Consider the following 55461-nt stretch of genomic DNA (forward strand, 5'->3'; position numbering starts at 1 on the left):
GCTCTCGAGCACCTCGTGAAGGGCATCGTCGACAACCCTGACGATGTGCAGGTGGCCTCGCGCGACCTGCGCCGCGGACGTGTGCTCGAGGTCCGGGTCCACCCGGACGACCTCGGCAAGGTCATCGGTCGTAACGGCCGTACCGCACGCGCTCTGCGCACCGTCGTGGGCGCCATCGGCGGCCGCGGTGTCCGTGTCGACCTCGTCGACGTGGACCACGTCCGCTGACGCTGTGCAGCACCGGCTCGGGCCGGGGAGGGCCACTGGGCCGTCCCCGGCCCGCAGTCGTATGACAGGGAGAATGAACAGGTGCAGTTGGTAGTCGCACGGATCGGCCGTGCCCACGGGATCAAGGGCGAGGTCACCGTCGAGGTACGGACCGACGAGCCGGAACTGAGGCTCGCCCCCGGCGCCGTGCTCGCCACGGACCCCGCCTCGACCGGCCCGCTGACCATCGCGACGGGACGCGTCCACAGTGGCCGCCTCCTGCTGCGGTTCGAGGGCGTCGCCGACCGCACCGCCGCCGAGGCGCTGCGCAACACCCTCCTGATCGCCGAGGTGGACCCGGACGAGTTGCCCGAGGACGAGGACGAGTACTACGACCACCAGCTGATCGACCTGGACGTGGTCACCGAGGACGGCACCGAGGTCGGCCGGATCACCGAGATCTCGCACCTGCCCTCCCAGGACCTGTTCATCGTCGAACGGCCCGACGGCAGCGAGGTGATGATCCCGTTCGTCGAGGAGATCGTCGCCGAGATCGACCTGGCCGAGCAGAAGGCCGTCATCACGCCCCCGCCCGGGCTCATCGACGACCGCGCGGAGATCGCCTCGTCGCGGGACGAGAGCGAAGAGTCCGGGGACGAGAGCGAAGAGTCCGGGGACGAGAGCGAAGAGTCCGGGGGCGCGAGCGAAGAGCCCGGAGACGAGAGCGAAGCGTCGGAAGACGTGGAGCCCGGGGGCGCGAGCGAAGAGTCCAGGGACGCCGGCGTATGAGGCTCGACGTCGTCACGATCTTTCCCGAGTACCTCGACCCGCTGAACGTCTCCCTGGTCGGCAAGGCACGCGCGCGCGGACAGCTGAACGTGCACGTCCACGACCTGCGTGACTGGACGTACGACCGGCACAACACCGTCGACGACACCCCGTACGGTGGCGGCCCCGGCATGGTCATGAAGACCGACCCCTGGGGCGACGCGCTCGACTCCGTCCTCGCCGACGGCTACGAGAGCGGCTCCGGCGAGCCAGCGCTGATCGTGCCCACGCCCAGCGGCCGGCCCTTCACCCAGGAACTCGCCGTCCATCTCTCCGAACGGCCCTGGCTGATCTTCACCCCGGCCCGCTACGAGGGCATCGACCGCCGTGTGATCGACGAGTACGCCACCCGCATGCCCGTGTACGAGGTGTCCATCGGCGACTACGTCCTCGCCGGCGGGGAAGCGGCCGTCCTCGTCGTCACCGAGGCCGTGGCCCGGCTGCTGCCCGGAGTTCTCGGCAACGCCGAGTCGCACCGGGACGACTCCTTCGCGCCCGGCGCCATGGCCAACCTCCTGGAGGGCCCCGTCTACACCAAGCCGCCCGCCTGGCGCGGCCGGGAGATCCCCGAGGTGCTGCTCAGCGGCCACCACGGGAAGATCGCCCGCTGGCGCCGGGACGAGGCGCTGCGGCGCACGACGGCCAACCGGCCCGACCTGATCGAGCGGTGCGACCCGAAGGCCTTCGACAAGAAGGACCGCGAGATGCTGTCGATCCTCGGCTGGGAGCCCGACCCCGGCGGCGAGCCGTACGGCCGATTTTGGCGCCGGGCGAACGGCGTGGAAGAATAGACCGCTGCTGTCCGTCCGTCCGGCGTGCGCCCCTGCCACAGGGGGAGACGACGTCCGCTCCGACCCGGGCAGCGTTCCACTGGAAGATCTATCCCGTTGATGACCTGTGGCATCAGCGAAGAAAGCAGACGAAATGTCGCACCTGCTCGACTCCGTCGACGCCGCGTCGCTGCGCAGCGACGTCCCGGCCTTCCGCCCGGGTGACACCGTCAACGTCCACGTCCGCGTCATCGAGGGCAACCGCTCCCGTGTGCAGCAGTTCAAGGGCGTGGTGATTCGTCGCCAGGGTTCCGGCGTGCGCGAGACCTTCACGGTCCGCAAGGTCTCCTTCTCCGTCGGCGTCGAGCGCACCTTCCCGGTGCACACCCCGATCGTGGAGAAGATCGAGCTCGTCACCCGCGGTGACGTGCGTCGCGCCAAGCTGTACTACCTGCGCGAGCTGCGCGGCAAGGCGGCGAAGATCAAGGAGAAGCGCGAGAGCTGAGCGCTTTCCCGGGGTCACAGCGGGGCCGGATAGCATTCGGCCCCGATGGACACCGAAGCACAGCCGACGGAGCGCGACCGCTCCTCCGAACCCGCAGCGGCGGGTGGGGAGGGACGGTCGCGTTTCGCGTTGGTGGACCGGATCGTTGCGTGGCTCCCCGGCGGTCGTATCAGCCTGACCCTGCTCCTCTGCCTGGTCTTTTTGCTGCTCCTCAACGTTTTCGTGGTGCGGCCGTTCCAGATTCCTTCCGGTTCCATGGAACCGGGGTTGAGGATCGGGGACAGGGTTCTCGTAAATGAGTTGGCGTACCGTTTCGGAGCCGAGCCGCGGCGCGGGGACGTCGTCGTGTTCGACGGCAGCGACTCCTTCGGGGACGGCGACTACGTCAAACGCGTCGTCGGTGTGGGGGGAGACCACGTGGTCTGCTGCGACCAGGAGGGGAGGATCCGGGTGAACGGCCGTTCGGTCGACGAGTCGGCGTTCCTGTACCCCGGGGACAGCCCGTCCACGGTGCCCTTCGACGTCGTGGTGCCCGCCGGCCGGCTGTTCGTGCTCGGTGACCATCGCGGCGACTCCAGCGACTCCCGCGACCACCTCGGCTCGCCCGGCGGCGGCATGGTGCCGGTCGGCGACGTCATCGGCCGCGCCGACTGGATCGTATGGCCCCTGGGGCACGCGACGCGGCTGGAGCGGGCGGGGGCGTACGCGCGTGTGCCGGAGGCCGCCGGCGGTGTGGCGGGCGTCCACGGCGGTACGGGGGGCGTGCATGGGTAACCGTGGTCGACGGCGGAGCGCTGCCGCAGCGGGTGCGGACGATCCGCTGCCCACCGGTGCGCGGCGCGCCTCCGCCCCCACCCGTGCCCCTGCCGGGGGCGGCCGCACGCGTGCCGAGCGGCGCCGGCTCCAGCGCAAGGTCAAGCGCAAGCGCCGGCGCAGTGCCGTGAAGGAGATCCCCCTGCTGGTGGGGGTCGCCGTACTGATCGCGCTGGTGCTGAAGACCTTCCTCGTCCAGGCGTTCGTGATCCCGTCCGGCTCCATGGAGCAGACGATCCGCATCGGCGACCGGGTCCTCGTCGACAAGTTCACCCCGTGGTTCGGGTCCAAGCCCCAGCGCGGGGACGTCGTGGTGTTCAAGGACCCCGGCGGGTGGCTGCGGGGCGAGCAGACGACGGTCAAGAAAGACGACCCGGTCGTGGTGAAGCAGGTCAAGGAAGCGCTGACGTTCATCGGGCTGCTGCCGTCGGACAACGAGAAGGACCTCATCAAGCGGGTGGTCGGGGTCGGGGGGGACCATGTGAAGTGTTGTGACGCGCAGGGGCGGATCACCGTCAACGGCGTTCCCCTGAACGAGGACTATCTGAACCCCGGCGACACCCCCTCCGACACGCCCTTCGACATCACCGTTCCGCAGGGGCGGCTGTGGGTGATGGGCGACCACCGCTCCAACTCCGCGGACTCCCGCTCGCACCAGGACACCGACTACGGCGGTACGGTCTCCGAGGACGAGGTGGTCGGACGGGCCATGGTCATCGCCTGGCCGCTCGGCCACTGGAGCACGCTGGACGAGCCGTCGGGGTACGCGTCCTTGCGGGGCGCTGCCGCCGGGGCCGGTGCGGTGTCGCATAGGGTTGCTTCCGTTGATCCGGTGGATCACAAGGAAATGTTCCAGCTCCCGAGCCCTGCGGAACTCCCGCTCGTTATGGGAGTGGTGGGCCTGCGTCTTGCACGGGGCAGGCAGCGACACAGAGTGAGGAGTTGGCGTGGGGGATGTGGCGGTTGGCGCTCGGTCCGGACACGACGGCGAGGAACACCGCGGACGCCCCGTGGAGTCCGCAGCCTCGACCGCGGACGGCGCCGTGACTTCGAGGAGCTCAGGGAATGACTCCGACGTGATGGAGGACGGCGCGGTGCCGGGCGAGGCAGGACGGACGGTGTCACAGGGTTCGACGGCAGGGGCTGCCGGGCCGAGGAAGCCGCGCTCCTTCTGGAAGGAACTGCCGATCCTCATCGGGATCGCCCTCGTGCTGGCGTTGCTGATCAAGACGTTCCTGGTGCAGGCGTTCTCCATCCCCTCGGCGTCGATGCAGAACACGCTGCAGGAGGGGGACCGGGTCCTCGTCGACAAGCTGACGCCGTGGTTCGGCTCCGAGCCCGAGCGCGGCGAGGTCGTCGTCTTCCACGACCCGGACAACTGGCTGGCGGGGGAGGCGACCGCCAACCCCAACGCCGTGCAGAAGGTGCTCAGCTGGATCGGACTGATGCCGTCGGCTGAGGAGAAGGACCTGATCAAGCGGGTCATCGGGGTCGGCGGCGACACCATCGAGTGCAAGGGCACCGGGCCGCTCACGGTCAACGGCCACGCGCTGAACGAGCAGGACTACGTCTACGCGGGGAACACGCCGTGCTCCGACGACCAGGGCGGCGGGACGTTCAAGGTGAAGGTGCCCAAGGGCTACATCTGGGTCATGGGTGACCACCGGCAGGACTCGAAGGACTCGCGGTACAACCAGAACGACAAGCACCACGGCATGGTCCCGGTGAAGGACGTCGTGGGCCGCGCGATCGTCAAGGCGTGGCCGATCAACCGGTGGGGGACGCTGCCGGTGCCGGACACGTTCGACCAGCAGGGGCTGGACCAGCCGGCGGCTGCGGCCGGAGTCCTGCCCGCGGCGCCGGACGCGGTGGTGTTGGCGGGTGTGGTGCCGGTGGCCCTGTGGCGGCGACGCCGGCGGTAGGTTTCGGCCGTCGTTGTCCGCGGGTTCCGCGTGGCAGGTCGGGCAGTTTCCCGCGCCCCCTTTTGCCCGCGGCGGCCCGCGCCGTGAGGGTTCCCAAACCCGCCGGCCACCACGCCGGGCGACGCCGAACGCCGGATGACGCACCCCACTGCCGCCGCCCCTCGGTGGGGCCTCCCCGGGTGGGGTGACCCACGGTAGGGTGCGTGGCCATGGGTGCGCGCATACGTGGTGGCGGCAGGGCGGGGCAGCGGATCTCCGGGCTTGCCGTCGCGCTGGGGATGGTGTTGTTCCTGGGCGGGTTCGTCTGGGGCGCGGTCGTCTATCGGCCGTACACCGTGCCGACGCCCTCCATGACGCCGACGATCGACGTCGGCGACCGGGTGCTGGCCCACCGGGTCGACGGCAGCGAGGTGCGCCGCGGTGACGTCGTCGTGTTCACCGACAAGACGTGGGTGTCGAACGCTCCCGTGGTCAAGCGCGTCGTCGCGGTCGGCGGCGACACCGTCGCCTGCTGCACCGACGGCAAGCTGACCGTCAACGGCAAGCAGATCGACGAGCCCTACCTGGCCAAGGGCACCCCTGCCGAGATCATGAACTTCCCGAAGGTGACCGTCCCCAAGGGCCGGCTGTTCCTCCTCGGCGACGAGCGCCAGGGCTCGCTGGACTCCACGGCCCACCTCACCGACGCCGCCCGAGGCACGGTCGACGAGAGCGCCGTGACCGCCCGGGTCGACGCCGTCGTATGGCCCATGAAGGGCATGCTGGCCCGCCCCACCGGTTTCGAGCCGCTCGGTGCGCTGTCCGAGCCCGGGCCGCTGCGCTCCGTGGTCACCGTGATCGTCGTCGGCGCCGTGCTGGTGCTCGCGGGCGGGGCCTACGGGCCGATCGCCAAGCGGGCGTCGCGTCGCGCCCGCCCCGCCGCGCGGACGGAGCCCGCCGGTGTCCGTTGACGGGGCTCTGCGCAAGGTGGCGCGGGTGGTGCTGCTCGATCCGGACGATCGCGTGCTGCTGCTGCACGGTCATGAGCCGGACGACCCGTCCGACGACTGGTGGTTCACCCCCGGTGGCGGCCTGGAGGGCGACGAGACCCGTGAGGAGGCCGCACTGCGGGAACTCGCCGAGGAGACGGGCATCACCGAGGTCGACCTGGGCCCGGTGCTGTGGCGGCGGACGTGCTCGTTCCCGTTCGCGGGCCGCCGCTGGGACCAGGACGAGTGGTACTTCCTGGCCCGTACGACGACGACGGCGACCCGGGCGCTGGCGCTGACGGAGCTGGAACGGCGCAGTGTCGCGGGAGCGAGGTGGTGGTCCTGTGCGGAACTGACCGGGACGCATGAGACGGTGTATCCGACCAGACTCGCCGAGCTGTTGCGCACTCTGCTCGACGAAGGTCCTCCGGGCCGGCCCGTGACGCTGGACACGGAAATCGTCTAGAGGCGCGCGGGACTGGCGCACAATGGTGGGACCGCACGGCTGAAGGGGAACATGCCATGAGCGCCGAGGACCTCGAGAAGTACGAGACCGAGATGGAGCTCAAGCTCTACCGGGAGTACCGCGATGTCGTCGGTCTGTTCAAATACGTGATCGAGACCGAGCGGCGCTTCTACCTGACCAATGACTACGAGATGCAGGTGCACTCGGTCCAGGGCGAGGTGTTCTTCGAGGTGACGATGGCGGATGCCTGGGTCTGGGACATGTACCGGCCGGCCCGCTTCGTGAAGCAGGTCCGCGTGCTCACGTTCAAGGACGTGAACATCGAGGAGCTGAACAAGAGCGACCTGGAGCTGCCCGGCGGCTGATGCCGCAGGTCTGCGCCACCCGTGTGGGTGGCCCGGTTTTCCACAATGGGTCAGCCGTCCACCAAGATCCACTTCTTGGTGGCGGGTGCGTGATCGTTGGCGCCGGAGGTGGTGCCGACATGAACGCACGCAGTGCCCTCGGCAGGTACGGAGAGACCCTGGCCGCACGGCGGTTGACCGAGACCGGCCTGGCGGTCCTGGAGCGCAACTGGCGGGCCGGACGGTCCGGAGAGATCGACATCGTGGCGCGGGACGGCGACGTCCTGGTCGTCTGCGAGGTCAAGACCCGCAGGGACGGCTCCTTCGAGCATCCGATGGCCGCCGTGACCCCGGAGAAGGCCGAGCGGTTGCGAGCGCTGGCCGAACGCTGGATCCAGGCCCACGGCGGGGCACCACCGGGCGGTGTCCGCATCGACGTCGTCGGTGTGGTCCTGCCGCGGCGGGGCGCGCCGGTCGTCGAGCATGTGCGAGGGGTGGCCTGACATGGGCTTCGCGCGTACGTGCTCCGTGGCCCTGGTCGGTGTCGAGGGCGTGGTCGTGGAGGTCCAGGCCGATCTCGAACCGGGTGTCGCCGCGTTCACCCTGGTCGGCCTCCCGGACAAGAGCCTGACGGAGAGCCGCGACCGGGTGCGGGCGGCGGTGGTCAACAGCGGGGCCGAGTGGCCGCAGAAGAAGCTCACCGTCGGGCTTTCGCCCGCCTCGGTGCCGAAGGCGGGCAGCGGATTCGACCTGGCCGTCGCCTGTGCCGTGCTCGGGGCCGCCGAGCGGATCGATCCCCGGGTGCTCTCCGACATCGTGATGATCGGCGAGCTGGGGCTGGACGGGCGGGTGCGGCCGGTGCGCGGCATCCTGCCGGCCGTCCTCGCCGCCGCGGACGCGGGGTACGAACAGGTGGTCGTCCCGGAGTGCGCCGCCGCCGAGGCGTCGCTGGTGCCCGGCGTGTCGGTGCTCGGCGTGCGCAGCCTGCGCCAGCTGATCGCCGTCCTCACCGACGAGCCCGTCCCGGAGGAGGAGCCCGACGACCTGGGCCGGCCCGACCCGCTGCTGGCCGGGCTGCGCATGCCCGGCACCGGTGCGGCCACCGGCATGCACAGCATGGGAGCCGCCCAGCAGGACGCCGGTCATGACCTCGCCGAGGTCGTCGGCCAGATCTCCGCGCGTACGGCGGTGGAGGTGGCCGCGGCAGGCGGGCACCACCTGTTCCTCGAGGGGCCACCCGGGGCGGGCAAGACCATGCTCGCCGAGCGGCTGCCCGCCGTCCTGCCCCGGCTGACCCGGCAGGAGTCGCTGGAGGTCACGGCCGTGCACTCGGTGGCCGGGCTGCTGCCGCCCGGCAAACCGCTGATCGACGTCGCGCCCTACTGCGCCCCGCACCACTCGGCCACCATGCAGTCCCTCGTCGGCGGCGGTGCGAACATCGCCCGACCCGGCGCGGTCTCGCTGGCCCACCGGGGCGTGCTCTTTTTGGACGAGACACCCGAGTTCAGCAGCCATGCCCTTGACGCGCTGCGGCAGCCGCTGGAGTCGGGGCACGTGGTGATCGCGCGCAGTGCCGGCGTGGTGCGTTTCCCGGCGAGGTTCCTGATGGTGCTCGCGGCCAATCCGTGCCCCTGCGGGCGCTTCTCGCTCAGGGACAGCCTGTGCGACTGCCCGCCCTCGGTGATCCGCCGCTACCAGGCGAGGATCTCCGGCCCGCTGCTCGACCGGGTCGACCTGCGGGTCGAGGTGGACCCGGTGGGCCGGGCCGAACTCGCCCAGCGCGGTCCCGGCGGTGAGTCGACGGCCACGGTCGCCGCACGGGTCCGGGCGGCCCGGGAGCGGGCGGCGGCCCGCCTCGCGGACACCCCGTGGCGCACCAACAGCGAGGTTCCCGGCCGCGAGCTGCGCACCCGCTGGCACGCCGCGCCGGGGGCCATGGACGACGCCGAACGCAACCTGGAGCGCGGGGTGCTCACGGCCCGTGGGCTGGACCGCGTCCTGCGGGTCGCGTGGACGGTCGCCGACCTCGTCGGCCACGACCGGCCCGACGCGACCGACGTGGCCCTGGCGCTGCAGCTGCGTACGGGCGTGCCGCGCGGGGTCCCGATGGCCATCGGAGCGCTCGCATGACCGGCGGCCCCGGACCGGCCGAGGACCTGCTCGGCCGGGTCTTCCTCACCAGGGTCGTCGAGCCGGGCGACGAGGCCGGCGGGCGGTGGGTGCGGGAGTTGGGGGTGGCGGAGGTCGTGCGGCGGCTGCGGGCCGGGGGGCCCGCCCTGCCCGGGGTCAGTGCGCAGCGGTGGGCCGGGCTGCTGGCCCGCGCCGGGCGGGCCGAGCCGGAGGCGGACCTCGCCGCCGCGCAGGCCGCCGGTGTGCGGTTTGTGGCCCCCGGCAGCTCCGAGTGGCCCGGGCAGCTGGACGACCTCGGCGACGCCCGCCCGGTCGGGCTGTGGGTGCGCGGCCGGCCCAGTCTGCGCATGTGGGCGCTGAAGTCCGTCGCGGTCGTCGGCGCCCGTGCCTGCACGGAGTACGGCGCCCACATGGCGGCCACCCTCGCCGCCGGGCTCGCCGAGCGGGGGTGGGTCGTCGTCTCCGGCGGCGCCTACGGCATCGACGGCGCCGCCCACCGCGGGGCCCTCGGCGCGGGCGGCGCCACCGTCGCCGTCCTGGCCTGCGGCGTCGACCGGCCCTACCCGCGTGGACACACCGAGTTGATCAACCGGATCGCCGAGCAGGGGCTGGTGGTCGGTGAGCTGCCGCCCGGCGATCATCCGACGCCGAGCCGGTTCGTCCTGCGCAACCGGGTCATCGCCGCCCTGACCCGGGGGAGCGTGGTCGTCGAGGCGGCGTACCGCAGCGGCTCCCTGGTCACCGCGCGGGCCGCGCAGCGTCTCGGCCGTCACACGATAGGAGTACCCGGACCCGCCACCAGCGGTCTGTCGGCGGGAGTGCACGAACTGCTGCGCGGCGGCGCCACCCTCGTCACCGACGCAGCGGAGGTCGTCGAACTGGTCGGCGACATCGGGGAGCTGGCTCCGGAGCGCAGAGGCCCGGTGCTGCCGCGGGATCTGCTGGCCGTCGGCGCCCGACGGGTGCTGGCCGCGCTGCCCGGCCGGCGTGCGGCCTCGCCGTCCGACATCGCGCGCCACGCGCAGACCACCCAGGACGACGCGATCGCGAGGCTGTACGAACTCAGAGCCCTCGGTTACGTCGAACGACACGGCGACGACTGGAAGTTGACACGCCAGGCCGTGGTGTCCGCCAGAGGCGCCCGCTGACCCGGTCGGCGGGGGTCGTTCGGCCGTCCGGGGGAAGCGCGAAGCCCGGGGAGACAGCGGCGAGTTGGCGCCCCGAGGGCAGTGCGCGCGGTGACCGCAGCACTCCGCCGGGGCGTCCAGCGGAACGTATCTGCGGATCCTGCGGGACGCTTTCTTCGCACACCGCGATCCTTCAGTCACGCTACGCTCACGAGGATCGGCGACGACATCCCCACTTTCACGCGTACGGCACAGCAGAACGGCACAAGGCGACGAATGCCCCAGCACACTTCCGGGTCCGACCGGGCGGCGATCCCCTCAGCCGCCCGTGACGGTGGCAGCGTGCGGCCGCCCGCTCCCTCGACGCTCGACGAGCTCTGGCGGTCGTACAAGGCGACGGGAGACGAACGGCTGCGGGAACAGCTGATCCTGCACTACTCGCCGCTGGTCAAGTACGTGGCCGGCCGGGTGAGCGTGGGTCTGCCGCCCAATGTGGAGCAGGCCGACTTCGTCTCCTCCGGGGTGTTCGGGCTGATCGACGCGATCGAGAAGTTCGACATCGACCGGGAGATCAAGTTCGAGACGTACGCGATCACCCGGATCCGCGGCGCCATGATCGACGAGCTGAGGGCGCTGGACTGGATCCCGCGCTCGGTGCGGCAGAAGGCGCGCAACGTCGAGCGTGCCTACGCCACGCTGGAGGCACGGCTGCGGCGCACCCCGAGCGAGCAGGAGGTCGCTGCCGAACTGGGCATCGCGGTGGAGGACCTGCACGCGGTGTTCAGCCAGTTGTCGCTGGCCAACGTCGTGGCGCTGGAGGAGCTGCTGCACGTCGGCGGGGAGAGCGGCGACCGGCTGAGCCTGATGGACACGCTGGAGGACACCGCCGCCGACAACCCGGTGGAGGTCGCCGAGGACCGCGAGCTGCGACGCTTCCTCGCGCGGGCGATCAACACGCTGCCCGAGCGGGAGAAGACCGTCGTCACGCTGTACTACTACGAGGGCCTCACGCTGGCGGAGATCGGCAACGTGCTCGGGGTGACCGAGAGCCGGGTCAGTCAGATCCACACCAAGTCGGTGCTCCAGCTGCGGGCGAAACTGGCCGGTTTCGGCCGCTGAGGCGCCGCTGAGCGGCCAGGGCCGGTGAGTGACTCCCGTCCCGGGTGGCGCGTCCGTAGAGTGGTTGACGTGCCAAGGATTCGAGCGGCCTCCGTGGCCGAGCACCGGTCGATGCAGCGTGCCGCCCTGCTGGACGCGGCGCGTTCCCTGCTGTCCGAGGGCGGCACCGAAGCGCTGACCTTCCCGGCCCTCGCCGAGCGCACGGGGCTCGCGCGCTCGTCCGTGTACGAGTACTTCCGGTCGCGGGCGGCCGTGGTCGAGGAGCTGTGCGCGGTCGACTTCCCCGTGTGGGCGGCCGAGGTGTCGGCGGCGATGGCCGCGGCGGACGGGCCGGAGGCCAAGGTCGAGGCGTATGTGCGCACGCAGCTGGAGCTGGTGGGGGACCGGCGGCACCGGGCCGTGGTCGCCATCTCCGCGAGCGAGCTGGACGCGGGGGCCCGGGAGAAGATCCGCGCCGCCCACGGAGGGCTCGTCGCGCTGATCGTCGAGGCCCTGGAGGAGCTGGGGCACGCGGAGGCCCGGCTGGCGGCGATGCTCGTGCAGGGGGTCGTGGACGCCGCGGTGCGGCGCCTGGAGCTGGGGGCGGCGGAGGAGCCCTCGGTGATCGCGGAGGCGGCCGTGGCGATGGTGCTGCGAGGCGTGCGGGGCTGAGCCCGCGGCTACGTCGGCCCTACGTCGGCAGGGGCACCCCCAGCACCGGCAGCAGCCTCGACGGCCCCCCGCTCCGAAGGCGGGGCGGGAGCAGCAGCAGCGGGTCCAGGTAGATCCCGGCTCTGCGCAGGCCCCAGTGCACGCACGGGAGCGCGCAGTGACTGCCCGCCGGCTCCACGGTGGCGATCACCGCGCCAGCCGTCACCTCGTCGCCCTCACGCACCGACGCCCGTACCGGCCCGTACGTCGTCCGCAGGGCCGGCGCACCCGTCCCGCGCAACTCCACCGACACCACCCCCTTCCCCGCCACCCGCCCCGCGAAGGACACCCGGCCTGCCGCCACCGACCGCACGGGAGCGCCCGCCGGGGCCGCCAGATCGACTCCGCGGTGGCCCGGTCCGTACGGGGAAGCGGGGGGCGACCACCCGCGCAGGATGCGCGGGCGCACCCCGACCGGCCAGGTCGTCGCCACCGCCGGCACCCGCGCGCCCGTGCCCGAGGGCCCGGGCGGCGGCGCCTGCGCCCACGCCAGCGGGGCCAGGACCGTCACCGCCAGCCCCAGCAGCACCGCCCACATCACCCCTGCGTATCGCTGTGTCCCCATGCCCCAGACAGTCCCGCACCCCACGCGACCTCGGCCGGGATCTGTGGATGACTCCCGGGTTGTGGACAGCGGCGTCACCCGGCGCCCCGCCGGTCCCGTACACTTCTTCTGGCGATCCGGGTCACCGGGTCGACTTCGCACGCCCCGGTACGGCCACCGGAAACGGTCCGTATCAGCGCCCCTCGGTCCTTCGTGGCACGGCGCACCGCGGGCGTCAGGCGCGACCGCCGTCCGGCGGACGCGGCACAACCGAGAACTCAAGGAGATACGGCCATGGCCGTCGTCACGATGCGGGAGCTGCTGGAGAGCGGCGTCCACTTCGGTCACCAGACCCGTCGCTGGAACCCGAAGATGAAGCGCTTCATCTTCACCGAGCGCAACGGCATCTACATCATCGACCTGCTCCAGTCGCTGTCGTACATCGACCGCGCCTACGAGTTCGTCAAGGAGACCGTCGCCCACGGCGGCACGGTCATGTTCGTCGGCACGAAGAAGCAGGCGCAGGAGGCCATCGCCGAGCAGGCCACCCGCGTCGGCATGCCCTACGTGAACCAGCGCTGGCTGGGCGGCATGCTCACCAACTTCTCGACCGTCTACAAGCGCCTGCAGCGCCTGAAGGAGCTCGAGCAGATCGACTTCGAGGACGTCGCGGCCTCCGGTCTGACCAAGAAGGAGCTCCTGGTCCTCTCCCGCGAGAAGGCCAAGCTGGAGAAGACCCTCGGTGGTATCCGCGAGATGCAGAAGGTGCCGAGCGCCGTCTGGATCGTGGACACCAAGAAGGAGCACATCGCCGTTGGTGAGGCCCGGAAGCTGAACATCCCGGTCGTCGCGATCCTCGACACCAACTGCGACCCCGACGAGGTCGACTACAAGATCCCGGGCAACGACGACGCGATCCGCTCCGTCACCCTGCTCACCCGTGTGATCGCCGACGCCGTCGCCGAGGGCCTCATCGCCCGCTCCGGCGTCGCCACCGGCGACAAGGGCGAGAAGGCCGCGGGCGAGCCGCTCGCCGAGTGGGAGCGCGACCTGCTCGAGGGTGAGAAGAAGGCTGACTCCTCCGAGGAGGCCGCTGCTCCGGCCGCCGAGGCTGCTCCGGCCGCCGAGGCCCCCGCCGCCGAGGCCGCGCCGGCCGCCGAGGCCGCGCCGGCCGCCGAGGCCGCGCCGGCCGCCGAGGACGAGAAGGCCGCCGAGGGCGAGCAGGCCTGACCCGTCAGCGTCAGCGTTGACGGCGGGAGCGGCGACATCCAGTCCGCTCCCGCCGTTCACCCGTAGGTCAGCGGCAGGACAGCGGCCTCCGACCACATGGAGTCCGCACCCCGTAGATCTTCGATCCTCCAGACTTCGAGAAAGACTCACAGACTCATGGCGAACTACACCGCCGCCGACGTCAAGAAGCTCCGCGAGCTCACCGGCGCCGGCATGATGGACTGCAAGAAGGCGCTGGACGAGGCCGAGGGCAACGTCGAGAAGGCCGTCGAGGCGCTGCGCATCAAGGGCCAGAAGGGCGTCGCCAAGCGCGAGGGCCGCTCCGCCGAGAACGGCGCCGTGGTCTCGATCATCGCCGACGACAACTCCTCCGGCGTCCTGGTCGAGCTGAAGTGCGAGACGGACTTCGTCGCCAAGGGTGACAAGTTCCAGGCCGTCGCCAACGCGATCGCCGAGCACGTCGCCAAGTCGAACCCGGCCGACATCGAGGCCCTGCTCGCCTCCGAGATCGAGCCCGGCAAGACCGTCCAGGCGTTCGTGGACGAGGCCAACGCCAACCTCGGCGAGAAGATCGTCCTGGACCGCTTCGCGCAGTTCACCGACGGCTTCGTGCTCGCCTACATGCACCGCACGATGCCCGACCTGCCCCCGCAGATCGGTGTCCTCGTCGAGCTGGACAAGCCGAACGCCGAGATCGCCAAGGGCGTCGCACAGCACATCGCCGCCTTCGCGCCGAAGTACCTCTCCAAGGACGACGTCCCGGCCGAGGTCGTCGAGTCCGAGCGCCGCATCGCCGAGGAGACCACCCGCGCCGAGGGCAAGCCCGAGGCCGCGATCGCCAAGATCGTCGAGGGTCGCCTCAACGGCTTCTTCAAGGACGCCACGCTCCTCGGCCAGCCGTACGCGCTGGACAACAAGAAGAGCGTCGAGAAGGTTCTGCAGGAGGCCGGTGTCACCCTGAAGCGCTTCGCGCGCATCAAGGTCGGCATCTGAGTCCGTACGGCGATCGACGCTCGACCCCGATAGGGTCGACATCAGTCGTCCCTGCCGTCCGCGCACGGCGTCACAGGCGCGCGTGACGGACGGCAGCAGATCTGACGAGGAGGCCATTGCCGCATGGGATGTGAACCACGCCCCGCCGGCAATGGCCTTCTTCGCATGTGCACCACGTTGAAAGAGGCGGGATCCCCATGACCACCAAGCCCGACAAGAGCGATGACGGCAAAGTACGCGGCCGGTTTCTGCTGAAGCTGTCCGGAGAGGCCTTCTCCGGCGGCGGTGGGCTGGGCGTCGACCCAGACGTGGTGCACGCGATCGCCCGTGAGATCGCCGCCGTCGTGCGTGACGGCGCGCAGGTCGCGGTCGTCATCGGCGGGGGCAACTTCTTCCGCGGGGCCGAGCTCCAGCAGCGCGGCATGGACCGCGCCCGCTCGGACTACATGGGCATGCTCGGCACCGTGATGAACTGCCTCGCCCTCCAGGACTTCCTGGAGAAGGAGGGCATCGTCTCCCGCGTCCAGACCGCCATCACCATGGGCCAGGTCGCGGAGCCGTACATCCCGCTGCGCGCCGTGCGGCACCTGGAGAAGGGCCGCGTCGTGATCTTCGGCGCCGGTATGGGCATGCCGTACTTCTCCACCGACACCACCGCCGCCCAGCGCGCCCTGGAGATCGACGCCGAGGCGCTGCTCATGGGCAAGAACGGCGTGGACGGGGTCTACGACTCCGACCCGAAGGCCAACCCGGACGCCGTGAAGTTCGACTCGCTCGGCTACGGCGAGGTCATCACCCGCGACCTGAAGGTCGCCGATGCCACGGCCATCACGCTCTGCCGCGACAACAAGCTCCCGATCGTCGTCTTCGAGCTCCTGAAGGAGGGCAATATCGCCCGCGCCGTCAAGGGTGAGAAGATCGGCACGCTCGTGGGTGAACAGGGCAGCCGGGACTGACCGGAGATTCACCCCGACCCTGACCGGGGGATGGACAATGTCCTGCAGGTCGGGAACCGTGCAGGAAGAAGACGCGACGCAGCCGGCCGCCGACCACAGCAGGAACCGCAGCCGGGCCTACTCAAGACACGCAGGAGCAAGTGGTGATCGAAGAGACCCTCCTCGAGGCCGAGGAGAAGATGGAGAAGGCCGTCGTGGTCGCCAAGGAGGACTTCGCCGCGATCCGCACCGGCCGTGCGCACCCGGCGATGTTCAACAAGATCGTGGCCGAGTACTACGGCGCGCCGACGCCGATCAACCAGCTGGCCTCGTTCTCCGTGCCGGAGCCGCGGATGGCCGTCGTGACCCCGTTCGACAAGACCGCTCTGCGCAACATCGAGCAGGCGATCCGCGACTCCGACCTCGGCGTCAACCCGAGCAACGACGGCAACATCATCCGTGTGGTGTTCCCCGAGCTGACCGAGGAGCGCCGCCGCGAGTACATCAAGGTCGCCCGCGGCAAGGGCGAGGACGCCAAGGTCTCCATCCGCTCCGTGCGCCGCAAGGCCAAGGACGCCATCGACAAGCTGATCAAGGACGGCGAGGTCGGCGAGGACGAGGGCCGCCGTGCGGAGAAGGAACTCGACGACCTGACGTCGAAGTACGTCGCCCAGGTGGACGAGCTTCTCAAGCACAAGGAAGCGGAACTGCTCGAGGTCTGATGAACGACTCTTCCTGGGGGGCATCGCCCCACGCCGGGCAGGCCGGGTACTGGGGCCCCGCCGACCAGGGGCCCGTCCCGGGCACCGGCCCGGCGGGTCCCGCGTACGATGCGCAGGAAGCGCAGCAGACTCGCCCCATGCCCATCGTGCCCGACGGACCCGCACATGGCGGAGACCAGGATGACGACCGGGGGGCCGCTCGGCTGAGCGGCCCCTTGTTCCGCGACGAGAACGCGCGCGGCGCAAGCGTCCGCGCCGAGAGCGCCCGGGACGACGACCTCCGCGACCACCGCGTCCGTACCGACACCTTCCGCGAGCAGAATCCGGAGCCCATGCCCGACGCCCCGCAGCCGGCGCCCGCCCCGCAGAAGAAGAGCGCGGGCCGCGACCTGAGCTCCGCCATAGGGGTCGGGGTCGGGCTCGGTGCGGTCATCATCGCCTCGCTGTTCATCGTCAAGGCCGTGTTCGTCGGCGTGATCGCCGTCGCCGTCGTCGTCGGCCTGTGGGAGCTGACCAGCAGGCTGCAGGAGCGCAAGGAGATCCGCGCGCCCCTGGTGCCGCTCGCGATCGGCGGCGCCGCCATGGTGGTCGCCGGGTATGTGCGCGGTGCCGAGGGCGCGTGGGTCGCGATGGCGCTCACGGCGCTCGCGGTGCTGGTCTGGCGGATGACCGAGCCGCCGGAGGGCTACCTCAAGGACGTCACGGCCGGCGTCTTCGCGGCCTTCTACGTGCCGTTCCTGGCGACGTTCGTCGCGATGATGCTCACCGCCGACGACGGTCCCTGGCGGGTGCTGACCTTCCTGCTCCTCACGGTCGTCAGCGACACCGGCGCGTACGCCGTCGGCTGGCGCTTCGGCAAGCACAAGCTCGCCCCGCGGATCAGCCCCGGCAAGACCCGCGAGGGCCTGCTCGGCGCCGTGACCTTCGCGATGGTCGCCGGTGCGCTGTGCCTGCAGTTCCTGATCGACGACGGCACCTGGTGGCAGGGGCTGCTGCTGGGTCTCGCGGTCGCGGCCAGCGCGACGCTGGGCGACCTCGGCGAGTCGATGATCAAGCGGGACCTGGGCATCAAGGACATGGGCACGCTGCTCCCCGGGCACGGGGGCATCATGGACCGCCTGGACTCGCTGCTGCCGACGGCTCCGGTGGTGTGGCTGCTGCTGGTGTTGTTCGTCGGCGCCGCCTGACCGGCGCGCACGGCTTTTGAGCCCCGTCCTCCTGTCAGGGAGGGCGGGGCTCGTCGTCGTAGAGGGCCCGCCCCTCTGGATGGCCGGTCGGCGGGGGCGGTGGGACGATTTCGGGTGTAAGCCCCGAACCGGCTTGCCCTGGAAAGGGGGCCACCATGTCCGGTTTCCACGATGAGATCGTTCTCAACTGTCGCCCCGACGAGGTGTGGACGTTCGTCACGGACCCCGCCCATCTGCCGGACTGGCAGGAGAGCGCGGTGTCCGCCGAGCAGCTCGACGACGGCCCGTTCGGAGTCGGCTCCCGGGTCCGGGTCACCCGGCACCTCGGCCGCCGCGACGTTCCCATGACGATGCAGTGCACCGAGTACGAGCCGGGACGCTCGTGGAGCGTGCACGGGATCGACGGGGCGGTACGCGGCACCTTCCGCGGTGAGGTCACCCCCGTCGACGAGGGCCGGCGCACCCGGCTGACCATGGACCTCGACTTCGAGGGCCACGGCCTCGGCAAGGTCCTCATCCCGCTCGTCGTCCGCCCGCAGGTCCGCAAGGAGTTCCCGCGCAACGAGCAGCTGCTCAAGCAGCACCTGGAGCACACGGCCGCGTAGCCCCCGCCGCTCGGGAGCGGCTACAGTCCCGATCATGGGGAAGGCGAGACTCGCGGACGACGGCACCTACCACGGCGACCTGCCGTGCACGTGGTGCAAGACGCTGATCGACCAGGCGGGGCGCAGAAAGCCCCGCCGCTACTGCCGCCGCTCCCACCGCTGGAAGTCCTACGGCTCCAACGTCGCGGTGGTCATCGGCGCGCTCTTCAACTGACGGGCCGGGCGATCGACCGTACCGCGGCCCACGGAAGGGCGCTGTACCGGCCGAGCAGGCCACCCGAGTGGATCTGCGACACTGGTAGCACCATGCCCAAGCCCGGAGAACTTACTTTTGTCGCGCCGCGCGGAGCGAAGTCGCCGCCGCGGCATCTTGCCGATCTTTCGCCCGCCGAGCGCAAGGTGGTCGTGGCCGAGATCGGGGAGAAGCCGTTTCGCGCCAAGCAGCTGTCGCAGCACTACTTCGCGCGGTACGCGCACGACCCGGAGCAGTGGACCGACATCCCCGCCGGTGCGCGCGACAAGCTGCGGGAGGCGCTGTTTCCCGAGCTGATGACCGTCGTGCGGCATCTGTCGACGGACGAGGGGACCACGCGCAAGACGCTGTGGCGGCTGTTCGACGGGACGCTCGTCGAGTCCGTGCTGATGCGGTACCCGGACCGGGTCACCATGTGCATCAGCTCGCAGGCCGGCTGTGGCATGAACTGCCCGTTCTGTGCGACCGGGCAGGCCGGTCTCGACCGGAATCTGTCCACCGCGGAGATCGTGCACCAGATCGTCGAGGGCATGCGGGCGCTCAGGGACGGGGAGATCCCCGGCGGTGCGTCCCGGCTGTCCAACATCGTCTTCATGGGCATGGGCGAGCCGCTCGCCAACTACAAGCGGGTCGTCGGGGCCATTCGCGCGCTCACCGATCCCGCGCCCGACGGGCTGGGGCTGTCCCAGCGCGGCATCACGGTGTCGACGGTCGGGCTCGTGCCCGCCATCCACCGGTTCGCCGACGAGGGCTTCAAGTGCCGGCTGGCGATCTCGCTGCACGCCCCGGACGACGAGCTGCGCGACACCCTCGTCCCCGTGAACACGCGGTGGAAGGTGCGGGAGGTGCTCGACGCCGGGTTCGAGTACGTCGAGAAGAGCGGGCGGCGGCTGTCCATCGAGTACGCCCTCATCCGGGACATCAACGATCAGGCGTGGCGGGGGGACCGGCTCGGGCGGTTGCTCAAGGGCAAGCCCGTGCACGTCAATCTCATCCCGCTCAACCCGACCCCGGGGTCCAAGTGGACCGCCTCGCGGCCCGAGGACGAGAAGGCGTTCGTCGAGGCGATCGCCGCTCATGGTGTACCGGTGACCATCCGGGACACCCGGGGGCAGGAGATCGACGGGGCGTGTGGTCAGCTCGCCGCCACCGAGCGGTAATCTGACTCTCGTCAGTACATCTACATATTCCGACAGGGGAGCGCCACAGCGCTGAGAGTGCGGCGGACAGGGCCGCAGACCCTCCGAACCTCGCCCAGGTCATTCTGGGTAGGGAGATCGGTCATCACTCGAGCTGTTGCGCCCTGCCCGGGACACCGTGAGGCGTCCCGGGCAGGGCCGCGTCTCTTCCTGGTCACTCCAGGAGGAATGTCAGTGAGCATCACCAAGAAGGCCACGGTCGTGGCGGTCGGCATCGGCCTCGTCACGCTGTCCGCGTGCGGGTCGTCGGGCGGGAGCGAGAAGACGTCCGCCGAGTCCAAGACCGTCACGCTCGTCAGTCACGACTCGTGGGCCGTGTCCAAGAACGTCCTCGCGGACTTCGAGAAGCAGTCCGGGTACAAGGTCCGCGTCCTGCCCAACGGTGACGCCGGGCAGGCCGTCAACAAGGCCATCCTCACCAAGGACAACCCGCAGGGCGACGTCTTCTTCGGCGTCGACAACACCCTGCTCTCCCGCGCCCTGGACAACGGCCTCTTCCAGCCGTACCAGGCCAAGGGGCTCGGCACCATCGGCGCCCAGTACCAGCTGGACCAGGGCAAGCACCGGGTCACACCGATCGACCACGGCGACATCTGCGTCAACTACGACAAGAAGTACTTCGCCGACCACAAGCTGACCCCGCCGGCTTCCTTCGACGACCTGGTCAAGCCCGAGTACAAGAACCTGCTGGTCACCGAGAACGCCGCGACCTCCTCGCCCGGCCTCGGCTTCCTGCTCGGCACCGCCGCCAAGTACGGAGACAACGGCTGGCAGGGCTACTGGAAGAAGCTCGAGGCCAACGGCGTGAAGGTGGTCGACGGCTGGGAGCAGGCCTACGACCAGGAGTTCTCCGGCTCGGCCGGCGGCAAGAAGGCCCACGGCGACCGGCCGCTGGTCGTCTCGTACGCCTCCTCCCCGCCCGCCGAGGTCGTCTTCGCCAAGCCGCAGCCCAAGACCGCGCCCACCGGTGTCGCCGCCGGCACCTGCTTCCGGCAGATCGAATTCGCCGGGCTGCTCAGCAACGCGAAGAACACCAAGGGCGGCAAGGCGCTGATCGACTTCCTGGTCTCCAAGGAGTTCCAGCAGGACATGCCGCTGAACATGTTCGTCTACCCGGTGGTCGACGGCGCCAAGGTGCCCGCCGAGTTCACCCAGTACGGCCCCGCGGCCAAGGACCCCGAGACCCTCGCCCCCGGCAAGATCGCCGACCACCGCGACCAGTGGGTCAAGCAGTGGACCTCGCTCGTACTGAAGTAGCCCGCCGTACGGACCGCGCGGGGAGCGCGGCGCGGCTCGGCCTGATGGCCCTGCCCGTCGCGTTCTTCGCCGTGTTCTTCGCCTACCCCGTGGCCGCGATCGTCGCCCGCGGACTGAAAGTGGACGGCGCCTGGCAGTTCGGACGGCTCACCGACGTGCTCGGCCAGTCCGACATCCGGCACGTGCTGTGGTTCACCACCTGGCAGGCGCTGGTCTCCGCCGGGCTCACCCTGCTGCTCGCACTGCCCGGCGCCTATGTCTTCGCCCGCTTCGACTTCCCCGGCAAGCGGCTGCTGCGGGCGGTGGTGACGGTGCCGTTCGTGCTGCCGACCGTCGTCGTCGGCACGGCCTTCCTCGCCCTGGTCGGCCGCGGCGGGCTGCTCGACCAGCTGTGGGGCGTACGGCTGGACACCACCGTGTGGGCGATCCTGCTCGCCCACGTCTTCTTCAACTACGCCGTCGTCGTGCGGACCGTCGGAGGGCTGTGGGCGCAGCTCGACCCGCGCCAGGAGGACGCGGCGAGGATGCTCGGCGCGTCCCGCTTCACCGCCTGGCGCACCGTCACCCTGCCCGCGCTCGCGCCGGCGGTCGCGGCGGCCGGGCTGATGGTGTTCCTGTTCTGCTTCACCTCCTTCGGCATCGTCCAGATCCTCGGCGGCCCCGGCTTCTCCACCCTGGAGGTGGAGATCTACCGGCAGACCGCCGACATCTTCGACCTGTCCACCGCCGCCGTCCTGACGATCGTGCAGTTCGTCGCGGTCGGCGCGATCCTCGCCGTGCACGCCCGGACGGTACGGCGCCGGGAGAGCGCGCTGAAGCTGGTGGACGCGGCGACGACGGCACGCCGGCCGCGCGGCGCCGGGCAGTGGGCGCTGCTCGCCGGTGTGCTGCTGACCATCGCCGCGCTGCTCGTGCTGCCGCCCGCGGTACTCGTGCAGCGCTCCCTGGACGGCGGCCTGCACTACTACCGGGAGCTGACCGCCCAGGACGGCAACACCTTCCTCGTACCGCCGATCGAGGCCATCGGCAATTCGCTGCAGTACGCCCTTGCCGCCACCGGCATCGCGCTGCTGATCGGCGCGTTCGCCGCCGCCGCGCTGACCCGCCGGGACGCCGGACGTCTGGTGCGCGGCTTCGACGCGCTGCTGATGCTGCCGCTCGGCGTGTCCGCGGTGACCGTCGGCTTCGGCTTCCTGATCACGCTCGACAAGCCGCCGCTGGACCTGCGCAGCTCCTGGATCCTGGTGCCGCTCGCCCAGGCGCTTGTCGGCGTCCCCTTCGTCATCCGGACCATGCTGCCCGTGCTGCGCGCGGTCGACGGACGGCTGCGGGAGGCGGCGACCATGCTCGGGGCCTCGCCGTGGCGGGTGTGGCGGGAGGTCGATCTGCCGATGGTGCGGCGGGCACTGCTGATCGCCGCCGGGTTCGCCTTCGCCGTGTCGCTGGGCGAGTTCGGCGCGACCGTGTTCATCGCGCGGCCCGACACCCCGACCCTGCCGGTGGCCGTCGCCCGGCTGCTGGCGCGGCCCGGTGACCTCAACTACGGGCAGGCGATGGCCCTGTCGACGATTCTGATGGTGGTGTGCGCCGTGGCGCTGCTCGTCCTGGAGAGCCTGCGGGTGCCCGACCGGACGGGGGAGTTCTAGATGCTGCTCAGCCTCGACGCCGCGACCGTCCGCTTCGGCGAGCGGACCGTCCTCGACGCCGTCGACCTGGACGTCGCCGAGCACGAGGTGGTGTGCGTGCTCGGTCCGAGCGGCAGCGGCAAGTCGACGCTGCTGCGGGCGGTCGCCGGACTCCAGCCGCTGGACGCGGGCCGGATCCTGCTGGACGGCCGGGACCAGGCGAAGGTGCCCGCGCACAAGCGGGGCGTGGGGCTGATGTTCCAGGACCACCAGCTCTTCCCGCAGCGGGACGTGGCCGGAAACGTCGCCTTCGGGCTGCGTATGCACGGCGCCGGGAAGGGCGAACAGGGCGACCGGGTGAGGGAGTTGCTGGACCTGGTCGGGCTGCCCGGGGCCGGGCGGCGGGCCGTGGGCGCGCTGTCCGGCGGTGAGCAGCAGCGGGTGGCGCTCGCCCGGGCGCTCGCGCCGCGGCCCCGGCTGCTGATGCTGGACGAGCCGCTCGGTCAGCTCGACCGCTCGCTGCGCGAACGCCTCGTCGTCGAACTGCGGGAGCTGTTCGGCCGGTTGGGCACCACCGTGCTCGCCGTCACCCACGACCAGGGCGAGGCGTTCGCGCTCGCCGACCGGGTCGTGGTGATGCAGGACGGGCGGATCGCCCAGTCCGGCACGCCCCTGGAGGTGTGGCAGCACCCGGCGGACGCGTTCGTCGCCCGCTTCCTCGGCTTCGACAACGTGGTGGCGGGAACCGTCGTGGGCGAGGCCGCCGACACGCCCTGGGGCAAGCTGCCGGTGCCCGACGGCTCCCCGCAGGGTCCGCGCGACGTGCTGGTCCGCCCGGCCGGGGTCCGGCTGACCGAGGTGGCGCAGGGCCTGCGCTGCACCGTCACCGCCCGCACCTTCCGGGGTACCCATGTCGCCGTGCACCTCCAGCCCGAGGACGCGCCCCGCCTGGAGGCCGCCTGCGCGCTGCGCGAGGCGCCCGAGGTCGGTGCGGAGGTGGGCGTCGCCTTCGACGGGGCGGAAGTCGTCGTCCTCGGCTGAAGGCGGCCGGCTTCACGCGAACGGCCCGCCCCCGATCTCCCGGGGGCGGGCCGTCGTACGTGCGGGGGGTCAGCCGTTGCTCTTGGCCCCCCGGCGGCGCATGCCGAGGAAGACGGCGCCGCCGCCGACGACGACCAGGGCGCCCGCCACGCCGGCGATCAGGCCGGTGTTGGAGTTCGCGCCGGTCTCGGCGAGGTTGGAGTCACCGGCCGCCGGGGACGGGGCGTTGCTCGTGGTGCCCGCGGGGGCGCTGCTGGCCGGCGCCGACGGGCTCGGCGTGTCCTCGGCCGGGGTGGACTGCGACGGCTTCGGCGCCGGGCTGGTCGGCGGGGCCGGCGGCGTCGAGGGGGTGTCCTTCTTGCAGGCGGTGGGCGGCGTGGTGAGGTTCGGCGTGATGTCCTCGTCCACGATGGGGTGCTTCGCGTCGCCGGCCAGGACGTGGACGCGGTAGGTGGCGTTCGGCTTCCAGTCCTCGGCGAAGGTGATGGTCACGCCCTCGGCCGAGCCGGTGACGGTCTGCTCGCCGACCTTGTGGTCGTCGCTGCCCTTGTTCTCCAGGAAGACGGAGACGACGGCCGCGGTGCCGGAGGCGTCGACGTCGGTGACGGTGATGACGCCCTTGTCACCCTCGCACGAGGCCTTGGCGGAGAATTCGCTGATGTTGCAGGCGAGCGCGTTGCCGGCGACACCGAGCGCGAGCGCCGCCGCGGCGGAGGCGACCCCGAGGGCGCGCACGGAACGGGTGGCAGTACGGCGGGATATGGACACGTTTGTCCTTTACAGGATGCAACTGCGGGGGGTTGAAGGGGAGATGGGACGCCGAGGAGATGCGATCACAACCGCCCGGCACCACCGCCCCCATGAGGCTCACAGGTTTATAAGTGCTCCATAAGGAGTGTCAACGCATATGCCCGCCAAGGGCGTTGCCTTTGCCCTCTTATTAACCGACGAGACGTTTCAGTGCCTCCGGCGCCTCCTCGATCCGGTCGACCAGTGCGATCCGGGACGCCATCGGGCGGTCCTTGGCGAGCGACTGCAGCAGCGGCCAGGCCGGCAGCCGCTCGGTCCAGTGCGCCCGGTCCACCAGCACCATCGGCGTCGCCTCGCCGCGGGACTCGTAGTAGTTCGGCGTCGCGTTGTCGAAGATCTCCTGTACGGTGCCGGCGGCGCCCGGCAGGAACACCACACCGGCGGTGCAGCGGGCCAGGAGGCCGTCCTCGCGGGTGGCGTTGGCGAAGTACTTGGCGATGTGCGTGGCGAACGGGTTCGGCGGCTCGTGGCCGTAGAACCAGGTCGGAATGCCGATCGACGTGCCGCCGCGCGGCCAGCGGGCGCGCACCTCGAACGCCGCCCGCGCCCAGTCGGTGACCGACGGCCGGAACGAGGGCACCGGCGCGAGGAGTTCGAGGGCCGCGGTCAGCATGTCGTCGTCGAAGGGCGCCGCGTACGCGCCCAGGTTCGCCGCCTCCATCGCGCCGGGTCCGCCGCCCGTCGCCACGGTGAGGCCGGCCCGGGCCAGGGCGCGGCCGAGGCGCGCGGCACCGGCGTACTCCCGGCTTCCGCGCGCCATCGCGTGGCCGCCCATGACGCCCACGACCCGGGCGCCGACGAGGACTTCGTCGAGGGCGTCGGAGACCGCGTCGTCGTGGATCGAGCGCAGCATGGAGGCGAATATGTCGCCGTCGGCCCTGGTCTGCTGGAACCAGGCGTAGGCGAGCGCGTCCGGGGTGGCCTCGTAGCCGCGGTCGAGTCCGGCGAAGAGTTCCTCGGCGGAGTAGACGAACCCCCGGTAGGGGTCGAAGGGCAGGCCGGGCACGGGCGGGAAGACCAGGGCGTCGGACGCCCTGACGCGGGCGGCCGCCTCGGGTGCCATCGGGCAGCCGAGAAAGACGGCGCCCGCCGTGTCCACGGACAGCAGCACGTCCGTACGGCCCGTCAGGTCCACGGCCTGGACGCGGAAACCGGCAAGGGTGCCGCCGTGCGCGACCACCTCGTCGAACTGGGCGAGGGACTCGATCTCACGGTCGTGGGAGCCGTCGTACGGCTGGGCGGGTGTCGAATGCACCCGCCCATGCTAGGCACCGCGCTTCGTCAGCCCTGTACGGCCGCCGGGTCCATCCACATGATCTCCCAGGTGTGGCCGTCGAGGTCGTCGAAGGCCCGGCCGTACATGAAGCCCATGTCCTGCGTCTTGCCGGTCGCGGCGCCGCCGAGAGCGATGGCACGGTCGACCAGCTCGTCGACCTTCTCGCGGCTCTCGGCGCTCAGACAGATCAGCACCTCGCTGGTCGTCTTCGTGTCCGCGATCCCCTTGTCGGTGAAGGTCGCGTAGAAGGGCTTCGTCAGCAGCATCACGACGATGGTGTCGCTGATCACGACCGACGCGGCGTTCTCGTCGCTGAACTGCGGGTTGATCGTGTAGCCGAGGTCGGTGAAGAACTTCTTCGAGGCCTCGAGGTCGTTCACGGGCAGGTTCACGAAGATCATCTGCTGGTGCATGGGGCCTCTCCCGTAGGTGGTGCGGTGTTGTCGGGGGGTAGACCGGGCCGCCGCACGGAACTCATCGGTGGCCGAAGGATTTTTCCGGTGGTGGTTCAGCGGGCGAGGGGGAGCGCGGCCAACTCGGCCACCAGCAGCGTCAGCGGGCCGAACACGGCCAGCAGGGCGGCCGCGCGCAGAGCCGCCGCCGAGCGCAGCATCGTGGCGGGGGCGCCGAGCCGGAGCAGGGCCGCGCTGGTGTCGGCCCGGTCCTGGCGTGCCTCCACGGCGGCGGTGAACAGCGTCGCCACCGCGCAGCCGGCGACGACGAGGGCGCCCAGGGTAGTCAGCGGGCCGAGCCCGGCGGAGCCGGCGTCGCGCAGGGCGGTCGTGGCGAACGCGGCCGACGCGACGGCGCAGACGACCCCGAGGGGGCGGCCGATGCGGGTGGCCTCCGCCATCAGCACGCGCCCGGCGAGCAGACGCAGCGCGCCCGGGCGGACGGCCTGCAGCAGGCGGCCGGTCAGGTGGGTGAGGCCGGGCCCGGCGAGGGCGAGACCGACGGCGGTGAGCAGCCAGCCCAGGAGCACGGCGACGGGTCCGGTGGCCAGGCCGCCGGGCATGGGCAGGGTGGTCGGGTCGGTGGTGCGGGTGGCGTAGGCCTCGGTGGCCAGGCCGACGGCGAGGAGGGTGACGCCCCAGGGCAGGAGGGCGGTGGGCTGGGACTCGGCGGCCGGTGCGGGGCGGGCGCTCTTTTCCGGGGCTTCCTGGGGGTCGGTGGTGTCGCCCGGCGCGCGCGTGAGGACGTCCGTGTCCACCTGCCCGGCGGGGCCGCCCTCCGCGGACTGGGGCCTGCTCACCGGTTCGCTGCCCCGCAGCCGTGCGCCGAACCTGCCGTACGCCCCGAAGGTCTCGCGGACCGCTGTCCTGCTGTACGCGCCGAAGCGGCCGTAGGCGTGCGAGGCGGGCCGGGGGCGCGGCTCGCGGGGGCGCAGGGCGAGGGCGACCAGGGCCGAGGCCGTGACCGGGAGGACGGCGAGCAGGGTCAGCGCCGCCGGGACCGGCAGCGGCTGGTCCGCCGCGAGGAACTGGGAAGCCGCGCCGTCGAACGGCATGCCGGTGAGGTCGCCGCGCAGGTGCAGGAAGAACAGCAGGGCCAGCACCGAGCCCAGCGCGGTGGACAGCGCCGTCGTCAGGGCCGCGATCGCCATCAGGCGGGCGGGGCCGAGTCCCACGGCGGACAGGCCGGGGCGTGGCTTGGTCGCGGGGTCGGTGCGGGCGACCGCCAGCGCGAACCACGCCGTCGCGGCCAGCGGTACGACGCACCACGCCAGACGCAGCAGCAGGGACGCCGGGGCGGCGCCGGGGTGGCCCAGCGCGTATCCGAGAGTGCACAGGAGCAGGAAGCCCGTGCCCGCCGACGCCGTCGTCACCAGCAGGCGGCGCAGATGGACGGCCGGGTGGGCGCCGCGGGTCAGACGGAGAGCGACCACGCGGTCCGGCCTTCCGTCTCGGTGGCCGGCGGCAGGTGCACCGTCTTCACCCGGCGGCCGTCGAGCAGCGACACCGTGCGGTCGGCGAGCGCGGCCGTCTCCGGGTCGGCGGTGGCCAGCACCACGGTGATGCCGTGCGAGCGGGCGGCGGTGGTCAGGGTGCGCAGGACGTGGGCGCGGTCGGCGCGGTGCAGGGGCGCGGTGGGCTCGTCGGCGAAGAGGACCGCGGGCGCCGGCGCGAGGGCGCGGGCGATGCAGGCGCGCTGCCGCTCGGCCTGGGTCAGCTCGTGCGGACGGCGGCGGGCCTTGTCACCGATGTCGACGCGTTCCAGCCACTCGGTGGCGGCGACCTTGGCGCGGCGCCGGCTGACGCCGCGCAGCATCAGCGGCAGGGCGGCGTTCTCCCACACGTTCAGCTCGGGGACCAGCAGCGGGGCGGGGTCGATCCAGCCGAAGCGGTCGCGGCGCAGGCGCTCGCGGGTGACCGGGCCCATGGTGTGCAGCGGCACGCTGTTGAACCACACCTCGCCGCGCTGGGCCGGGGCGAGTCCGGACAGGCAGCGCAGCAGCGTCGTCTTGCCGCTGCCGCGCGGGCCGCCGACGGCGAGGATCTCGCCCTCGCGCACGCCGAGCGAGATCCCCTGAAGCGCGGGGGAGCCGTCGCTGTGCGTGAAGTGCAGGGAGCGTGCCCAGAGCACGTCGTTGTCCGGCGGGGCCTCCATGGGCGTACACCTCGCGTCAGATCCGTAGTTCCCGTGCCGTTCCCCCGTCCGGGGGAACGAAGGCAGGGCCGATCGGTCACTGGCACGCTAGGCAGGCGACACCGGGAGCCCGGACAGCACGCGGCCCCGGGCCCCGTTTCTCACTCGAACGGGGGCACCGGGGCCGGGATGATCATCCAGAAGGCAGATCGGCAGGAGGACCGATCAGCGCCACCGGAGGATCCGTGACCGTCGGGACGGTGAGGGCCGTCGCGGCGGTTGCCGGAGCCGTCGTGGCGGCCGCGGCCGCCTTGACGGGCCTCAGAGCTTCGTCCACGCCTCCGTCAGCGTCGCGCGCAGGATCTGCTCGATCTCGTCGAACGTCTCCTGGTTGGAGATCAGCGGCGGGGCGAGCTGGATGACCGGGTCGCCACGGTCGTCGGCACGGCAGTACAGGCCGTTGTCGAACAGCGCCTTGGAGAGGAAGCCGTACAGGACGCGCTCGGTCTCCTCGTCGTTGAAGGACTCCTTGGTGGCCTTGTCCTTCACCAGCTCGATGCCGTAGAAGAAGCCGTTGCCGCGGACGTCGCCGACGATCGGCAGGTCGTGCAGCTTCTGCAGCGTGGAGAGGAACGCACCCTCGTTGTCGAGGACGTGCTGGTTCAGCTTCTCCTTGTCGAACAGGTCGAGGTTGGCGAGGCCGACCGCGGCGGAGACCGGGTGACCGCCGAAGGTGTAGCCGTGCAGGAAGGTGTTGTCGCCCTTGTAGAACGGCTCGGCCAGGCGGTCGGAGACGATGCACGCGCCGATCGGGGAGTAGCCCGAGGTCATGCCCTTGGCGCAGGTGATCATGTCCGGGACGTAGCCGAACTTGTCGCAGGCGAAGGTCGTGCCGAGGCGGCCGAAGGCGCAGATGACCTCGTCCGACACGAGCAGCACGTCGTACTGGTCGCAGATCTCGCGCACGCGCTGGAAGTAGCCGGGGGGCGGCGGGAAGCAGCCGCCGGCGTTCTGCACCGGCTCCAGGAAGACCGCGGCGACGGTGTCGGGGCCCTCGAAGAGGATCTGCTGCTCGATCTGGTCGGCGGCCCAGCGGCCGAAGGCCTCGGGGTCGTCGCCGAAGAGCGGCGCGCGGTAGATGTTGGTGTTCGGGACCTTGTGCGCACCCGGGACGAGGGGCTCGAACGGGGCCTTCAGGCCGGGCAGACCCGTGATGGACAGGGCGCCCTGCGGGGTGCCGTGGTAGGCGACCGCGCGGGAGATGACCTTGTACTTGGTGGGCTTGCCGACCAGCTTGAAGTACTGCTTGGCGAGCTTCCAGGCGGTCTCGACGGCCTCGCCGCCGCCGGTGGTGAAGAAGACCTTGTTCAGGTCGCCCGGGGCCTCGTTGGCCAGCCGCTCGGCCAGCTCGACGGCCTTGGGGTGGGCGTAGGACCACACCGGGAAGAAGGCGAGCTCCTGGGCCTGCTTCGCGGCGGTCTCGGCGAGTTCCGTGCGGCCGTGACCGGCCTGGACCACGAACAGGCCGGCGAGACCGTCCAGGTAGCGCTTGCCCTTGTCGTCGTAGATGTAGGTGCCCTCGCCCCGGACGATCGTCGGGACGGGGGAGTTCTCGTACGAGGACATGCGGGTGAAGTGCATCCACAGGTGGTCGTACGCGGACTTGCTGAGGTCCTTTGTGCTCACGGTTATCGGGTTCCCCACATGTAGGTCTGCTTCTTGAGCTTGAGGTAAACGAAGCTCTCGGTGGAGCGCACGCCGGGCAGGGCCCGGATGCGTTTGTTGATGACGTCCAGCAGGTGGTCGTCGTCCTCGCAGACGATCTCCGCGAGGATGTCGAACGAGCCCGCGGTCATCACCACGTACTCGACTTCCGACATGGCGGTCAGCGCGTCGGCCACCGCCTCGACGTCGCCCTCCACGTTGATGCCGACCATCGCCTGCCGACGGAAGCCCACGGTGAGCGGGTCCGTGACGGCGACGATCTGCATCACGCCCTGATCGAGCAGCTTCTGGACGCGCTGGCGCACGGCCGCTTCGGAGAGGCCGACGGCCTTGCCGATGGCGGCGTACGGCCGGCGGCCGTCCTCCTGAAGCTGTTCGATGATGGCGAGGGAGACGGCGTCCAGGTTGGGGTTGCTCCCGTTCCTGGACTCACGAGGGGTGTCGCGGAGGGACTCGCGGGAGTCCCTTGCGTCCCTGGGGTCTGCGCTTCGACTGGCCACGACCTCACTGTGCACGACGTCTCGACAGTTGTGCAAGCCCCGATCGATGAAATTCGTTGTTTGCGAGACGGAGACCGACGGATTTCGCAGATGTGAGGGGATCAGGGGTGTTGAAAACGTGGGCTCAGCGATTAGTCTGGGCATCTCAGTGATTGGACACACCCAACCTTGGAGGGCCGGCAGTGAGCACCGAGCTGCGTCGTCTGCGCAACTACATCGACGGTGAGTTCCGGGACGCCGCCGACGGACGGACCACGGAGGTGGTCAACCCCGCGACGGGCGAGGCGTACGCCACCGCGCCGCTGTCCGGCCAGGCGGACGTCGACGCCGCCATGGAGGCCGCCGCGCGCGCCTTCCCGGCCTGGCGCGACACCACCCCGGCGGAGCGCCAGAAGGCCCTGCTGAAGATCGCGGACGCGTTCGAGGAGCGCGCCGAGGACCTCATCGCGGCCGAGGTGGAGAACACGGGCAAGCCCACCGGGCTGGTCCGTACCGAGGAGATCCCCCCGATGGTCGACCAGATCCGCTTCTTCGCGGGTGCGGCGCGACTGCTGGAGGGCCGCTCGGCCGGCGAGTACATGGAGGGGATGACCTCGATCATCCGCCGTGAGCCGGTCGGCGTCTGCGCGCAGGTCGCGCCGTGGAACTACCCGATGATGATGGCCGTGTGGAAGTTCGCCCCGGCGATCGCCGCCGGCAACACCGTCGTGCTGAAGCCGTCGGACACCACCCCGGCCTCCACCGTGCTGATCGCCGAGATCCTCGGCGAGATCCTGCCCAAGGGTGTCTTCAACGTCATCTGCGGTGACCGCGAGACCGGCCGCGCGATGGTCGAGCACCCGACCCCGGCGATGGCCTCCATCACCGGCTCGGTGCGCGCCGGCATGTCGGTGGCCGAGTCCGCCGCCAAGGACGTCAAGCGCGTCCACCTGGAGCTGGGCGGCAAGGCCCCGGTCGTCGTCTTCGAGGACACCGACATCGCCAAGGCCGTCGAGGACATCACCGTGGCGGGCTTCTTCAACGCCGGCCAGGACTGTACGGCCGCCACGCGCGTGCTCGTGCACGAGTCGATCCACGACGAGTTCGTCTCCGCGCTCGCCAAGGCCGCGGCCGAGACCAAGACCGGTCAGCCGGACGACGAGGACGTGCTCTTCGGCCCGCTGAACAACCCCAACCAGCTCAAGCAGGTCGAGGGCTTCATCGAGCGGCTGCCCGCCCACGCGCGCGTGGAGGCCGGCGGCAAGCGCGTCGGCGACCAGGGCTACTTCTTCGCGCCGACCGTCGTCTCCGGTCTCAAGCAGGACGACGAGATCATCCAGAACGAGGTCTTCGGCCCGGTCATCACCGTCCAGTCCTTCGCGGACGAGGCCCAGGCCGTCGAGTGGGCCAACGGCGTCGAGTACGCGCTGGCCTCCTCGGTGTGGACCAAGGACCACGGCCGCGCCATGCGGATGTCCAAGAAGCTCGACTTCGGCTGCGTGTGGATCAACACCCACATCCCGCTGGTCGCCGAGATGCCGCACGGCGGCTTCAAGAAGTCCGGTTACGGCAAGGACCTGTCGGCGTACGGCTTCGAGGACTACACCCGCATCAAGCACGTCATGACGTCGCTGGACGCGTGACACCACCCCTGCGGGTGCGCTGAGGCCGACGGCCTCATCCACGGCTCGCGGCCCCGGACGGAGGACGGACCGTCCGGGGCCGCGGTGTGTCCGGCGGCGCCGTGCGCGCCCGGTGTCCGCGCCGGCCGGGTCCTCGGAGCGGGGCGCGGTGATCGACAACGTGTCGGTCAGGTGCCGTTTCGCTCGACGTGGCGTCAATTGATCACGCGTGTCACCGGGCGGCATGCTGCGGCCATGGCCCTCCCACACCAGACCGTCTCCCGCCGTTCCCTGCTGCGCACCCTCGGCGGCACCGCCGCGCTCGGTGCGCTGGCCGGCTGCGGAGTGCCCGCGGCGTACGTCCAGCCCGGCGACCGCGCCGCAGCCGACGACTCGGCCCGCGACAGACGGCTGACGTGGGCGAACTGGCCGCTGTACATCGACACCGCCGACGACCGCCCCAACCGGCGGCCCACGCTGGAGGCGTTCGAGAAGCAGAGCGGGATCTCCGTCGACTACGTCGAGGAGATCAACGACAACGACGAGTTCTTCGGCAAGATCAGCCCGGCGCTGATGAACCACCAGACCACCGGCCGGGATCTCGTCGTCATCAGCGACTGGATGTGCGCGCGGTTCGTCCGGCTGGGCTGGGTGCAGGAGCTCGACCGCGCCCGGCAGCCGAACGTCGCCCGGTACCTCGATCCGCTGCTGCGCTCGCCGGCCTTCGACCCGGGCCGCAAGTACACGGTGCCGTGGCAGTCCGGCATCACCGGCATCGCCTACAACCGCCGCAAGCTCGGCCGTGAGATACGGCACGTCCGCGACCTGTGGGCCGACGACCTGCGCGGCCGGGTCACGCTGCTTTCCGGGCTGGACGAGTCCTTCGCGCTGCTGATGCTGGGCAACGGCGTCGACATCACCCGGTGGACGGCGGACGACTTCCACCGGGTCTGCGACCAGGTCCAGGCCCAGGTGCGGCGCGGCCAGATCCGCCGCTTCACCGGCAACGACTACACCAAGGACCTGGTCAGCGGCGACGTCCTGGCCTGCCAGGCCTACTCCGGCGACGTGATCCAGCTGCGCGCGGACAACCCCGACATCGAGTTCGTCGTACCGGAGGAGGGCGCCGAGCTGTGGGCGGAGTCGCTCATGGTCCCGAACCTCGCCGGGCACAAGGCCAACGCCGAGCGGCTGATCGACTACTACTACCGGCCCGAGGTCGCCGCCGAGCTGGCCGCCTGGGTCAACTACGTCTGCCCGGTCCCGGCGGCCCGGCAGGTCCTCGCCGACTCCGGCGACAAGGACACCGCGGCCCTGGCGGAGGACCCGCTGATCTTCCCGGACGCGGGCATGCGCCGCCGGCTCGCGATCGCCCGTGACATCACGGCCGAGGAGCGGGTGGATTTCGCCAAGCGGTGGAACAAGATCGCCGGGCTGTAGCAGAATCGCCCGTGTGGGTAATTCATCAAGTGGTGAACACTCGAGTGGTGAAAACCTGTCCGCCTGGGTGACCTTCGGGCTGCTCGCCGCCTGGTCGCTCCACGACCTCGAGGAACTGGCGGCCGGCCCGCGCTGGGTCCGGCACAGCCTGCCCCGGCTGCGCGAGCGGTTCCCGACCGTGCCCGAGGGGGTGTGGCGCCAGATGCAGGCCGTCGACGAGCGGGAGTTCCCCCTGGCGGTCGCGGCCGTCGGCGCGTTCGTCGCCGCCGCGTCCGCCGCCGGGCACGCCGGCGGCGGCCGGTCGGCCTTCTACCAGGCCGCGCTGAACGGCTTCGGCCTGCACGGCCTGGTCCACATGGCGCAGGCCGCAGCCGTACGCGGCTACACCCCCGGGGTCGCGACCTCCCCGCTCGTCGTCGTGCCGTTCACCCTCTGGGCCCGCGGCCGCCTGCGCCGCGCCGGCGTGCTGCGCCCGATTCGGCCCCGCGACCTCGCCGTCGGCCTGGCGGCAGCCGGCGCCGTCACGGCCCTGGCGCACGGGGCGGCGCGGTGGGCGGTCGGCCGGTGACCTCGTCCGGGGTATCGCCGCCGTCACGATCCGTTCGGCGACCCGGGTTCGGGTCATCGCCCATGGCGTCGGTGACCGGACCTCCATCAACTCACCCTGACGGTCAGCGTTGACGGGTCCTGGTGGAAGCCCGCCGCCTCAGCGTCCTTCGTGGCGGTCCTGCGCGGCGAGCACCTCGTCGCCGTGTTCGAAGGCCCACGCGCCGACCGCGTCGATCGGGGCGAGCAACGTCCGCCCCAGCGACGTGAGTTCGTACTCGACGCGGGGCGGGGCACCGTCGTACGCCCGGCGGGTCACCAGCCCGTTGAACTCCAGTCGGCGCAGCGTCTCGGTCAGCACCTTCTGGCTGATCCCGCCGATCAGCGCGCGTAGTTCGCCGTGGCGGAGGGGGCCGTTCCCGAGGGCCCACAGCACCACCGCGTTCCAGGTGTTGGCGAGCAGGTCGAAGGCGAGGCGGGCCCGGCAGTCGGCGAGGAAGTCCTGGTCGCTGGTCACGTACCGAATGGTGCCTCAACCCCTGCCTAGCGTGGCGGCGTTGGTTTCCACCGAAAGGAGAGGGACGCATGCGCATCGGGATTCTCGGCAGCGGCTCCATGGCCGGCGCGCTGGGCACACAGTGGCGGCGGGCCGGGCACGCGGTGTTCACGGGCGGCCGCTCGGGCGGGGACGGCGGGCTGCGCGAGGCGGCCCGGTTCGGCACGGACGCCGTACTGCTGGCCCTGCCCTACGACGCCGTCGTGGACGCGGTCGCGGGACTCGAGGACACGCTCGACGGACGCACCCTGATCGACTGCACGAACCCGGTCGGCCCCGGCTTCGCCCTGCGCACGGCCGGTGGCCCCTCGGCCGCCGAACGCATCGCCGCGGCCGCGCCCGCCGCGCACGTGGTCAAGGCGTTCAACCTCTGCCATTCCGACGTCTGGCGGCTGACCCCACCCGTGTTCGACGGCCGTCCGCTGGCCGTCCCGTTGTGCGGCGACGACGAGGACGCGCTGTCCGCCGTACGCCGGCTCGTCCGCGACCTGGGGTGCGAGCCGCTGAACGCCGGGCGACTGGCCGAGGCGGGGCTGGTGGAGGCCACGGCCGCGCTGCTGATCCGGCTGTGGGTGGGCGAGGGCGCGGACGCCCAGGCCATCGCACCGCCGCTCACGGCCTCGGGGGCCCAGGGGACCTAGGGGGGCCGGCCCTGGGGCCTGTCCGGCGGATCCGGCCCGAGACACCCCCTAGCCCTGGCGCAGGGCGTCGAGGACGTCGATGCGGTTGGTGGTGATCGAGTCCACGCCCGCGTCGATCAGGCGGCGCATGGCGCGGCGGGTGTCGGGGGTCCAGACGGACAGCAGGTAGCCGTCGCGGTGGACACGCTCGGCCAGGGCGTGGTCCACCAGCGAGAAGCGGTAGTTGAGCCAGCGCGGCCGCACCGCCTCCAGCAGCTCCGGGCGCGGCGGCGCGAGGCTCGTCCAGGTGAGCGCGATCTCCGCGGACGGGTCGGCGGCCCGCAGCGCCAGCATGGCCCGGGCGTCCGCGCAGTAGTACACGCGGTCCTGGGCCCCCGCCTCCCGGACCACGTCCACGACCCGGCGCGCGGCCGTCACGTCCGGCGTGCCGGGCAGATCGACCATCACCCGGCTGCCGCCCACCGCCGCCAGCGCCGCCGCCAGCGTCGGCACCCCGCCACCGGTCAGCCCCTCCACCTCGGCCAGGGAGAGGGCGAGCAGCGGACGGTCCTGTTCCCACAGCCGCTTCAGCGTCTCGTCATGCAGGAGAACGGGCACGCCGTCCCGGGTGAGCCGTACGTCGATCTCCACGGCGTCCGCGCCCGCGGCGAGCGCGGAACGCAGGGAGGCGATCGTGTTCTCCCGTACGCGGTACGGGTCGCCGCGGTGCGCCACGGCCGTCAGGGTCTGCATGCGGGCCATTGTGACGGCAGTCGGCCCCCGCATGTCAGGGAGCGAGCCACCGCGCGGTGTAGGCGTCGATCTCCTCACGGACACGGGTCTTTCCGGCGCCGTCAAGGAAGGAGGCGTCGACGGCGTTCTTCGCCAGCTCCGCGAGGCCCCGTTCGTCGAGGTCCAGCAGCCGGGCGGCGACCGCGTACTCGTTGTTCAGGTCGGTGCCGAACATCGGCGGGTCGTCGGAGTTGATCGTCACCAGGACGCCCGCCTGCACGAACTCCTTGATCGGGTGCTCGTCGAGCGTGGCCACCGCGCGCGTGGCGATGTTCGACGTGGGGCACACCTCCAGCGGGATGCGGTGCTCGGCGAGGTGCGCGAGCAGCTTCTCGTCCTGTGCGGAACTCGTGCCGTGCCCGATCCGCTCGGCGCCCAGGTACGTCAGCGCGTCCCACACGGTCTGCGGGCCGGTGGTCTCACCGGCGTGCGGCACCGAGTGCAGGCCGGCCGCGATCGCCCGGTCGAAGTACGGCTTGAACTGCGGGCGCGGCACACCGATCTCCGGCCCGCCGAGACCGAAGGAGACCAGCCCCTCGGGGCGCACCGCGTCATCCGTGGCGAGCCGGGCCGTCACCTCGGCGGACTCCAGGCCGGCCTCACCGGGGATGTCGAAGCACCAGCGCAGCACCGTGCCGAACTCGGCCTCGGCCGCCTTGCGGGCGTCCTCGATCGCCGCCATGAACGCCCGCTCGTCGATCCCGCGGCGCACGGAGGAGTACGGGGTGATGGTCAGCTCGGCGTAGCGCACCTGCTGCCGGGCCAGGTCGCGGGCCACCTCGTAGGTGAGCAGGCGGACGTCCTCCGGGGTGCGGATCAGGTCGACGACGGACAGGTAGACCTCGATGAAGTGGGCGAAGTCCGTGAACGTGAAGTAGTCGGCCAGCGCCTCGGGATCGGTCGGGACCTTGGAGTCGGGGTGGCGGGCGGCCAGCTCGGAGACGATCCGGGGGGAGGCGGAGCCGACGTGGTGCACGTGCAGTTCTGCCTTGGGCAGTCCGGCGATGAAGGCGTGCAGATGGCCCGGGACGGGCGCGGCGGCTGCGTCGAAGTGCTCGGTCAAGGGGTCCTCCCCGGGACGGCGCCCCCGGCCGGCGGTGCCGGTGCCGGGGCGCGGTGATCGGCTGATCGGTGGTTCGGGCTCATCGTAGGCCGGGGGCGGGGGAGGGATGACGGGGTGCCGGGGGGCGCCTCGGGGGAGAGAGGAGGAGGAGTGGGGCGGGCGTGACGGGTCGGGGGCAGAGGAACGGTGCCATGGGCGGGAGTTCGCGGCCTGTCACCGTCGCCGCGGCCGACCAGGGGGCCTGAGGAGGGGCGTGCGGTCGGGCCGTAGCATGGCGGGACGTTCGCAGAGGGGGATTCGCGCATGGCCGACGAGACGGGGACGCCGGGGATACCGGGGGTTCAGGGCATTCCGGGGATTCCGGAGAACGGGACCGCGGAGGGGCCCGGCGCGGGGGAGAGCCCGAAGGTGTCGCTCGGCAAGGGTCCGGCGGCCGGGGGTGTGTCCTCCTCTGCCGGCCCCCAGGTGCCGGCATCCGGCGGTGCGTCCCCTTCCGGTGGCGGACCCGCACCGTGGGCCGCGCCCGGCGCGGCGGACGGTCCCGGACACACGGTCGCCTCCTCGGGTCCGGTTGCCCCGGCGCCGCCGCACGAGCAGCAGACGTTCGTCTCCGCCCCGGGCGGCACGGACACCCCGCAGCCGTACTCATGGCCGGAACCGAACCCCTTCGCGCCGCCGCAGTCCGACCAGGCCGGTGGTGCCAATCCCTTCGCGCCGCCGCAGCCGGGCCAGGTCACCGGCGTCGGTCCCTTCGCGCCGCCGGCCGTGTCCTCGGCGCACGGTGAGCCGGTTCCGCCGCCGCCCATCGCGCCGGACGGTCCCGGCCAGGCGGCCTACGGCTACCCCGGCGGTCACGGCTACCCCGGAGCGGCCGGCCCCGGCGGTGCCCATGGCCCGCAGGCCCAGGGATACCCGGCCGGCTACTACGGCTGGCCCGGTATGCAGCCGCTGCCCAGCAACGGCATGGGGACGGCGGGGCTGGTGCTCGGCATCATCGGCGCGGTCGTCTTCTGTGCGTGGCCGCTGGCCATCATCGCGGGCACCCTCGGCGTAATCTTCGGAGCGATCGGCCGCAGCAAGGCCAAGCGGGGCGAGGCCACCAACCCGGGCCAGGCCCTGGCCGGCATCATCTGCGGCGCCACGGGCATCGTCCTCGGCGTCGGCTTTCTGATCCTGGTGATCGCGGCCTCCTGACATCGACGGGCACGCGGGCCGGTACCCCGTTGCCGGCTGCCGTCACGCAAGTCCCTTCACCCAGGGCGCTTGACCCACCCCTCACGCAGACCCGCAGAACGATCCGCCGGCCCATCCTCACGCAGACCGCTTGGCCCACCTCTCACGCAGACCCGCAGACCGATCCGCCGGCCCGCCCTCACGCAGACCGCAGGCCGATCCGTTCCCGCGCCTCCATCAGCGCGAAGCCCAGCAGGTTCGGCCCCCGCCACCGCTCCGGGTCCGTCGCCGCCTCGTCGTCCGCCGCGAGGCCGATGCCCCAGACGCGGTCTACCGGGCTGGCCTCGACCAGTACCCGGTCCCCGGTGTTCAGCAGGAACTCCCGCAGCTCCGGGTCGGCCGAGAACTTGTGCACGCTGCCCTCGACGACGATCCGGAACCGCTCGCGCTCCCAGACCTCCTCGTCGAAGTCGCGCACCAGGCGCCCCGCCTTCTTCGCCTCGGACGGATGAGCGGCGGCCAGGACCTGCCGCTCCGCCTTCGCGTCGCCGAACAGCCTGGCCTTGCCGGCCATCATCCAGTGCTCGGCCGTGGCGTACCGCACGCCGTCGACCACGAACGGTGAGGGCCACCACTGGCTCAGACAGCTCGCGCCCACTCGGCCGTCGGGGCGCGGCCGGTGCCCCCAGAAGCAGAGGTACTTGATCCTCGCCCCCGCGTGGACCGCCCTGACCAGGGCCTCCCGAGAATCGATCTTCGTCATGCACGCGAGTCTGGCACGCGCCACTGACACTGCGTCCGGCCTTTTCCGGTATCACTCGACACCTGGTCGACCGAATCCGTCGCGTAACCGAAAGGCAACAACGGAATCCCTTGTCCACCTCCCGGGCCTCTGTCAGGATCGGCACTCAAATCGAGCTGGAGCTACGCCACCCACCCCCACGGGACAGCCACCCACCCCCCTCACGGGACGGGGGGGACGACGGCGGAGGAGAGCGACATGCACAACCCGGGCACCACCCCGGAGAGGTCCGCGGAATTCCCCGCACAGGAGCGTTTCGCGGACGGCGCGCAGTACATCGCGGGACGTCTCACCCGGGGCACCTCGGGCCGCAGTCACGCGGTCGTCGACCCGGCCACCGGCGAGGAGGTCTTCACCTACGAGCTGGCAGGGGCCGACGACGTCGACGCGGCCGTGGCCGCCGCCCGCGCGGCCTTCCCCGGCTGGGCCGGTGCCACGCCCGGGGAGCGCTCCGACGCCCTGCACCGCTTCGCAGCGGTCCTCGCCGACCGGGCGGAGGACTTCGCCCGCGCGGAGTCCCTGCAGTGCGGCAAGCCGCTCAAGCTCAGCCGTGAGTTCGACGTACCGGGGACGGTCGACAACGCCGCCTTCTTCGCCGGTGCCGCGCGGCACCTCCAGGGGCAGTCGGCCGGTGAGTACTCCGGCGACCACACGTCGTACGTCCGCCGTGAGCCGATCGGGGTCGTCGGGTCCATCGCGCCGTGGAACTACCCGTTGCAGATGGCGGCCTGGAAGATCCTCCCGGCGATCGCCGCGGGCAACACCATCGTGCTGAAGCCCGCCGAGCTGACCCCGCTCACCTCGCTGCTGTTCGCCGAGGCCGCCACCGCGGCGGGCATTCCCGACGGTGTGATCAACGTCGTCACCGGGACCGGGAAGGAGGCCGGTGAGCGCCTGGTGGGTCACCCGGACGTGGCCATGACCTCCTTCACCGGCTCCACCGCGGTCGGCAAGCGGGTTGCCGAGATCGCCACCGCCACCGTCAAGCGCCTGCACCTGGAACTCGGCGGCAAGGCACCCTTCGTGGTCTTCGACGACGCGGACCTGGACGCGGCCGTCAACGGCGCGGTCGCCGGCGCGCTCATCAACACCGGGCAGGACTGCACGGCCGCCACGCGCGCGTACGTGCAGCGCCCGCTGTACGACGAGTTCGTCGCCCGGACCGCCGCGCTGATGGAGACGGTGCGGCTCGGCGATCCCTTCGCCCCGGGCACCGACCTCGGACCGCTGATCTCGCACGCCCAGCGCGACCGCGTGGCCGGCTTCGTCGACCGGGCGCGTGCCTACGCGCGCGTGGTCACCGGCGGCGAGGCACCCGGTGGCGAGCTGGCCAAGGGCGCGTACTACCGGCCCACCCTGGTCGCCGGCGCGCCGCAGGACAGCGAGATCGTCCAGGCGGAGATCTTCGGTCCCGTGTTGGTCGTATTGCCGTTCGACAGCGACGATGAAGGAATCCGGCTGGCCAACGACACCCCCTACGGCCTCGCCGCCTCCGCGTGGAGCCGGGACGTGTACCGGGCGAATCGGGCGACACGCGAGATCAAGGCGGGGTGCGTGTGGATCAACGACCACATCCCGATCATCAGCGAGATGCCCCACGGCGGCTACAAGGCGTCCGGCTTCGGCAAGGACATGTCATCGTACTCGTTCGAGGAGTACACGCAGATCAAGCACGTCATGTTCGACAACACGGCGGTCGTCAGGAAGGACTGGCACCGCACGATCTTCGGGGACCGATAGCCACAACGGGCCGGCGACCACGGCCCATCCCTCCCGAAAGGGCAACCACGCGCATGGAGCAGTACGAGCCCGACCGCCTGACCCCGGCCCAAGCGGCCGCCATGCGGCGCAGTTTCCGCAATGGGCGGGCCGCCCTCACCCGCCGTTCGCTGCTGCGCGCCTCCGCGGGCGGCGCGCTCGCGGTCGGCGGACTCGGGGCGCTGAGCGCCTGCGGGATCCCCGCGGCCGGCAAGACGGCGGGCGGCACCTCCGCCGAGGACCACTCGGCCCAGGAGAAGACCGTCAACTTCTCCAACTGGACCGAGTACATGGACGTCGACGACGCGGGCAAGCACCACCCGACGCTCGACCAGTTCACCCGGCGCACCGGCATCACGGTCCGCTACACCGAGGACATCAACGACAACAACGAGTTCTTCGGCAAGATCCAGCCGCAGCTCGCCGCGGGCCAGGACACCGGCCGCGACCTGATCGTCCTCACCGACTGGATGGCCGCCCGTCTGATCCGCCTGGGCTGGGTGCAGAAGCTGGACCCGGCGCACCTGCCGCACGCCTACGCCAACCTCTCGCAGCAGTTCCGCAGCCCCGACTGGGACCCGGGGCGGGCGTACTCCTACCCCTGGCAGGGCATCTCCACGGTCATCGCCTACAACAAGAAGGCGCTCGGCGGCGTCGAGGTGAAGTCCGTCTCCGATCTGCTCGACAACCGCAAGCTCAAGGGCCGCGTCGGCTTCCTCACCGAGATGCGCGACAGCATCGGCATGACGCTGCTGGACATGGGCAAGGACCCGGCGAAGTTCACCGACGACGACTTCGACGCCGCCATCGCCCGCCTGCAGAAGGGCGTGGACAGCGGCCAGATCCGCCGCTTCACCGGAAACGACTACACCTCCGACCTCACCAAGGGCGACCTCGCCGCCTGTCTGGCCTGGGCCGGGGACGTCGTACAGCTGAAGGCGGACAGCCCGGACGTCGACTTCGTCATTCCGGACAGCGGGTACATCACCTCGACCGACGTGATGCTGATCCCCAACAAGGCGCGTCACAAGACCAACGCCGAACGGCTCATGGACTACTACTACGAGCCGCAGCCGGCCGCCGAGCTCGCCGCCTACATCAACTACGTCTGTCCGGTCGAGGGCGTGCGGGCGGAGCTTGCGAAGATCGACAAGGGTGCGGCGAACAACCCGCTGATCATCCCCGACAAGGCCATGCAGGCGAGGTCTCACCCCTTCCGCTCCCTGACGCAGAAGGAAGAGACCGCCTACGAACAGAAATTCGCGAAGCTCACTGGGGCGTGACGATCATGACGACGACAGACAACAGCGGCGACGTCCGCCTCTCCGGGATCAGCAAGACCTACGACAACGGCTTCACCGCCGTACAGCCGCTCGACCTGACCGTGCCGCAGGGCTCCTTCTTCGCCCTGCTCGGTGCCTCCGGCTGCGGCAAGACCACCACCCTGCGCATGATCGCCGGCCTGGAGGAGCCCACCACGGGCACCGTGCGGCTCGGCGACCAGGACGTGACCCACCTGCCGCCCTACAAGCGGCCCGTGAACACGGTCTTCCAGTCCTACGCCCTCTTCCCGCACCTCGACATCTTCGAGAACGTCGCCTTCGGTCTGCGCCGGCGCGGCATCAAGAGCGTGAAGAAGCAGGTCGAGGACATGCTGGAGCTGGTCCAGCTCGGCGAGCAGGCGCGCAAGAAGCCGCACCAGCTCTCCGGCGGCCAGCAGCAGCGCGTCGCGGTGGCCCGCGCGCTGATCAACCATCCGAAGGTGCTGCTCCTCGACGAGCCGCTCGGCGCGCTCGACCTGAAGCTGCGCCGCCAGATGCAGCTGGAGCTCAAGCGCATCCAGACGGAGGTCGGCATCACCTTCGTGCACGTCACGCACGACCAGGAGGAGGCCATGACCATGGCCGACACGGTCGCCGTGATGAACGCCGGCCGCGTCGAGCAGCTCGGCGCGCCCACCGACCTGTACGAGAACCCGCAGACCACGTTCGTCGCGAACTTCCTCGGCACCTCCAACCTGATCGAGGCCGAGGTCGACACCAAGAGCGGCGACGACATCGTGCTCAAGGCGGGCGGCGGCAAGCTGGTGCTGCCACAGGCGCGCTGTTCCGCTCCCGCCACCGCCGGCGGCAAGGTGCTGGTCGGCATCCGCCCGGAGAAGATCGCGCTCACGCACGCCGACGACGCGGGCTCGATCCCCGAGGGCCGCAACCGCGTCACCGGAAAGATCGCCGACGCCAGCTTCATCGGCGTCTCCACGCAGTACGTCATCGACAGCCCCGTCTGCGACGAGCTGGCGGTGTACGTGCAGAACGTCGAGCGCGACGGCCGCCTGGTCCCCGGCGCCGACGTCGTCCTGCACTGGAGCCCGGCGCACACCTTCGGCATGGACGCGACCCAGGACATCGACGCGGGCATCGAGGAAGAGGCGGCCTGATGTCGACGCTCACCGAGGCGCCCCCGCCGCTCACCCCGACCGCACCCGAGAAGAAGCCGCCGCGCAAGCGGGGCCGTCTCACGCCGTACTGGCTGCTGCTGCCCGGCCTGTTGTGGCTGATCGTCTTCTTCGCGCTGCCGATGATCTACCAGGGTTCCACGTCCGTGCAGACGGGCTCACTGGAGACCGGCTACAAGGTCACCTGGCACTTCGCCACCTACTGGGACGCGCTGGCCGAGTACTGGCCGCAGTTCCTGCGCTCGGTCGCCTACGCGGCCGCCGCGACCGTGCTGTGCCTGCTGCTCGGCTACCCGCTGGCGTATCTGATCGCCTTCCGCGCGGGACGCTGGAAGAACCTGGTCATGATCCTGGTGATCGCGCCCTTCTTCACCAGCTTCCTGATCCGCACCCTCGCCTGGAAGACGATCCTCGCCGACGGCGGTCCGGTCGTGGGCGCCCTGAACACGCTGCACGTCCTGGACGTCACCAACTGGCTCGGCTGGACGGCCGGCGACCGGGTGCTCGCCACCCCGCTCGCGGTGGTGTGCGGTCTGACGTACAACTTCCTGCCGTTCATGGTCCTGCCGCTGTACACGTCCCTGGAGCGCATCGACGGGCGGCTGCACGAGGCGGCCGGCGACCTGTACGCGCGGCCGTGGACCACCTTCCGCAAGGTGACGTTCCCGCTGTCGATGCCGGGCGTCGTATCCGGCACGCTGCTCACCTTCATCCCGGCGGCCGGTGACTACGTCAACGCCGAACTGCTCGGCTCCACCGACACCCGCATGATCGGCAACGTCATCCAGACACAGTTCCTGCGGATCCTGGACTACCCGACGGCCGCCGCGCTGTCCTTCATCCTCATGGCCGCGATCCTTCTCATGGTCACCATCTACATCCGCAGGTCCGGGACGGAGGATCTGGTCTAAATGCCCTTCGTCAACTGGCTCAAGAAGAAGCTCGTCGTCATCGCGGGCCTCATCACGCTGGCCTATCTGCTGCTGCCGAACATCGTCGTCACGGTGTTCTCCTTCAACAAACCGAAGGGCCGCTTCAACTACGAGTGGCAGCAGTTCTCCACGGACGCCTGGAAGGACCCGTGCGGCGTCGCCGACATGTGCGGCTCGCTCGGCATCAGCCTCCAGATCGCGGTGTGGGCGACCGTCGGCGCCACCCTGCTCGGCACGATGATCGCCTTCGCGCTGGTGCGCTACCGCTTCCGCGCCCGGGGCGTGGTCAACTCGCTGATCTTCCTGCCGATGGCGATGCCCGAGGTCGTCATGGCGGCCTCGCTGCTCACCCTGTTCCTCAACATGGGTGCGCCGCTCGGCTTCTGGACGATCCTGATCGCGCACATCATGTTCTGCCTCAGCTTCGTCGTCACCGCGGTCAAGGCGCGCGTGATGTCGATGGACCCGCGTCTGGAGGAGGCCGCGCGGGATCTGTACGCCGGTCCCGCGCAGACCTTCCTGCGGGTCACCCTGCCCATCGCGGCCCCCGGAATCGCCGCGGGCGCGCTGCTCGCCTTCGCGCTCTCCTTCGACGATTTCATCATCACCAATTTCAACGCGGGCTCGACCGTCACCTTCCCCATGTTCGTGTGGGGTTCGGCGCAGCGCGGCACGCCCGTCCAGATCAATGTCATCGGTACGGCCATGTTCCTGGTCGCCGTGCTGTGCGTGCTGTTCGCCATGGTGGTCGGAAACCGCCGCACCAAGCAAAAGGCGTAAGCCCCTTTTCACACACCCTCGTAGGGAGTTGAAATCATGGCCCCAAGCGCCATGAGCCGTTGGACAGAGTCTCTTTCCGAAGCACAGCCGGTCCCGTACTGGCTGGACGACCCCGGCAGGCCGCGCCCCGAGCCCGCGCTGACCGCCGCCGACTCCTGCGACCTGCTGGTCGTCGGCGGCGGGTACAGCGGACTGTGGACCGCGCTCATCGCCAAGGAGCGCGACCCGCAGCGGGACGTGGTCCTGCTGGAAGGCCGCGAGGTGGGCTGGGCCGCCTCCGGCCGCAACGGCGGCTTCTGCGCCGCCTCCCTCACCCACGGGCTGCCCAACGGGCTGACCCGCTGGCCGGGGGAGATCGAGAAGCTGGAGGAGCTGGGCCGGCGCAACCTCGACGCGATCGAGCAGACGGTGGCCCGCTACTCCATCGACTGCGACTTCGAGCGCACCGGTGAGATCGACGTGGCGACCGAGCCGTACCAGGCGTGGGAGCTGCGCGACTGGTACGACGAGCTGGAGGCCAAGGGGCTCGCCGAGGGCATCGAGTTCCTCGACGCCGACGCGGTGCGCGCGCAGGTGAACTCCCCGACCTTCGAGGCGGGCCTGTGGGACCGCCGGGGCGTGGCGATGCTGAACCCGGCCAAGCTCGCCTGGGGCCTCAAGCGCGCCTGCCTCGACCTGGGCGTACGCGTCTACGAGCGCACCCCCGCCCTCACCCTGAAGGCGTACGGCGCCGGCATGGCCGTCCGCACGCCGTACGGCCAGGTCCGCGCCCGGCAGGTGGCGCTGGGCACCAACATCTTCCCGAGCCTGGTCAAGCGGGTGCGCTCCTACACCGTGCCCGTGTACGACTACGCGCTGATGACCGAGCCGCTGACGGCCGAGCAGCTGAAGTCCATCGGCTGGGAGAACCGGCAGGGCCTCGGCGACTCGGCGAACCAGTTCCACTACTTCCGGCTGTCCGCCGACAACCGGATCCTGTGGGGCGGTTACGACGCGATCTACCCCTACGGCGGCCGGGTGCGGTCCGAGTACGACGACCGCCCCGAGACCTACGCCAAGCTGGCCGGGCATTTCTTCACCTGCTTCCCGCAGTTGGAGGGCGTGCGGTTCTCGCACGCGTGGGGCGGCGCGATCGACACCTGCTCGCGCTTCTCGGCCTTCTTCGGCACCGCCCACCAGGGCCGGGTGGCGTACGCCGCCGGCTACACGGGCCTCGGCGTCGGCGCGACCCGCTTCGGCGCGGACGTGATGCTGGACCTGCTGGCGGGGGAGCGCACCGAGCGCACCGCGCTGGAGATGGTCCGCAAGAAGCCGCTGCCGTTCCCGCCGGAGCCGTTCGCCTGGACCGGCATCGCCCTCACCAAGTGGTCCCTGGCCCGCGCGGACGCCCACGGCGGCCGCCGCAACCTGTGGCTGCGCACGATGGACAAGCTGGGGCTCGGCTTCGACAGCTGACTCCGGTTGTGATCCGGATCACTCCAACGGGTTGCCGGAACCCGCGTAATGCTCCCGGAAGACCTCCCTCTGAACTCGTGGCGCTCGCGGCGCGCACCGCGTCGCGGCACGTGTACGGGACAGGGAGGTCTTCTCATGGCAGGGGCGAAGACGGCGGTGGAGTGGCTGGCATCGGTGGCGCCGGATCCCGAGGCCTGCCGCTGGGAGTGGGAGCGCAGTCCCCTCGGGGTCGCGCTGCTGCCCGCCGGCCGGGCCTGGGACGTGCTGATCCTGCCGGGCGACCTCGGCTACCCGACGCTCGACGTCCTCACCCGGATCCTGGACCGGCCCGGGCCCGTCCTGGTCGACTTCGGCGACCACCGCATGGGCTTCTTCGTGCCACCGGGGACCGCGGGGCGCTGGGTCGGCACCGGCATCCGCTCCGCCGGGTACGGCACCTGGATCGTGGTGCCCTATCCGGGCCGGGCCACCGGTGCGGTCCGCTGGCTCGTGCAGCCGGACGGCTCCGGCACGCTGACCGACCCGGCGCTGCTGGAGCTGGCGATGCACGATGCGGCGGCGGGCCTGGCGGCCGGGGGCGAGGAGGGCTGATCCGCCGGAGGCCTTGACAACGGGATTGGTCTGGACCAAGTTGGGCGCGCTCCACCCCTCCACTTCCCCCATGCCCGGAGGCACTTGTGGACCGCACCAGACCCCTGGCCGCCCTGATCGCGGCCGCCGTCCTGACCCTCCCCGGTATCACCGCGCTCTCGTCGGCCGCCCGTGCGGCCGACGCGAACCTCGCGGTGAACGGCGGCTTCGAGTCGGGCCTCGACGGCTGGACCTGCCCCACCGGACAGACCGTCACCTCACCGGTGCACAGCGGCACTCACGCCTTGCAGGCGACCCCGGTGGGCAACGACAACGCCCAGTGTGCCCAGACGGTGACCGTGCAGCCGAACGCGCAGTACACGCTGTCCGGTTACGTCCGCGGCTCCTACGTGTACCTCGGCGCGAGCGGCACCGGCACCACCGACGTCTCCACCTGGACCCAGTCCGCCCCCGACTGGCAGCAGCTCACCACCACCTTCCGCACCGGCGCCGCCACGACCGCGGTCACGATCTACACCCACGGCTGGTACGGCACCGGCGCCTACCAGGCCGACGACCTCACCCTCACGGGCCCCGGCGGCACGACCACGCAACCGCCCGCCGCTCCGGCCGCCCCGACGGTCGGCACCGTCACCTCCACCAGCGTCGCCCTGTCCTGGCCGGCGGTGCCGGGCGCCACCGGGTACGCCGTCTACCGGGACGGCACGAAGGCGCAGACGGTGACCGGCACGACGGCCACGGTGACCGGCCTCGCCCCCTCGACGCCGTACACCTTCCAGGTCACCGCGACCAACAGCGCCGGCGAGTCGGCGAAGTCGGCGGCCGTGACGGCGACGACCGGCGCGACAACGGGCGGCGGCACCGGCAGTCTCCCCGCGCACGCCCTGGTCGGCTACCTCCACGCGAGCTTCGCCAACGGCGCCGGATACACCCGCCTGGCCGACGTCCCGGACAGCTGGGACGTCATCGACCTGGCCTTCGGCGAGCCCACCTCGGCCACCTCCGGCGACATCCGCTTCACCCGCTGCCCGGTCACCGAGTGCCCGAACGCCGAGTCCGACGCCGAGTTCAAGGCGGCGATAAAGGCCAAGCAGGCGGCCGGCAAGAAGGTCCTGATCTCCATCGGCGGCCAGAACGGCCAGGTGCAGCTGACGACGACGGCGGCCCGCGACACCTTCGTCGCTTCCGTCTCGAAGATCATCGACGAGTACGGACTCGACGGCCTCGACGTCGACTTCGAGGGTCACTCCCTGTCGCTGAACGCCGACGACACCGACTTCCGGAACCCGAAGACCCCGGTGATCGTCAACCTGATCTCCGCGCTGAAGACGCTGAAGGCCAAGTACGGCGCGAAGTTCGTGCTGACGATGGCCCCCGAGACCTTCTTCGTGCAGAACGGCTACCAGTACTACGGCACCGGCAAGTGGGGCGGTCAGGACCCGCGCTGCGGGGCGTACCTGCCGGTGATCCACGCCCTGCGCGACGACCTGACCCTGCTGCACGTCCAGGACTACAACTCGGGCCCGATCATGGGCCTCGACAACCAGTACCACTCCATGGGCGGCGCCGACTTCCACATCGCGATGACCGACATGCTGCTCACCGGCTTCCCCGTCGCCGGTGACCCGGCCCACGTCTTCCCGCCCCTGCGCCCCGACCAGATCGCCATCGGCATGCCGGCCTCCACCAACGCCGGCAATGGCTACGTCACCCCGGCCGAGGTCACCAAAACCCTCGACTGCCTGACGAAGAAGACCAACTGCGGTTCCTACACGCCCCACGGCACCTGGCCGTCCCTGCGCGGCCTGATGACATGGTCGGTCAACTGGGACCGCTTCGCGGGCTGGGAGTTCCAGCGGACGTTCGACGGCTACTTCGGCTGATCACCCGCCACAGTGCCGTCAGCAGGACGGTGGCCAGGCACCAGCTGGCCACCACGTCCAGCGGCCAGTGGTAACCCCTGATCAGCAGACCGGTGGACACGGCCAGGACCAGGGCCGTGCACGCGGCGACGGCGACGCGACGGGCGGTGGGGGAGCGGAGCCAGGGCAGCACGAGCAGGGCCGCGGCGCCGTAGGCCACCGCGGCCGTCGCCGTGTGTCCGGACGGGAAGTAACCGACGGCCGGGGGCATGACCGGGGTGCTGGGGCGGGCGGTCCAGTCCTTCAGGGGGACGACCAGGGCCGGGACCAGCGCCATGGTGAGCGCCGCGGCGACCGGCGGCAGCCACCAGCGGACCGTGCCGGCGGACCGGCCGCGCCACGCGGCGCAGCCGACCGCCAGAGCCAGCACCGGCACCGCGACCTGCACGTTGCCGAGGTCGGAGAGCAGCTCCCAGAAGCGGTCCGGGTGCACGATGTCGCCGCTGAGATGCTCGTCCACCGTGAGCAGCGGGCCGTCGGTGACGACCTGCCAGGTGATGAGTGCGAACAGCAGGGCCGGCAGGAGCAGCAGAAGCATGAGGCCCATGATCCGTCAGCGGACGGCGGGCCCGGGGCCCGGGGCGAAAAGGAGGTCGGCCGCCCCGGAACAGGGGGGAGAGTTCCGAGGCGGCCGAACTGACCGGAACGTCGCGCGCCCCGGGGGGTTTGGGGCGGGCGACCGTCCGATCGGTGAGGAGATCCGGAGCCCTGGGGCTCCGTCTGTGTGCGCGAGGCACGACCAGGTCGAAGCTGGGGAGGCCTCGGCCTGAGATCACCCACAGTCCCCTGTGGGCGGGGGTGTATCTCTCATCTGGGTAGAACCTACGACAGCGGATGCGTGGGGAACAGCAGGAACGGCGTCCTGTCATCCACCTCGCACACGTTCTTCACACCCTCTGCCGCAGGGCCGCCGGACGTGCGCACGGAGTGCGTGCGCACGTCGGACTCAGATGCGGGTGAAGGCCTGCTCGATGATGTCGAGGCCCTCGTTCAGCAGGTCGTCGCCGATGACCAGCGGCGGCAGGAAGCGCAGCACGTTGCCGTAGGTGCCGCAGGTCAGGACCAGCAGGCCCTCCTGGTGGCAGGCCTTGGCCAGGGCGGCGGCCGCCTCGGCGTTCGGCTCCTTGGTGGCGCGGTCCTTGACCAGCTCGATGGCGATCATCGCGCCACGGCCACGGATGTCGCCGATGATGTCGAACTTCTCGGCCATGGCGGCGAGGCGGGACTTCATGATCGCCTCGATGTTCTTCGCCTTGGCGTTGAGGTCCAGCTCCTTCATCGTCTCGATGGCGCCGAGCGCACCGGCGCAGGCCACCGGGTTGCCGCCGTAGGTGCCGCCCAGGCCGCCCGCGTGCGCGGCGTCCATGATCTCGGCGCGGCCGGTCACCGCGGCCAGCGGCAGACCGCCGGCGATGCCCTTGGCGGTGGTGATCAGGTCCGGGACGATGCCCTCGTCCTCGCAGGCGAACCACTGGCCGGTGCGGCAGAAGCCGGACTGGATCTCGTCGGCGACGAAGACGATGCCGTTGTCGTTGGCGAACTTCACGATCTCCGGCAGGAAGCCCTTGGCCGGCTCGATGAAGCCGCCCTCACCGAGCACCGGCTCGATGATGATCGCGGCCACGTTGTCCGCGCCGACCTGCTTCGTGATCTGCTCGATGGCCTGCTTGGCGGCCTCGGGGCCGCAGTTCTCCGCACCGGTGGGCCAGCGGTAGCCGTAGGCGACCGGGACGCGGTAGACCTCGGGGGCGAACGGACCGAAGCCGTTCTTGTACGGCATGTTCTTCGCCGTCAGCGCCATCGTGAGGTTGGTGCGGCCGTGGTAGCCGTGGTCGAAGACGACGACTGCCTGGCGCTTGGTGTAGGCACGGGCGATCTTGACGGCGTTCTCGACGGCCTCGGCGCCCGAGTTGAACAGGGCCGACTTCTTCGCGTGGTCACCCGGCGTGAGCTCGGCCAGCGCCTCGGCGACGGCCACGTAGCCCTCGTAGGGGGTGACCATGAAACAGGTGTGGGTGAAGTCGGCGAGCTGCGCGGAGGCGCGGCGCACCACGGCCTCGGCGGAGGCGCCGACGGAGGTCACGGCGATGCCGGAGCCGAAGTCGATCAGGCTGTTGCCGTCGACGTCCTCGATGACGCCACCGCCCGCGCGCGTGACGAACACCGGCAGCGTGGAGCCCACGCCCTGCGCGACCGCGGCGAGACGGCGGGCCTGAAGCTCCTGCGACTTCGGGCCGGGGATGGCGGTGACGACGCGGCGCTCCTGCGGAAGTGCGGTCATGCGGGGCTCCTGGGGGTCTTGCGGATGCTTGCCTTCTTTTCTCGCAGGCTAAGACGGGGGAGGAGGGGCGGGCATGCTCCATGTGGGCGTTGTCGGGGATGCCCGTTGTCCGCGATGGATATAGAGGTGGGGGCGGCCCGCGGCGCTCCGGCGACTCAGGACCGGCCGCGCAACCGGTGAACTCCCCTTGCGGGGGCGTTAGATTGGCTCGCTAGTGGTCGACGGAACGGCTGGTCAGGGGGCAGGGGCGATGGAGAGCGACGGGACGCACGAGGCGCGGGGCGCCCGATCGGGTGGCCGGCCGGGCGCCCGGCCAGGCACCCATGCGCACCCGGTGCCGCGCCCGGCGGGGCCGCCGCAGGTGCCGGGGGCCGGTGCGACTTCCGAGGGCGCCGGCGTGTCCGGGGTGCCCGGGGTACCGCCACGGCCCGCGCACGCGCCGGGTCAGGCTCCGCTGCCGGGCCAGGCGCCGGGCCAGAGCCCCGCGTCCCCCGTCGCCGAGTGGCTGGACGCGCCCCGCCCGGACGCCGAGCCGGGGATCTGGCGGCTCGGCTACCGCCGCCCCGACCCCGGGACGGGCCGCGAGCGGCTCGCCCCCGTCACCCTCGTCGGCATGGCCGTCCCCCTGGTCGTGGGGCTGCTGCTGTGGTCGCTGTGGCGGCACGGCAGCGTCCCCTACCAGTGGAGCCTGCTGCGCCTGGTCACCCCCGACGACTGGTGGTGGGGCGGCACCTTCGCCTCCCCCAAGGGCTGGCAGGGCGCCGAGGCCACCGTCGTCTACGGCGGCGTCTTCTTCGGCGTGCTCGTCTACGCCATGGGCCGGCTCGGCAGCTGGCCCGGCGTCGTCCGGCACGTCGTGGCCCGCCGCCCGCAGCCCGCCCGTGCCCTGCTCGCGCTGCTGTTCGCCCTGGTCGCCCTGAGCTTCGTCTTCCCCAGCGCCTTCCCCGGCGTCGGCTGGGACGCGCTGCCCGTCGTGGGGCCGGTGTTCTCCCTGGTCGCCCTGGTCACCGGCGGCTACGACATCTTCACCTCCCCCTGGGTCACCGACCTCCTCTACGCCGTCATCACCGCCCTCGTCGTGTGGCCCTTCGCCCGCCTGGGCGCCTGGCTGCCGTACGCCAGGGAACGGCTCACCGCCCGCCACGAGGTGCAGACCACCGCCGTGCCGGACAAGCCCGTGCCGCCCACCCAGTGGCCCGCGCTGCGCGAGGCCGGCCGGCACCAGGCCGCCGATCTGCTCACCGCCGACGTGCTCGCCGGGCGGATGAACGACGTGGACTGCGCCCGGCTGGAGCACGCCTGGACCCTGGCCCGTAGCCGGGGCCGCCTCGCCGAGTTCACCGACGCCGTCCTGCGCCACGGCTCCGCCGCGCTCACCCACCCCTCCGGCGCCCGCGACCTGCCCGCCCGCACCGCCCGGCACGACCTGCGCGCCGGGCAGGTGCGCATCGGCCGCTGGGTCGCGGGGGAGCGCACCCCGCCCGCGTACGGCGACGCCGGCGCCGCCCTCGACCCGGCCGCCCTCGGCACCTCCCTGCTGGTCGTCGGCCCCTCCGGCGCCGGCAAGACCCGGCAGGTGATCGCGCCCCTGGTCGAGTCCCTCGCCCTTCAGGCGCTGACCGGGCAGTGCGCCGTCGTCGCGGTGGGCTCCGGCACCGGCCCCGACGCCTCCTTCGACGTGGTGGTCCGCATCGGGGACCCCGCCTCCGTGCACGACCTCGACCCCTACGCCGGCACCACCGACCCCGACGAGGCCGCCGCCCTGCTCGCCGAGGCCCTCGCCGGCGACCTCGACACCGTCGGCGCCCAGCGCGCCGCGACCGCGCTGGCCCAGCTGCTCGGCCCCTACCGGGCCGCCTACGGCGCCTTCCCCACCCTGCCCGTGCTGCGCGAACTCCTCGCCGGGGAGCCCGCCCCGCTCACCGACCTGCGCGCCGCCCTCACCGAGGAGCGGCACGCCGTGATGCGGCGCGAGCTGGACGCCCGGGTCCGCCAGTCCGGCACCCCGGGCGACCCCGGACTCGCCCTCGCCGACCGGCTCGCACTGCTGGACCGGCCGGTGTTCGCGGAGTTCTTCGGCGCGGCCTCGGCCGCGAGCGGTGCGGGCGACGACGCGATCCGGCCGTTCTCGCTGCGCGCCCTCGCCCACCACCCGCTGCGGGTGCGCATCGACCTGCCCGAGCACGGCCACGAGGAGGCCGCCCGGCTGCTGACCCGGCTGGTCCTCGCCCAGTTCACCGCCGTCGCCCGGGAGAGTGGCCGCGACCACTTCGCCTGCCTCGTCCTGGACGACGCCACCGGAGCCGTCACCGCCGAGTCCGTCCGCCGCATCCAGCGGCTGCGCTCGCAGAACGCCGGTGTCGTGCTCGCGCTGCGCACGGTCGCCGACGTGCCGGAGGCGCTGCACGGGCCGCTGTACGCCGCCGTCGGCTGCCGTATGGCACTGTCGGGGGTCAGCACCTGGGACGGCACCCGGTTCGCCGGGGCGTGGGGCACCGAGTGGGTGGAGACCCGGGACGTCGCCCAGCACACCGTCTTCGCCGACCAGCCCATGACCCGCGCGCTGCACGCGCTGCGCAAACTGGTCACCGGCAAGGCCGTCACCACGGAGGCGGTCACCGTCCGGCAGGTCGAGCGGGAGCGGTGGTCCGCGTCCGAGCTGGCCCACTCGGTGCCGCCCGGACACGCGGTGCTGTCACTGACCACGGTGACGGGCGAGCACGCGCCGCCCCTGCTGGTGGACATGCGCGACTGACGTCACCGCCGCGCTCTACGGCTGATGTCACGAACGCGCCGACAGTCGGCGTCACGGCCGCCGCCCACGGCTGACGTCACGGCCGCCCCCCACGGCTGACCGGAACTCCGGGACGGCGGCGCGCGGCGACCGTACGGTGAGGCAGAATCGACATAGGTCGTTCATACGTGGCGGCCAAAGGATCACAGCGATCACAGCGCTCCCACGACATCCGCAGACCTGCCGCAGACCAGAAGGCCCTATGCCCCTGACGCTCGCCTCCCTCGTCCACCACTCGGCGCTCAAGCTGACCGTGCGGGCGGGCGGGGACCGCCTGGACGTGCCCGTGCGCTGGGCGCACGTCAGCGAGCTCGCCGACCCCGTGCCCTACATGGAGGGCGGGGAACTGCTGCTGATCACCGCGCTGAAGCTGGACGCCGAGGACCCCGAGGCGATGCGGCGGTACGTGCGGCGGCTGGCCGGCGCGGGCGTGGTCGGCATCGGCTTCGCCGTCGGCGTGAACTACGAGGAGACACCGAAGGCCCTGGTCGACGCCTGCGCCGACGAGGGCCTGCCGCTGCTGGAGGTGCCCCGCCGCACCCCCTTCCTCGCGATCAGCAAGGCCGTGTCCGCCGCGATCGCCGCCGACCAGTACCGGGCCGTCACCGCCGGCTTCGCCGCCCAGCGCGAGCTGACCAAACAGGCCCTGAACTCCGGACCCGAGGGGCTGCTCGCCGCGCTCGCCGCGCAGGTCGACGGCTGGGCGGCGCTGTACGACGCCTCCGGTGCCGTCGTCGCCACCGCGCCCGACTGGGCCGTACGCCGGGCGGCCCGGCTCACCGCGGACGTGGAGCGGCTGCGCGAGCGGCCCGCCCCCGCGTCCTCCGTGGTCGGCGGCCCCGACCACGAGGACCGCGTCGAACTGCACTCCATCGGCACCGGCCGCCGCCCCCGCGCCGCCCTCGCCGTCGGCACCGCCGCCACCCTCGGCACCGCCGAGCGCTACGCCGTGCACTCCGCGATCGCCCTGCTCACCCTCACCACCGAGCGCTCCCGCTCGCTGCACGCCGCCGAGCAGCGCATCGGCACCGCCGTGCTGCGGATGCTGCTCGCCGGGGAACCGGACCACGCGCGGGCCGTCGCCGGGGACCTGTACGGGACGCTGCTGGACGCACCGTTCCGGGTGATCGTCGCCGAGTCGGCGTCCGCCTCCGCCGCCCGGGCGCACGCCGACGCCCACGCGCACGTGACGGCGACGAAACCGGCCGCGGCCGGACCCGCGGCCGCCGTCGACTCCTCGGGCGACCCGCTCGGCGGCCTCGCCGAGACCGTCGAGGCGGCCGCCGCCCGTGCAGGGGAGGCCGTGCTCGTCGTCCCCGAAGGGGAACGGCTCGTGGTGCTCGCCACCGACGGCGGCGCCGCGGTCGGCTCGTGCACCGCCTACGCCGCTGCCCTGGAGGCGGGACGCACCACGGAGCTGCACGAACAGGCCGGCGGCGAAGACGACGAGCTGATCGTCGGCCTGTCCGCGCCCTCGGGGCCGATCGCGGCCGCCGCCGCGTACAAGCAGGCCGAACAGGCGC

Annotated in this window: 55 protein-coding genes (2 of these 55 only partly in view); 41 read left to right on the top strand and 14 right to left on the bottom strand. The window is 71.5% G+C overall.

What is annotated here, in order from left to right; genetic code table 11:
- The 15 genes from ACZ67Q_RS30875 to ACZ67Q_RS30945 all read left to right on the top strand — a co-directional run.
- Window positions 1-228 carry the 3' portion of an RNA-binding protein gene (locus ACZ67Q_RS30875; RefSeq protein ID WP_005479813.1) on the top strand. The gene continues 12 nt to the left of window position 1, outside the view, so 228 of the gene's 240 nt are visible here — the last part of the coding sequence; its start codon lies off the left edge, out of view; its stop codon occupies window positions 226-228.
- Between the two features lie 81 nt (window positions 229-309).
- Window positions 310-996: a ribosome maturation factor RimM gene (rimM, locus tag ACZ67Q_RS30880; RefSeq protein ID WP_471188863.1), complete on the top strand. Its 687-nt coding sequence runs from the start codon at window positions 310-312 to the stop codon at window positions 994-996.
- Window positions 993-1826, top strand: a complete 834-nt coding sequence (trmD, locus tag ACZ67Q_RS30885; protein WP_361627594.1) for a tRNA (guanosine(37)-N1)-methyltransferase TrmD — start codon at window positions 993-995, stop codon at window positions 1824-1826. Before rimM ends, trmD begins: the two co-directional genes overlap by 4 nt.
- A gap of 133 nt (window positions 1827-1959) precedes the next feature.
- On the top strand, window positions 1960-2310 hold the full coding sequence (gene rplS / locus ACZ67Q_RS30890) for a 50S ribosomal protein L19 (RefSeq protein WP_030168262.1): 351 nt from the start codon (window positions 1960-1962) through the stop codon (window positions 2308-2310).
- 45 nt (window positions 2311-2355) lie between these two features.
- Complete coding sequence (gene lepB, locus ACZ67Q_RS30895) at window positions 2356-3084, top strand: signal peptidase I (protein WP_471188866.1); 729 nt, start codon at window positions 2356-2358, stop codon at window positions 3082-3084.
- Entirely contained in the window at window positions 3077-4192 is a 1116-nt protein-coding gene (gene lepB, locus ACZ67Q_RS30900) for a signal peptidase I (RefSeq protein WP_471188868.1), read from the top strand. The genes lepB (ACZ67Q_RS30895) and lepB (ACZ67Q_RS30900) overlap by 8 nt, the downstream gene beginning before the upstream one ends.
- Window positions 4193-4202: 10 nt before the next feature.
- Window positions 4203-5045, top strand: coding sequence for a signal peptidase I (lepB, locus tag ACZ67Q_RS30905; protein ID WP_471189106.1), 843 nt, complete (start codon window positions 4203-4205; stop codon window positions 5043-5045).
- 209 nt (window positions 5046-5254) lie between these two features.
- Entirely contained in the window at window positions 5255-5995 is a 741-nt protein-coding gene (gene lepB, locus ACZ67Q_RS30910; protein ID WP_471188871.1) for a signal peptidase I, read from the top strand.
- Window positions 5985-6479: an NUDIX hydrolase gene (locus ACZ67Q_RS30915; RefSeq protein WP_471188873.1), complete on the top strand. Its 495-nt coding sequence runs from the start codon at window positions 5985-5987 to the stop codon at window positions 6477-6479. Before lepB (ACZ67Q_RS30910) ends, ACZ67Q_RS30915 begins: the two co-directional genes overlap by 11 nt.
- Window positions 6480-6535: 56 nt before the next feature.
- A complete protein-coding gene (locus tag ACZ67Q_RS30920; protein WP_014675276.1) occupies window positions 6536-6844 on the top strand; it encodes a DUF2469 domain-containing protein in 309 nt (102 codons plus the stop codon).
- A 119-nt stretch (window positions 6845-6963) separates the two neighbouring features.
- Window positions 6964-7326, top strand: a complete 363-nt coding sequence (locus ACZ67Q_RS30925; RefSeq protein ID WP_471188876.1) for a YraN family protein — start codon at window positions 6964-6966, stop codon at window positions 7324-7326.
- Between the two features lies 1 nt (window position 7327).
- Complete coding sequence (locus tag ACZ67Q_RS30930; RefSeq protein ID WP_471188878.1) at window positions 7328-8953, top strand: YifB family Mg chelatase-like AAA ATPase; 1626 nt, start codon at window positions 7328-7330, stop codon at window positions 8951-8953.
- Window positions 8950-10101: a DNA-processing protein DprA gene (gene dprA / locus ACZ67Q_RS30935; protein ID WP_471188881.1), complete on the top strand. Its 1152-nt coding sequence runs from the start codon at window positions 8950-8952 to the stop codon at window positions 10099-10101. Before ACZ67Q_RS30930 ends, dprA begins: the two co-directional genes overlap by 4 nt.
- Window positions 10102-10356: 255 nt before the next feature.
- Window positions 10357-11199 carry an RNA polymerase sigma factor WhiG gene (gene whiG / locus ACZ67Q_RS30940; protein WP_469816050.1) on the top strand — a complete coding sequence of 281 codons (843 nt, stop codon included), beginning with the start codon at window positions 10357-10359 and terminating at the stop codon, window positions 11197-11199.
- Between the two features lie 93 nt (window positions 11200-11292).
- The gene (locus ACZ67Q_RS30945) at window positions 11293-11850 is read left to right on the top strand and encodes a TetR/AcrR family transcriptional regulator (RefSeq protein ID WP_471189109.1); all 558 of its coding nucleotides are present in this window, start codon (window positions 11293-11295) and stop codon (window positions 11848-11850) included.
- A 19-nt stretch (window positions 11851-11869) separates the two neighbouring features.
- Here the strand turns inward: ACZ67Q_RS30945 and ACZ67Q_RS30950 are convergent, their stop codons facing one another.
- The gene (locus ACZ67Q_RS30950; RefSeq protein WP_471188884.1) at window positions 11870-12454 is read right to left on the bottom strand and encodes a murein hydrolase activator EnvC family protein; all 585 of its coding nucleotides are present in this window, start codon (window positions 12452-12454) and stop codon (window positions 11870-11872) included.
- A gap of 273 nt (window positions 12455-12727) precedes the next feature.
- Here ACZ67Q_RS30950 and rpsB point away from each other — a divergent pair, with 273 nt between their 5' ends.
- From rpsB to ACZ67Q_RS31005, 11 genes are all read left to right on the top strand, one after another.
- On the top strand, window positions 12728-13663 hold the full coding sequence (gene rpsB, locus ACZ67Q_RS30955; RefSeq protein WP_471188886.1) for a 30S ribosomal protein S2: 936 nt from the start codon (window positions 12728-12730) through the stop codon (window positions 13661-13663).
- Window positions 13664-13819: 156 nt separating this feature from the next.
- On the top strand, window positions 13820-14656 hold the full coding sequence (gene tsf, locus ACZ67Q_RS30960; protein ID WP_471188889.1) for a translation elongation factor Ts: 837 nt from the start codon (window positions 13820-13822) through the stop codon (window positions 14654-14656).
- Window positions 14657-14853: 197 nt separating this feature from the next.
- The gene (gene pyrH, locus ACZ67Q_RS30965) at window positions 14854-15612 is read left to right on the top strand and encodes a UMP kinase (protein WP_361627557.1); all 759 of its coding nucleotides are present in this window, start codon (window positions 14854-14856) and stop codon (window positions 15610-15612) included.
- 143 nt (window positions 15613-15755) lie between these two features.
- Complete coding sequence (gene frr / locus ACZ67Q_RS30970) at window positions 15756-16313, top strand: ribosome recycling factor (RefSeq protein WP_471188893.1); 558 nt, start codon at window positions 15756-15758, stop codon at window positions 16311-16313.
- On the top strand, window positions 16313-17500 hold the full coding sequence (locus ACZ67Q_RS30975) for a phosphatidate cytidylyltransferase (RefSeq protein ID WP_471188895.1): 1188 nt from the start codon (window positions 16313-16315) through the stop codon (window positions 17498-17500). Before frr ends, ACZ67Q_RS30975 begins: the two co-directional genes overlap by 1 nt.
- Window positions 17501-17655: 155 nt before the next feature.
- On the top strand, window positions 17656-18105 hold the full coding sequence (locus ACZ67Q_RS30980; RefSeq protein ID WP_471188898.1) for an SRPBCC family protein: 450 nt from the start codon (window positions 17656-17658) through the stop codon (window positions 18103-18105).
- A 34-nt stretch (window positions 18106-18139) separates the two neighbouring features.
- Window positions 18140-18319, top strand: coding sequence for a hypothetical protein (locus ACZ67Q_RS30985; protein ID WP_471188900.1), 180 nt, complete (start codon window positions 18140-18142; stop codon window positions 18317-18319).
- 92 nt (window positions 18320-18411) lie between these two features.
- Window positions 18412-19518 (top strand): dual-specificity RNA methyltransferase RlmN, encoded by a 1107-nt coding sequence (gene rlmN, locus ACZ67Q_RS30990; protein WP_471188903.1) that lies wholly within the window; start codon window positions 18412-18414, stop codon window positions 19516-19518.
- Window positions 19519-19725: 207 nt separating this feature from the next.
- Window positions 19726-20814, top strand: a complete 1089-nt coding sequence (locus ACZ67Q_RS30995) for a thiamine ABC transporter substrate-binding protein (RefSeq protein ID WP_471188905.1) — start codon at window positions 19726-19728, stop codon at window positions 20812-20814.
- Window positions 20815-20858: 44 nt separating this feature from the next.
- A complete protein-coding gene (locus ACZ67Q_RS31000; protein ID WP_471188908.1) occupies window positions 20859-22460 on the top strand; it encodes an ABC transporter permease in 1602 nt (533 codons plus the stop codon).
- The gene (locus ACZ67Q_RS31005; protein ID WP_471188910.1) at window positions 22461-23480 is read left to right on the top strand and encodes an ABC transporter ATP-binding protein; all 1020 of its coding nucleotides are present in this window, start codon (window positions 22461-22463) and stop codon (window positions 23478-23480) included. It begins immediately after the preceding gene.
- Window positions 23481-23549: 69 nt separating this feature from the next.
- Here ACZ67Q_RS31005 and ACZ67Q_RS31010 read toward each other — a convergent pair whose 3' ends face one another.
- The 7 genes from ACZ67Q_RS31010 to ACZ67Q_RS31040 all read right to left on the bottom strand — a co-directional run bounded on the left by ACZ67Q_RS31010 (window position 23550) and on the right by ACZ67Q_RS31040 (window position 30392).
- Window positions 23550-24248 carry an LAETG motif-containing sortase-dependent surface protein gene (locus tag ACZ67Q_RS31010; protein ID WP_471188913.1) on the bottom strand — a complete coding sequence of 233 codons (699 nt, stop codon included), beginning with the start codon at window positions 24246-24248 and terminating at the stop codon, window positions 23550-23552.
- A gap of 172 nt (window positions 24249-24420) precedes the next feature.
- Window positions 24421-25545, bottom strand: coding sequence for an LOG family protein (locus ACZ67Q_RS31015; protein WP_471188916.1), 1125 nt, complete (start codon window positions 25543-25545; stop codon window positions 24421-24423).
- Window positions 25546-25571: 26 nt separating this feature from the next.
- Window positions 25572-25979 (bottom strand): VOC family protein, encoded by a 408-nt coding sequence (locus ACZ67Q_RS31020; RefSeq protein WP_471188918.1) that lies wholly within the window; start codon window positions 25977-25979, stop codon window positions 25572-25574.
- A 95-nt stretch (window positions 25980-26074) separates the two neighbouring features.
- Complete coding sequence (locus ACZ67Q_RS31025) at window positions 26075-27451, bottom strand: hypothetical protein (RefSeq protein WP_471188920.1); 1377 nt, start codon at window positions 27449-27451, stop codon at window positions 26075-26077.
- Window positions 27433-28173, bottom strand: coding sequence for an ABC transporter ATP-binding protein (locus tag ACZ67Q_RS31030; RefSeq protein ID WP_361627519.1), 741 nt, complete (start codon window positions 28171-28173; stop codon window positions 27433-27435). Before ACZ67Q_RS31030 ends, ACZ67Q_RS31025 begins: the two co-directional genes overlap by 19 nt.
- Window positions 28174-28473: 300 nt before the next feature.
- A complete protein-coding gene (locus tag ACZ67Q_RS31035; protein ID WP_471188922.1) occupies window positions 28474-29838 on the bottom strand; it encodes an aspartate aminotransferase family protein in 1365 nt (454 codons plus the stop codon).
- Window positions 29839-29840: 2 nt separating this feature from the next.
- Window positions 29841-30392 (bottom strand): Lrp/AsnC family transcriptional regulator, encoded by a 552-nt coding sequence (locus tag ACZ67Q_RS31040; RefSeq protein ID WP_363266640.1) that lies wholly within the window; start codon window positions 30390-30392, stop codon window positions 29841-29843.
- Window positions 30393-30559: 167 nt separating this feature from the next.
- On the opposite strand from ACZ67Q_RS31040, the gene ACZ67Q_RS31045 reads away from it, so the two are divergent.
- The 3 genes from ACZ67Q_RS31045 (at window position 30560) to ACZ67Q_RS31055 (ending at window position 33986) form a co-directional block, all read left to right on the top strand.
- A complete protein-coding gene (locus ACZ67Q_RS31045; protein WP_471188925.1) occupies window positions 30560-31999 on the top strand; it encodes a gamma-aminobutyraldehyde dehydrogenase in 1440 nt (479 codons plus the stop codon).
- Between the two features lie 234 nt (window positions 32000-32233).
- Complete coding sequence (locus ACZ67Q_RS31050) at window positions 32234-33418, top strand: extracellular solute-binding protein (protein WP_471188927.1); 1185 nt, start codon at window positions 32234-32236, stop codon at window positions 33416-33418.
- Window positions 33419-33485: 67 nt separating this feature from the next.
- Window positions 33486-33986, top strand: coding sequence for an HXXEE domain-containing protein (locus tag ACZ67Q_RS31055; RefSeq protein WP_471188929.1), 501 nt, complete (start codon window positions 33486-33488; stop codon window positions 33984-33986).
- 138 nt (window positions 33987-34124) lie between these two features.
- Here ACZ67Q_RS31055 and ACZ67Q_RS31060 read toward each other — a convergent pair whose 3' ends face one another.
- Complete coding sequence (locus ACZ67Q_RS31060) at window positions 34125-34481, bottom strand: winged helix-turn-helix transcriptional regulator (protein WP_471188931.1); 357 nt, start codon at window positions 34479-34481, stop codon at window positions 34125-34127.
- A gap of 68 nt (window positions 34482-34549) precedes the next feature.
- Here ACZ67Q_RS31060 and ACZ67Q_RS31065 point away from each other — a divergent pair, with 68 nt between their 5' ends.
- Entirely contained in the window at window positions 34550-35161 is a 612-nt protein-coding gene (locus ACZ67Q_RS31065) for an NADPH-dependent F420 reductase (protein ID WP_471188934.1), read from the top strand.
- A gap of 48 nt (window positions 35162-35209) precedes the next feature.
- Here the strand turns inward: ACZ67Q_RS31065 and ACZ67Q_RS31070 are convergent, their stop codons facing one another.
- Together ACZ67Q_RS31070 and ACZ67Q_RS31075 are read right to left on the bottom strand one after the other, a co-directional pair.
- Complete coding sequence (locus tag ACZ67Q_RS31070) at window positions 35210-35893, bottom strand: glycerophosphodiester phosphodiesterase (protein ID WP_471188936.1); 684 nt, start codon at window positions 35891-35893, stop codon at window positions 35210-35212.
- Between the two features lie 34 nt (window positions 35894-35927).
- Window positions 35928-37103 carry an adenosine deaminase gene (locus ACZ67Q_RS31075; RefSeq protein ID WP_471189112.1) on the bottom strand — a complete coding sequence of 392 codons (1176 nt, stop codon included), beginning with the start codon at window positions 37101-37103 and terminating at the stop codon, window positions 35928-35930.
- Between the two features lie 195 nt (window positions 37104-37298).
- Between ACZ67Q_RS31075 and ACZ67Q_RS31080 the strand changes: the two genes are divergently transcribed.
- Complete coding sequence (locus tag ACZ67Q_RS31080; RefSeq protein WP_471188938.1) at window positions 37299-38189, top strand: DUF4190 domain-containing protein; 891 nt, start codon at window positions 37299-37301, stop codon at window positions 38187-38189.
- Between the two features lie 178 nt (window positions 38190-38367).
- Here the strand turns inward: ACZ67Q_RS31080 and ACZ67Q_RS31085 are convergent, their stop codons facing one another.
- A complete protein-coding gene (locus tag ACZ67Q_RS31085; RefSeq protein WP_471188941.1) occupies window positions 38368-38931 on the bottom strand; it encodes an NADAR family protein in 564 nt (187 codons plus the stop codon).
- 237 nt (window positions 38932-39168) lie between these two features.
- Between ACZ67Q_RS31085 and ACZ67Q_RS31090 the strand changes: the two genes are divergently transcribed.
- The 8 genes from ACZ67Q_RS31090 (at window position 39169) to ACZ67Q_RS31125 (ending at window position 48824) form a co-directional block, all read left to right on the top strand.
- On the top strand, window positions 39169-40710 hold the full coding sequence (locus ACZ67Q_RS31090) for a gamma-aminobutyraldehyde dehydrogenase (protein WP_471188943.1): 1542 nt from the start codon (window positions 39169-39171) through the stop codon (window positions 40708-40710).
- 53 nt (window positions 40711-40763) lie between these two features.
- Window positions 40764-42011 (top strand): polyamine ABC transporter substrate-binding protein, encoded by a 1248-nt coding sequence (locus ACZ67Q_RS31095; RefSeq protein WP_471188946.1) that lies wholly within the window; start codon window positions 40764-40766, stop codon window positions 42009-42011.
- 5 nt (window positions 42012-42016) lie between these two features.
- Window positions 42017-43165, top strand: coding sequence for an ABC transporter ATP-binding protein (locus ACZ67Q_RS31100; RefSeq protein WP_471188948.1), 1149 nt, complete (start codon window positions 42017-42019; stop codon window positions 43163-43165).
- Entirely contained in the window at window positions 43165-44094 is a 930-nt protein-coding gene (locus ACZ67Q_RS31105; RefSeq protein ID WP_471188951.1) for an ABC transporter permease, read from the top strand. Before ACZ67Q_RS31100 ends, ACZ67Q_RS31105 begins: the two co-directional genes overlap by 1 nt.
- Window positions 44095-44895 (top strand): ABC transporter permease, encoded by an 801-nt coding sequence (locus tag ACZ67Q_RS31110; protein WP_471188953.1) that lies wholly within the window; start codon window positions 44095-44097, stop codon window positions 44893-44895.
- A gap of 36 nt (window positions 44896-44931) precedes the next feature.
- Window positions 44932-46350, top strand: a complete 1419-nt coding sequence (locus ACZ67Q_RS31115; protein WP_471188956.1) for an NAD(P)/FAD-dependent oxidoreductase — start codon at window positions 44932-44934, stop codon at window positions 46348-46350.
- A gap of 135 nt (window positions 46351-46485) precedes the next feature.
- On the top strand, window positions 46486-46941 hold the full coding sequence (locus ACZ67Q_RS31120) for a hypothetical protein (protein WP_471188958.1): 456 nt from the start codon (window positions 46486-46488) through the stop codon (window positions 46939-46941).
- An 86-nt stretch (window positions 46942-47027) separates the two neighbouring features.
- Window positions 47028-48824 carry a chitinase gene (locus tag ACZ67Q_RS31125; RefSeq protein WP_471188961.1) on the top strand — a complete coding sequence of 599 codons (1797 nt, stop codon included), beginning with the start codon at window positions 47028-47030 and terminating at the stop codon, window positions 48822-48824.
- On the opposite strand, the gene ACZ67Q_RS31130 is transcribed toward ACZ67Q_RS31125, so the two are convergent.
- Together ACZ67Q_RS31130 and gabT are read right to left on the bottom strand one after the other, a co-directional pair.
- Window positions 48763-49401 (bottom strand): phosphatase PAP2 family protein, encoded by a 639-nt coding sequence (locus ACZ67Q_RS31130; protein ID WP_471188964.1) that lies wholly within the window; start codon window positions 49399-49401, stop codon window positions 48763-48765. The two genes, ACZ67Q_RS31125 and ACZ67Q_RS31130, sit on opposite strands and share 62 nt — an antisense overlap.
- 408 nt (window positions 49402-49809) lie before the next feature.
- Window positions 49810-51144 carry a 4-aminobutyrate--2-oxoglutarate transaminase gene (gene gabT, locus ACZ67Q_RS31135; protein ID WP_471188966.1) on the bottom strand — a complete coding sequence of 445 codons (1335 nt, stop codon included), beginning with the start codon at window positions 51142-51144 and terminating at the stop codon, window positions 49810-49812.
- A gap of 250 nt (window positions 51145-51394) precedes the next feature.
- Between gabT and ACZ67Q_RS31140 the strand changes: the two genes are divergently transcribed.
- Window positions 51395-53899: an ATP/GTP-binding protein gene (locus ACZ67Q_RS31140; RefSeq protein ID WP_471188968.1), complete on the top strand. Its 2505-nt coding sequence runs from the start codon at window positions 51395-51397 to the stop codon at window positions 53897-53899.
- Between the two features lie 241 nt (window positions 53900-54140).
- Window positions 54141-55461 carry the 5' portion of a PucR family transcriptional regulator gene (locus tag ACZ67Q_RS31145; RefSeq protein WP_471188971.1) on the top strand. It continues 347 nt past the right edge of the window, so 1321 of the gene's 1668 nt are visible here — the first part of the coding sequence; it begins with the start codon at window positions 54141-54143; its stop codon lies beyond the right edge, outside the window.

The sequence above is a fragment of the Streptomyces sp. NPDC036813 genome, from assembly GCF_055609245.1.

What these genes read in the sequence shown, in the direction of transcription:
- trmD (WP_361627594.1), top strand. Translation starts at nt 993, where the DNA reads ATGAGGCTCGACGTCGTCACGATCTTTCCCGAGTACCTCGACCCGCTG.
- rplS (WP_030168262.1), top strand. Translation starts at nt 1,960, where the DNA reads ATGTCGCACCTGCTCGACTCCGTCGACGCCGCGTCGCTGCGCAGCGAC.
- lepB (WP_471188866.1), top strand. Translation starts at nt 2,356, where the DNA reads ATGGACACCGAAGCACAGCCGACGGAGCGCGACCGCTCCTCCGAACCC.
- lepB (WP_471188868.1), top strand. Translation starts at nt 3,077, where the DNA reads ATGGGTAACCGTGGTCGACGGCGGAGCGCTGCCGCAGCGGGTGCGGAC.
- lepB (WP_471189106.1), top strand. Translation starts at nt 4,203, where the DNA reads ATGGAGGACGGCGCGGTGCCGGGCGAGGCAGGACGGACGGTGTCACAG.
- lepB (WP_471188871.1), top strand. Translation starts at nt 5,255, where the DNA reads ATGGGTGCGCGCATACGTGGTGGCGGCAGGGCGGGGCAGCGGATCTCC.
- ACZ67Q_RS30920 (WP_014675276.1), top strand. Translation starts at nt 6,536, where the DNA reads ATGAGCGCCGAGGACCTCGAGAAGTACGAGACCGAGATGGAGCTCAAG.
- ACZ67Q_RS30925 (WP_471188876.1), top strand. Translation starts at nt 6,964, where the DNA reads ATGAACGCACGCAGTGCCCTCGGCAGGTACGGAGAGACCCTGGCCGCA.
- ACZ67Q_RS30930 (WP_471188878.1), top strand. Translation starts at nt 7,328, where the DNA reads ATGGGCTTCGCGCGTACGTGCTCCGTGGCCCTGGTCGGTGTCGAGGGC.
- dprA (WP_471188881.1), top strand. Translation starts at nt 8,950, where the DNA reads ATGACCGGCGGCCCCGGACCGGCCGAGGACCTGCTCGGCCGGGTCTTC.
- whiG (WP_469816050.1), top strand. Translation starts at nt 10,357, where the DNA reads ATGCCCCAGCACACTTCCGGGTCCGACCGGGCGGCGATCCCCTCAGCC.
- ACZ67Q_RS30950 (WP_471188884.1), bottom strand. Translation starts at nt 12,454, where the DNA reads ATGGGGACACAGCGATACGCAGGGGTGATGTGGGCGGTGCTGCTGGGG.
- rpsB (WP_471188886.1), top strand. Translation starts at nt 12,728, where the DNA reads ATGGCCGTCGTCACGATGCGGGAGCTGCTGGAGAGCGGCGTCCACTTC.
- tsf (WP_471188889.1), top strand. Translation starts at nt 13,820, where the DNA reads ATGGCGAACTACACCGCCGCCGACGTCAAGAAGCTCCGCGAGCTCACC.
- pyrH (WP_361627557.1), top strand. Translation starts at nt 14,854, where the DNA reads ATGACCACCAAGCCCGACAAGAGCGATGACGGCAAAGTACGCGGCCGG.
- ACZ67Q_RS30975 (WP_471188895.1), top strand. Translation starts at nt 16,313, where the DNA reads ATGAACGACTCTTCCTGGGGGGCATCGCCCCACGCCGGGCAGGCCGGG.
- ACZ67Q_RS30980 (WP_471188898.1), top strand. Translation starts at nt 17,656, where the DNA reads ATGTCCGGTTTCCACGATGAGATCGTTCTCAACTGTCGCCCCGACGAG.
- ACZ67Q_RS30985 (WP_471188900.1), top strand. Translation starts at nt 18,140, where the DNA reads ATGGGGAAGGCGAGACTCGCGGACGACGGCACCTACCACGGCGACCTG.
- rlmN (WP_471188903.1), top strand. Translation starts at nt 18,412, where the DNA reads ATGCCCAAGCCCGGAGAACTTACTTTTGTCGCGCCGCGCGGAGCGAAG.
- ACZ67Q_RS30995 (WP_471188905.1), top strand. Translation starts at nt 19,726, where the DNA reads ATGTCAGTGAGCATCACCAAGAAGGCCACGGTCGTGGCGGTCGGCATC.
- ACZ67Q_RS31000 (WP_471188908.1), top strand. Translation starts at nt 20,859, where the DNA reads ATGGCCCTGCCCGTCGCGTTCTTCGCCGTGTTCTTCGCCTACCCCGTG.
- ACZ67Q_RS31005 (WP_471188910.1), top strand. Translation starts at nt 22,461, where the DNA reads ATGCTGCTCAGCCTCGACGCCGCGACCGTCCGCTTCGGCGAGCGGACC.
- ACZ67Q_RS31020 (WP_471188918.1), bottom strand. Translation starts at nt 25,979, where the DNA reads ATGCACCAGCAGATGATCTTCGTGAACCTGCCCGTGAACGACCTCGAG.
- ACZ67Q_RS31030 (WP_361627519.1), bottom strand. Translation starts at nt 28,173, where the DNA reads ATGGAGGCCCCGCCGGACAACGACGTGCTCTGGGCACGCTCCCTGCAC.
- ACZ67Q_RS31050 (WP_471188927.1), top strand. Translation starts at nt 32,234, where the DNA reads ATGGCCCTCCCACACCAGACCGTCTCCCGCCGTTCCCTGCTGCGCACC.
- ACZ67Q_RS31065 (WP_471188934.1), top strand. Translation starts at nt 34,550, where the DNA reads ATGCGCATCGGGATTCTCGGCAGCGGCTCCATGGCCGGCGCGCTGGGC.
- ACZ67Q_RS31070 (WP_471188936.1), bottom strand. Translation starts at nt 35,893, where the DNA reads ATGCAGACCCTGACGGCCGTGGCGCACCGCGGCGACCCGTACCGCGTA.
- ACZ67Q_RS31080 (WP_471188938.1), top strand. Translation starts at nt 37,299, where the DNA reads ATGGCCGACGAGACGGGGACGCCGGGGATACCGGGGGTTCAGGGCATT.
- ACZ67Q_RS31085 (WP_471188941.1), bottom strand. Translation starts at nt 38,931, where the DNA reads ATGACGAAGATCGATTCTCGGGAGGCCCTGGTCAGGGCGGTCCACGCG.
- ACZ67Q_RS31090 (WP_471188943.1), top strand. Translation starts at nt 39,169, where the DNA reads ATGCACAACCCGGGCACCACCCCGGAGAGGTCCGCGGAATTCCCCGCA.
- ACZ67Q_RS31095 (WP_471188946.1), top strand. Translation starts at nt 40,764, where the DNA reads ATGGAGCAGTACGAGCCCGACCGCCTGACCCCGGCCCAAGCGGCCGCC.
- ACZ67Q_RS31100 (WP_471188948.1), top strand. Translation starts at nt 42,017, where the DNA reads ATGACGACGACAGACAACAGCGGCGACGTCCGCCTCTCCGGGATCAGC.
- ACZ67Q_RS31105 (WP_471188951.1), top strand. Translation starts at nt 43,165, where the DNA reads ATGTCGACGCTCACCGAGGCGCCCCCGCCGCTCACCCCGACCGCACCC.
- ACZ67Q_RS31110 (WP_471188953.1), top strand. Translation starts at nt 44,095, where the DNA reads ATGCCCTTCGTCAACTGGCTCAAGAAGAAGCTCGTCGTCATCGCGGGC.
- ACZ67Q_RS31115 (WP_471188956.1), top strand. Translation starts at nt 44,932, where the DNA reads ATGGCCCCAAGCGCCATGAGCCGTTGGACAGAGTCTCTTTCCGAAGCA.
- ACZ67Q_RS31120 (WP_471188958.1), top strand. Translation starts at nt 46,486, where the DNA reads ATGGCAGGGGCGAAGACGGCGGTGGAGTGGCTGGCATCGGTGGCGCCG.
- ACZ67Q_RS31130 (WP_471188964.1), bottom strand. Translation starts at nt 49,401, where the DNA reads ATGCTTCTGCTGCTCCTGCCGGCCCTGCTGTTCGCACTCATCACCTGG.
- gabT (WP_471188966.1), bottom strand. Translation starts at nt 51,144, where the DNA reads ATGACCGCACTTCCGCAGGAGCGCCGCGTCGTCACCGCCATCCCCGGC.
- ACZ67Q_RS31140 (WP_471188968.1), top strand. Translation starts at nt 51,395, where the DNA reads ATGGAGAGCGACGGGACGCACGAGGCGCGGGGCGCCCGATCGGGTGGC.